Source organism: Pedobacter sp. N36a, from assembly GCF_014472395.1.
Classification (GTDB): domain Bacteria; phylum Bacteroidota; class Bacteroidia; order Sphingobacteriales; family Sphingobacteriaceae; genus Pedobacter.
The window spans coordinates 57,448-115,118 of sequence record NZ_JACSZW010000001.1; the positions used below are offsets into that span (position 1 = coordinate 57,448).

The 57,671-nt window shown below is 41.0% G+C and carries 56 protein-coding genes and 1 riboswitch (2 of these 57 only partly in view); of the genes, 26 read left to right on the forward strand and 30 right to left on the reverse strand.

Going from position 1 to position 57,671, the window contains the following annotated elements; translation table 11 throughout:
- Positions 1-323, reverse strand: the 5' portion of a protein-coding gene (locus H9X96_RS00300) for a hypothetical protein (RefSeq protein WP_187664364.1). Its footprint begins 190 nt before the window's first position; the window shows 323 of its 513 coding nt (coding positions 1-323); the start codon lies at positions 321-323; the stop codon falls past the left edge of the window.
- A gap of 225 nt (positions 324-548) precedes the next feature.
- On the opposite strand from H9X96_RS00300, the gene H9X96_RS00305 reads away from it, so the two are divergent.
- Positions 549-788, forward strand: a complete 240-nt coding sequence (locus tag H9X96_RS00305) for a hypothetical protein (protein WP_187664365.1) — start codon at positions 549-551, stop codon at positions 786-788.
- A gap of 251 nt (positions 789-1,039) precedes the next feature.
- Here H9X96_RS00305 and H9X96_RS00310 read toward each other — a convergent pair whose 3' ends face one another.
- From H9X96_RS00310 to rpiB, 7 genes are all read right to left on the reverse strand, one after another.
- Positions 1,040-2,392 (reverse strand): PhoH family protein, encoded by a 1,353-nt coding sequence (locus H9X96_RS00310; protein WP_187664366.1) that lies wholly within the window; start codon positions 2,390-2,392, stop codon positions 1,040-1,042.
- Between the two features lie 143 nt (positions 2,393-2,535).
- Positions 2,536-4,410 (reverse strand): alkaline phosphatase, encoded by a 1,875-nt coding sequence (locus H9X96_RS00315; protein ID WP_255430936.1) that lies wholly within the window; start codon positions 4,408-4,410, stop codon positions 2,536-2,538.
- Positions 4,411-4,513: 103 nt separating this feature from the next.
- Positions 4,514-6,037: a RagB/SusD family nutrient uptake outer membrane protein gene (locus H9X96_RS00320; protein ID WP_187664367.1), complete on the reverse strand. Its 1,524-nt coding sequence runs from the start codon at positions 6,035-6,037 to the stop codon at positions 4,514-4,516.
- A gap of 18 nt (positions 6,038-6,055) precedes the next feature.
- A complete protein-coding gene (locus H9X96_RS00325) occupies positions 6,056-9,415 on the reverse strand; it encodes a TonB-dependent receptor (protein WP_255430937.1) in 3,360 nt (1,119 codons plus the stop codon).
- Positions 9,416-9,546: 131 nt separating this feature from the next.
- On the reverse strand, positions 9,547-10,500 hold the full coding sequence (locus H9X96_RS00330) for a FecR family protein (protein ID WP_187664368.1): 954 nt from the start codon (positions 10,498-10,500) through the stop codon (positions 9,547-9,549).
- 63 nt (positions 10,501-10,563) lie between these two features.
- Positions 10,564-11,133: an RNA polymerase sigma factor gene (locus tag H9X96_RS00335; RefSeq protein WP_187664369.1), complete on the reverse strand. Its 570-nt coding sequence runs from the start codon at positions 11,131-11,133 to the stop codon at positions 10,564-10,566.
- A gap of 611 nt (positions 11,134-11,744) precedes the next feature.
- On the reverse strand, positions 11,745-12,215 hold the full coding sequence (rpiB, locus tag H9X96_RS00340; protein WP_187664370.1) for a ribose 5-phosphate isomerase B: 471 nt from the start codon (positions 12,213-12,215) through the stop codon (positions 11,745-11,747).
- A 116-nt stretch (positions 12,216-12,331) separates the two neighbouring features.
- Between rpiB and H9X96_RS00345 the strand changes: the two genes are divergently transcribed.
- Complete coding sequence (locus H9X96_RS00345) at positions 12,332-13,039, forward strand: DUF4397 domain-containing protein (RefSeq protein WP_187664371.1); 708 nt, start codon at positions 12,332-12,334, stop codon at positions 13,037-13,039.
- A 93-nt stretch (positions 13,040-13,132) separates the two neighbouring features.
- On the opposite strand, the gene H9X96_RS00350 is transcribed toward H9X96_RS00345, so the two are convergent.
- Positions 13,133-13,708: a hypothetical protein gene (locus tag H9X96_RS00350; RefSeq protein WP_222943805.1), complete on the reverse strand. Its 576-nt coding sequence runs from the start codon at positions 13,706-13,708 to the stop codon at positions 13,133-13,135.
- A 30-nt stretch (positions 13,709-13,738) separates the two neighbouring features.
- Positions 13,739-14,362, reverse strand: a complete 624-nt coding sequence (locus H9X96_RS00355) for a hypothetical protein (RefSeq protein ID WP_222943806.1) — start codon at positions 14,360-14,362, stop codon at positions 13,739-13,741.
- Between the two features lie 241 nt (positions 14,363-14,603).
- Here H9X96_RS00355 and H9X96_RS00360 point away from each other — a divergent pair, with 241 nt between their 5' ends.
- The 5 genes from H9X96_RS00360 (at position 14,604) to H9X96_RS00380 (ending at position 18,077) form a co-directional block, all read left to right on the forward strand.
- Positions 14,604-14,900, forward strand: a complete 297-nt coding sequence (locus H9X96_RS00360) for a hypothetical protein (RefSeq protein WP_187664372.1) — start codon at positions 14,604-14,606, stop codon at positions 14,898-14,900.
- A 9-nt stretch (positions 14,901-14,909) separates the two neighbouring features.
- A complete protein-coding gene (locus tag H9X96_RS00365) occupies positions 14,910-15,584 on the forward strand; it encodes a response regulator transcription factor (protein WP_187664373.1) in 675 nt (224 codons plus the stop codon).
- Entirely contained in the window at positions 15,585-16,901 is a 1,317-nt protein-coding gene (locus tag H9X96_RS00370; protein WP_187664374.1) for a cell wall metabolism sensor histidine kinase WalK, read from the forward strand.
- 190 nt (positions 16,902-17,091) lie between these two features.
- Positions 17,092-17,463: a BlaI/MecI/CopY family transcriptional regulator gene (locus H9X96_RS00375; protein WP_187664375.1), complete on the forward strand. Its 372-nt coding sequence runs from the start codon at positions 17,092-17,094 to the stop codon at positions 17,461-17,463.
- Positions 17,457-18,077 (forward strand): M56 family metallopeptidase, encoded by a 621-nt coding sequence (locus H9X96_RS00380; protein WP_187664376.1) that lies wholly within the window; start codon positions 17,457-17,459, stop codon positions 18,075-18,077. The genes H9X96_RS00375 and H9X96_RS00380 overlap by 7 nt, the downstream gene beginning before the upstream one ends.
- A gap of 64 nt (positions 18,078-18,141) precedes the next feature.
- Here the strand turns inward: H9X96_RS00380 and H9X96_RS00385 are convergent, their stop codons facing one another.
- Positions 18,142-18,576 carry a PepSY-like domain-containing protein gene (locus H9X96_RS00385; protein WP_187664377.1) on the reverse strand — a complete coding sequence of 145 codons (435 nt, stop codon included), beginning with the start codon at positions 18,574-18,576 and terminating at the stop codon, positions 18,142-18,144.
- Positions 18,577-18,750: 174 nt separating this feature from the next.
- A complete protein-coding gene (gene lspA, locus H9X96_RS00390; RefSeq protein WP_187664378.1) occupies positions 18,751-19,275 on the reverse strand; it encodes a signal peptidase II in 525 nt (174 codons plus the stop codon).
- 106 nt (positions 19,276-19,381) lie between these two features.
- Here lspA and H9X96_RS00395 point away from each other — a divergent pair, with 106 nt between their 5' ends.
- Positions 19,382-19,864 (forward strand): redoxin domain-containing protein, encoded by a 483-nt coding sequence (locus H9X96_RS00395; RefSeq protein WP_187664379.1) that lies wholly within the window; start codon positions 19,382-19,384, stop codon positions 19,862-19,864.
- 61 nt (positions 19,865-19,925) lie between these two features.
- Here H9X96_RS00395 and H9X96_RS00400 read toward each other — a convergent pair whose 3' ends face one another.
- The 8 genes from H9X96_RS00400 to H9X96_RS00435 all read right to left on the reverse strand — a co-directional run bounded on the left by H9X96_RS00400 (position 19,926) and on the right by H9X96_RS00435 (position 29,553).
- Complete coding sequence (locus H9X96_RS00400) at positions 19,926-22,061, reverse strand: prolyl oligopeptidase family protein (protein WP_370576686.1); 2,136 nt, start codon at positions 22,059-22,061, stop codon at positions 19,926-19,928.
- Positions 22,062-22,095: 34 nt separating this feature from the next.
- Entirely contained in the window at positions 22,096-22,479 is a 384-nt protein-coding gene (locus H9X96_RS00405) for a (deoxy)nucleoside triphosphate pyrophosphohydrolase (RefSeq protein ID WP_187664987.1), read from the reverse strand.
- Positions 22,480-22,573: 94 nt separating this feature from the next.
- Entirely contained in the window at positions 22,574-22,960 is a 387-nt protein-coding gene (locus H9X96_RS00410) for a DUF4440 domain-containing protein (protein ID WP_187664380.1), read from the reverse strand.
- 49 nt (positions 22,961-23,009) lie between these two features.
- On the reverse strand, positions 23,010-25,487 hold the full coding sequence (locus H9X96_RS00415; protein ID WP_187664381.1) for a TonB-dependent receptor: 2,478 nt from the start codon (positions 25,485-25,487) through the stop codon (positions 23,010-23,012).
- 73 nt (positions 25,488-25,560) lie between these two features.
- Positions 25,561-27,312 (reverse strand): M56 family metallopeptidase, encoded by a 1,752-nt coding sequence (locus H9X96_RS00420; protein WP_187664382.1) that lies wholly within the window; start codon positions 27,310-27,312, stop codon positions 25,561-25,563.
- 62 nt (positions 27,313-27,374) lie between these two features.
- Entirely contained in the window at positions 27,375-27,773 is a 399-nt protein-coding gene (locus H9X96_RS00425; protein WP_187664383.1) for a BlaI/MecI/CopY family transcriptional regulator, read from the reverse strand.
- A gap of 193 nt (positions 27,774-27,966) precedes the next feature.
- On the reverse strand, positions 27,967-28,758 hold the full coding sequence (locus H9X96_RS00430) for a DUF3050 domain-containing protein (RefSeq protein WP_187664384.1): 792 nt from the start codon (positions 28,756-28,758) through the stop codon (positions 27,967-27,969).
- Between the two features lie 129 nt (positions 28,759-28,887).
- Entirely contained in the window at positions 28,888-29,553 is a 666-nt protein-coding gene (locus H9X96_RS00435; RefSeq protein ID WP_187664385.1) for a class I SAM-dependent methyltransferase, read from the reverse strand.
- A gap of 221 nt (positions 29,554-29,774) precedes the next feature.
- Between H9X96_RS00435 and H9X96_RS00440 the strand changes: the two genes are divergently transcribed.
- Complete coding sequence (locus H9X96_RS00440) at positions 29,775-30,212, forward strand: DUF3995 domain-containing protein (protein WP_187664386.1); 438 nt, start codon at positions 29,775-29,777, stop codon at positions 30,210-30,212.
- 6 nt (positions 30,213-30,218) lie between these two features.
- Here the strand turns inward: H9X96_RS00440 and H9X96_RS00445 are convergent, their stop codons facing one another.
- The gene (locus H9X96_RS00445; RefSeq protein WP_187664387.1) at positions 30,219-31,697 is read right to left on the reverse strand and encodes a PLP-dependent aminotransferase family protein; all 1,479 of its coding nucleotides are present in this window, start codon (positions 31,695-31,697) and stop codon (positions 30,219-30,221) included.
- A gap of 106 nt (positions 31,698-31,803) precedes the next feature.
- Between H9X96_RS00445 and H9X96_RS22765 the strand changes: the two genes are divergently transcribed.
- The 3 genes from H9X96_RS22765 to H9X96_RS00455 are packed head-to-tail and all read left to right on the forward strand — an operon-like array spanning position 31,804 to position 33,198.
- Complete coding sequence (locus H9X96_RS22765; RefSeq protein ID WP_255430938.1) at positions 31,804-32,091, forward strand: hypothetical protein; 288 nt, start codon at positions 31,804-31,806, stop codon at positions 32,089-32,091.
- Complete coding sequence (locus tag H9X96_RS22770; RefSeq protein WP_370576705.1) at positions 32,092-32,268, forward strand: cupin domain-containing protein; 177 nt, start codon at positions 32,092-32,094, stop codon at positions 32,266-32,268. It abuts the gene before it with no gap.
- A 30-nt stretch (positions 32,269-32,298) separates the two neighbouring features.
- The gene (locus tag H9X96_RS00455; protein WP_187664388.1) at positions 32,299-33,198 is read left to right on the forward strand and encodes a dihydrodipicolinate synthase family protein; all 900 of its coding nucleotides are present in this window, start codon (positions 32,299-32,301) and stop codon (positions 33,196-33,198) included.
- On the opposite strand, the gene H9X96_RS00460 is transcribed toward H9X96_RS00455, so the two are convergent.
- The 4 genes from H9X96_RS00460 to H9X96_RS00475 all read right to left on the reverse strand — a co-directional run bounded on the left by H9X96_RS00460 (position 33,195) and on the right by H9X96_RS00475 (position 37,253).
- The gene (locus H9X96_RS00460; RefSeq protein WP_187664389.1) at positions 33,195-33,341 is read right to left on the reverse strand and encodes a hypothetical protein; all 147 of its coding nucleotides are present in this window, start codon (positions 33,339-33,341) and stop codon (positions 33,195-33,197) included. The two genes, H9X96_RS00455 and H9X96_RS00460, sit on opposite strands and share 4 nt — an antisense overlap.
- Before the next feature lie 65 nt (positions 33,342-33,406).
- Positions 33,407-35,779: an ABC transporter permease gene (locus tag H9X96_RS00465; RefSeq protein WP_187664390.1), complete on the reverse strand. Its 2,373-nt coding sequence runs from the start codon at positions 35,777-35,779 to the stop codon at positions 33,407-33,409.
- Between the two features lie 135 nt (positions 35,780-35,914).
- Complete coding sequence (locus tag H9X96_RS23035; protein ID WP_187664988.1) at positions 35,915-36,085, reverse strand: DUF1572 family protein; 171 nt, start codon at positions 36,083-36,085, stop codon at positions 35,915-35,917.
- Between the two features lie 7 nt (positions 36,086-36,092).
- Positions 36,093-37,253: an MFS transporter gene (locus H9X96_RS00475; RefSeq protein ID WP_187664391.1), complete on the reverse strand. Its 1,161-nt coding sequence runs from the start codon at positions 37,251-37,253 to the stop codon at positions 36,093-36,095.
- A gap of 186 nt (positions 37,254-37,439) precedes the next feature.
- Here H9X96_RS00475 and H9X96_RS00480 point away from each other — a divergent pair, with 186 nt between their 5' ends.
- Positions 37,440-37,838: a YtxH domain-containing protein gene (locus tag H9X96_RS00480; RefSeq protein WP_187664392.1), complete on the forward strand. Its 399-nt coding sequence runs from the start codon at positions 37,440-37,442 to the stop codon at positions 37,836-37,838.
- 360 nt (positions 37,839-38,198) lie between these two features.
- On the opposite strand, the gene H9X96_RS00485 is transcribed toward H9X96_RS00480, so the two are convergent.
- Positions 38,199-39,353, reverse strand: coding sequence for an MFS transporter (locus H9X96_RS00485; RefSeq protein WP_187664393.1), 1,155 nt, complete (start codon positions 39,351-39,353; stop codon positions 38,199-38,201).
- A gap of 166 nt (positions 39,354-39,519) precedes the next feature.
- Here H9X96_RS00485 and H9X96_RS00490 point away from each other — a divergent pair, with 166 nt between their 5' ends.
- The 3 genes from H9X96_RS00490 to H9X96_RS00500 all read left to right on the forward strand — a co-directional run bounded on the left by H9X96_RS00490 (position 39,520) and on the right by H9X96_RS00500 (position 45,257).
- Positions 39,520-42,300, forward strand: a complete 2,781-nt coding sequence (locus H9X96_RS00490) for a TonB-dependent receptor domain-containing protein (protein WP_187664394.1) — start codon at positions 39,520-39,522, stop codon at positions 42,298-42,300.
- Positions 42,301-42,311: 11 nt separating this feature from the next.
- On the forward strand, positions 42,312-43,637 hold the full coding sequence (locus H9X96_RS00495; protein WP_187664395.1) for a DUF4876 domain-containing protein: 1,326 nt from the start codon (positions 42,312-42,314) through the stop codon (positions 43,635-43,637).
- A 66-nt stretch (positions 43,638-43,703) separates the two neighbouring features.
- Entirely contained in the window at positions 43,704-45,257 is a 1,554-nt protein-coding gene (locus tag H9X96_RS00500) for a DUF6850 family outer membrane beta-barrel protein (protein ID WP_187664396.1), read from the forward strand.
- Here the strand turns inward: H9X96_RS00500 and H9X96_RS00505 are convergent.
- Positions 45,226-45,450 carry a hypothetical protein gene (locus tag H9X96_RS00505; protein WP_187664397.1) on the reverse strand — a complete coding sequence of 75 codons (225 nt, stop codon included), beginning with the start codon at positions 45,448-45,450 and terminating at the stop codon, positions 45,226-45,228. The two genes, H9X96_RS00500 and H9X96_RS00505, sit on opposite strands and share 32 nt — an antisense overlap.
- A 71-nt stretch (positions 45,451-45,521) precedes the next feature.
- On the opposite strand from H9X96_RS00505, the gene H9X96_RS00510 reads away from it, so the two are divergent.
- From H9X96_RS00510 to H9X96_RS00550, 9 genes are all read left to right on the forward strand, one after another.
- Entirely contained in the window at positions 45,522-46,085 is a 564-nt protein-coding gene (locus H9X96_RS00510) for a ferritin-like domain-containing protein (RefSeq protein ID WP_187664398.1), read from the forward strand.
- Positions 46,086-46,297: 212 nt separating this feature from the next.
- Positions 46,298-46,385: riboswitch (TPP riboswitch) on the forward strand.
- A gap of 62 nt (positions 46,386-46,447) precedes the next feature.
- Positions 46,448-46,651 (forward strand): sulfur carrier protein ThiS, encoded by a 204-nt coding sequence (gene thiS, locus H9X96_RS00515; protein WP_187664399.1) that lies wholly within the window; start codon positions 46,448-46,450, stop codon positions 46,649-46,651.
- Positions 46,652-46,721: 70 nt separating this feature from the next.
- Positions 46,722-48,605 carry a phosphomethylpyrimidine synthase ThiC gene (thiC, locus tag H9X96_RS00520; protein ID WP_187664400.1) on the forward strand — a complete coding sequence of 628 codons (1,884 nt, stop codon included), beginning with the start codon at positions 46,722-46,724 and terminating at the stop codon, positions 48,603-48,605.
- Positions 48,606-49,247, forward strand: coding sequence for a thiamine phosphate synthase (locus H9X96_RS00525; protein ID WP_187664401.1), 642 nt, complete (start codon positions 48,606-48,608; stop codon positions 49,245-49,247).
- A complete protein-coding gene (locus H9X96_RS00530; protein WP_187664402.1) occupies positions 49,229-50,029 on the forward strand; it encodes a hydroxymethylpyrimidine/phosphomethylpyrimidine kinase in 801 nt (266 codons plus the stop codon). The genes H9X96_RS00525 and H9X96_RS00530 overlap by 19 nt, the downstream gene beginning before the upstream one ends.
- Entirely contained in the window at positions 50,026-50,697 is a 672-nt protein-coding gene (locus tag H9X96_RS00535) for a thiamine phosphate synthase (RefSeq protein WP_187664403.1), read from the forward strand. The genes H9X96_RS00530 and H9X96_RS00535 overlap by 4 nt, the downstream gene beginning before the upstream one ends.
- A complete protein-coding gene (locus tag H9X96_RS00540; protein WP_187664404.1) occupies positions 50,685-51,455 on the forward strand; it encodes a thiazole synthase in 771 nt (256 codons plus the stop codon). The genes H9X96_RS00535 and H9X96_RS00540 overlap by 13 nt, the downstream gene beginning before the upstream one ends.
- On the forward strand, positions 51,445-52,557 hold the full coding sequence (gene thiH, locus H9X96_RS00545) for a 2-iminoacetate synthase ThiH (RefSeq protein ID WP_187664405.1): 1,113 nt from the start codon (positions 51,445-51,447) through the stop codon (positions 52,555-52,557). The genes H9X96_RS00540 and thiH overlap by 11 nt, the downstream gene beginning before the upstream one ends.
- A gap of 4 nt (positions 52,558-52,561) precedes the next feature.
- Positions 52,562-53,602, forward strand: coding sequence for a HesA/MoeB/ThiF family protein (locus H9X96_RS00550; RefSeq protein ID WP_187664406.1), 1,041 nt, complete (start codon positions 52,562-52,564; stop codon positions 53,600-53,602).
- A 15-nt stretch (positions 53,603-53,617) separates the two neighbouring features.
- Here the strand turns inward: H9X96_RS00550 and H9X96_RS00555 are convergent, their stop codons facing one another.
- The gene (locus H9X96_RS00555; protein WP_187664407.1) at positions 53,618-54,709 is read right to left on the reverse strand and encodes a hypothetical protein; all 1,092 of its coding nucleotides are present in this window, start codon (positions 54,707-54,709) and stop codon (positions 53,618-53,620) included.
- Positions 54,703-55,335, reverse strand: coding sequence for an ATP-binding cassette domain-containing protein (locus tag H9X96_RS00560; protein ID WP_187664408.1), 633 nt, complete (start codon positions 55,333-55,335; stop codon positions 54,703-54,705). Before H9X96_RS00560 ends, H9X96_RS00555 begins: the two co-directional genes overlap by 7 nt.
- An 87-nt stretch (positions 55,336-55,422) precedes the next feature.
- Between H9X96_RS00560 and H9X96_RS00565 the strand changes: the two genes are divergently transcribed.
- Entirely contained in the window at positions 55,423-56,268 is an 846-nt protein-coding gene (locus H9X96_RS00565) for a S1 RNA-binding domain-containing protein (RefSeq protein ID WP_187664409.1), read from the forward strand.
- A gap of 90 nt (positions 56,269-56,358) precedes the next feature.
- On the opposite strand, the gene H9X96_RS00570 is transcribed toward H9X96_RS00565, so the two are convergent.
- On the reverse strand, positions 56,359-57,671 hold the 3' portion of the coding sequence (locus tag H9X96_RS00570) for a BamA/TamA family outer membrane protein (RefSeq protein ID WP_187664410.1). Its footprint extends 1,303 nt past the window's final position; 1,313 of the gene's 2,616 nt are visible here — the last part of the coding sequence; its start codon lies beyond the right edge, outside the window — the gene reads right to left on this strand; it ends in the stop codon at positions 56,359-56,361.

The window sequence follows — 57,671 nt, forward strand, 5'->3', positions numbered from 1 at the left end:
GATACCAATCCTTTAATTTTCAATTCTGATTCAGTTCTCTTTTTCATAAAAGGCTTTACTGCCGACAATTCAATTAGGTCTACATTTTTCAAAGGCTCACCAAAAATAGTTTTCCCTGCAACCAGTTCAACCGGACGTACCTGGATCACTGCTGAAGCAGATGGATAAAACTGTTTTCCAATCAGGAAAGCAAACGCCAAAAATGCAGCAATCTTTAAAACGCGGACTGCTTTGTCCGTATACACGAAGTATGTTTTTTCGCTGTTCACCCTATTTAAGATTTCATTAACAGCTAATGAATTTTTCCTGATTAAATGTCCCATGTCATTTATGATTTATGATGGCTCAAATTTCCTGTTTATTTTAATCTGAATTGTTGACCTATGGTAAGTAATAGTCAAACCGATAAAAAGATGACGAAATCCTGAAAAACATTATTCGCCTCAGCTTTAACTGCTATCATTTTAACTTCTTCAGCTTTCACAACTATTGCTAAAGAGAAATCTCCGGCCAGCAAAAGTGCCACCGTAAAATTCAATAAAGTAGTAGTGACTGGAAATGCAAATGTGATCCTGATCCAGGGAAATACAGAAGGTGTTAACGCTGATGATGAAATACAAGCCGGCAGCAACAGCATTCAGCAAAAAGGATACACTTTGTATATCAACTCAACGGACAAAAGCACCATTTATGTTCATTTGAAAGACCTCCAAAGAATTGACGCTGCAGAAACTGCAACCATCAAAACCCGGGGTTCTTTGACCTGGCTGTACTTCAGATCTTCTTAAAAGACAGTGCAAAAGCAACTGTGAACGCGACCATTGGAAGTTTATACACAGAAATGAGCGGAAAATCTGACTTAAAACTAAGCGGGTCATCAACTGAGCACCACCTGGTAAGAAATGATGTATCTAAACTTAACCAGACAGATTTCGTAATCGCAAAATTATAAAGCTAGATGATGGGGTACAATGAAGGCATGGCCCTTCAGAAAAAAAATCCTCAGCCACATAGGAAAAGATAGGATTATGAAAACCGATTACAATAAATCATTTGCCAAATTGGCCAGTTCACTCCGCTCCCCTTTATCCAGCGTAATGTGCGCATAAAGCGGATGATTTTTCGCACTCTCAATCAGGTAAGAAAGCCCATTACTTTCTGCATCTAGATAAGGGGTATCGATCTGATAAATATCCCCGGTAAAGACAATTTTGGTTTCTTCTCCTGCACGTGAGATGATGGTTTTTATTTCATGCGGAGTCAAGTTTTGTGCTTCATCTACAATGAAAAAGATCTTCGTCAGTGTTCTACCCCTGATATAAGCGAGCGGAGCGATCAGGATCTTTTCCGTCTGCACAAACTCTTCAATCCTCGCCTGGGTTTTCGGGTCATGCTGGTATTGTTCTTTAATAAACCTGAGGTTATCCCATATTGGCGCCATATAAGGGTCGATCTTTGATTTCGCATCCCCAGGTAAAAAGCCAATATCCTTATTACTTAAGGCTACAATTGGCCGGGTCACATAAATCTGACGGTATTCTTTGCGCATTTCTAAGGCGCTGGCAATCGCAAGCAGTGTTTTTCCTGTGCCTGCTTTTCCTTGTATGGTGACCAATTTTACTGCCGGATTCATTAAGGCATTGATGGCCATGCTCTGCTCCTCATTTCTAGGAGAGATATTGAAAACTTTTTGAGGCTTCACGCGAACCAGCTGATCAGTCACGATATCGTGATAGGCGGTCTGAGTTTTTCTTTTACATTTCAGGATATAAAAATGATTTCCTGCGTTAGTATCCAGCAACATGGCTGAGGCAGAAATATGCCCTTCATTTTTCAAAGTATCAAAAAGGGCTGCATCAACATTGGAGAGGGTTGTTTTCCCAGTATACAGGGCGTCTACATTTTTGACTTTTCCTGTTTCATAATCTTCCGCATGAAGGTCCAGCGATTTAGCCTTTAACCGCAAACAGATGTCTTTAGAAACCAGCACCACCTTTTTTTCCGGAAACTCTTCCTGCAAACTCAGCGCAGCATTTAGAATACGATGGTCGAATTTTCCTGGCCCAAAAATCACTTCCGCATCAAAAATCGCTGGCTTATGGTCCATTACCACTTTAAAATGACCCTGTTTTACACCTTTTAATGGAATCCATTTGCTCATGATTTTCTCTCCCGAGGCCTGATCCATCAAACGGATAAAACTTCTCGCTTCTGCATTTCGTGTTTCATTTCCATTTTTCATATGGTCCAGCTCTTCCAATACCTGGATTGGAATGGCCACATCATGTTCCTGAAAATTATTAAAGGCATTATGATCGTATAGAATTACTGAAGTATCCAGCACAAAGATCTTCTTTCTCGCAGCATTACGTTTTTGGGAAGGTTGACTCATCCTCATAAAAATAATGAAATTTCAGAGATCTTCCAGCTATTCCAGTTCAAAAAATGAATCTTGATGATTAAAAAAAAACTGCCCCTAAAATTTAGAAAATTCGAGGGGCAATTGAAGACGGTTTTGAGACCGATCAAAATGGCTTATTTGAGTTTCTTTTTATTCTTCAAGGCCATTACTTTAAGTATTTTATGAAACAGCTCGTGATTTGGGTATGTTCCTTTAAAATCTGCTGATCCTGGGCCATAGGCAAATACCGGTACCATAATATTGGTATGGTCATTCGTACTGAATGAGCCAGTGATCATTCCTTTTTCTGAGGAAGCATCCAATAAAGTCAAACCACCGGTTTCATGGTCTGCAGTAATCAATACCAAGGTTTCTTTATTCTGATCTGCGAATTGTAAGGCAGCGGCAACGGCCTTATCAAAATCATGAAGTTCTGTGACTACATACGGTAAATCGTTCAGGTGACCTCCGTGATCGATCTGTGCGCCTTCCGCCATGATGAAAAATCCAGGTTTATTTGCCGATAATAATTTCAAAGCATGCTGCAGACTTACTTTCAGTATATCTCCTCGTCCATCTTTTACTGGCCTGGTGGCACTATCCGGTAACACGACCAGTTGTTTCCCCTGTGTTTGTTTCAAAAAATCTCCGGCAGTAGTACTCAATTGAAAACCTTGAGCTTTCAGTTTGCTGATCAATTCGGTATCCTTATTTTTCAGGAAACTCTGTTGATTGGAGCCCAGCAAGATCTCCGCTTTACTATTCAGCAGGTCTAAGGCAATCTCCTGCGACATTGCCCGATCCAGTTGATGCGCATAAAAGGCAGCAGGAGTTGCATCCGTCAGGTCTCCAACACTGATAATCCCACTTTTAATGCCATAGTCAGCGAGCGTATCCACCAGATTAGTCATTTTCTTTCCATCCGGACCAACGCCGATATAACGGTTATTGGTTTTCTTGCCAATGGCCATTGCAGAAGCACCAGCGGCAGAATCCGTATTACCGGCATCCGCAGCAGCGGTTTGAGAAAAACCAATATGAGCAACATTGCTCATATTCAGCTTCCCATGATTCGCAATGGAACCCGCATGAATCTGTGCCAGCCCCATCCCATCACCGATCAGCAGGATTACATTTTTAACCGGCTTATTCAAGCCATCTACTTTATATTCCGGCGTATATACCGGATAAGCCACTGGATTGGTGTAAGTCAGTTTATCCTTGTGGAGGTAAAAATCTTTTAGTTTTCCCGGCTGATCCGTATTGATCCAATCGGCACCCAATCTTTCCAAAACGATCCAGGTATTAGGACTGTCTTGTGTGGCCCAAAATCTGAAAGGCTTATTTTGTGCATGCGCAGCATCGATCAACGTTTTCATTTTCAGCAAATCCGCAGGCGTCGGATTTCCTTTTCCGTTCCAGGAAGTATAGTTTTTCAGGTCATCGCTGATCATTGCTATTCTTTTCCATTGATCAGCGGTATAATTGACATTAGGCCGCCCATCAAAAGATAAATAAGCAGGATAATTCCGAAAATCAGCAGGCTTAGGCATATCACCGCTGACCACTATCCGAATCGCATTTGGGTTGATCTGATTATTGAAAACTCCCGGATAAGCAGCGAGATCCTTAATCAGCTGTGCCAAAACTGATGGATAATCTTCCTTAATATCCACTACCAACTGCAGTTTCATTTTTGCATCCGCATAAGGCTGATTTCCGTTCTTGCGGTAAAATCGTGCCAAGGGCTCCAGATAAAGTGTCTTTAATGTAGCTTCTGATGTAATTTCTGAAGCATCATGTGCGACATACAGAACCCCATTTTTCAGAAAAACATCTGCTTCAATAGCCCCCATCCCAGCATAATAAGCAGTCAGCAGGGGTATATCTTGATGATAATCGTTGTGACTATGACCAGAATTAAAGTTTAAACCATGCTGAGCCTTTGCATCCATCGCAAATAATGCAGCTGCAAAAACTGCCGAACGAATGATATTTTTGATATCCATGTTTTGTATTGAAAGAAATCTGTTTAAAAAAGAATAAGATAAAAGTACCATCGGCAGGATTTTCCACCAGCAGCGATGGTACTTCAAGTTTGATAAAAATAAATTACCAGCCTGGGTTTTGAGTAATCACCCCAGCACTATTGTCAATTTCTCTTTGCGGCACCGCCCAGACATCATGAACCTGAGGATTAAAAGCTCTGGATGGCCAGATCACATTTCCTTGTGAGTCATGTAATGGCAGTGCATAGGTGGCCTGTGCATCTCCCCACCTCACTAAATCTCTGTGACGATCTGCCCATTCGCCCGCAAGCTCACTGCGGCGTTCTCTTTTCAAATCCGCCAGATTCATCCCTGATTTTGCGAGTAAACCTGCACGAACTCTGATTTTATTCAGTTCCGTATCACCAGCTCCAGCGCCGCTTACCATAATTGCGGCTTCTGCTTTGATTAGCAATACTTCCGCATAACGCATCAAAGGAACATTCAAGTCTGTGGTTCCATTGTCTCCATTAGGGTTAACGTGTGTTGGTATTGGGTTTTCATAAGAGAAAGGCTCCATATATTTTTTAAACTGATAATCAGAGGTTGCTCCACCGTCTTTTGTGAAACTACGCTCCTGCCCGAAGTAGAAAAATTTATCACCAGGTTTCAAAATAGTAGCCTCTCTACGCTGGTCGTTAGTTTCATAAGCATCATACAATTCTTTTGTAGGCAGATAATAGCCCCAGCCATTGTAAATGCCCCATCCTTTATTGGTGAGCATGACACCTGGAAGCTTACTTCCCCAACCGGTACCGCCACCATTAGGCGTACAGACTACAGACCAGATATACTCTTTTGACCAGTTGTTTGCTGCTTTGAAAACATCCGAAAACTTAGTCATGATCAATTCATGCTGACCAGAATTGATCACCATATCCGCATATTTTACCGCATTAGGATAGTCCTTTTTATACAAGTAAACCTTTGATAAATATGCCCAGGCTGCTGTTTTATGTGCTTTTCCATAATCTGTCGCTTTGATATCCTTGAAATACGGCAGTTGATCCGCTGCTTTCAAAAATAGCTGAATGATGTAGTCATAATTTTCATTTACGCTTTTCGCTCTTGGAATGGCTTGTGAAGGATCGCTATCCAAACCTACAATTGGTACTCCTGCTTTCTCATTTCCATAGTTCGCTGCCAATTGAAAATACACCAATGCCGCATTAAAATAAGCATCACCGATCACCTGTTTCTTCAGGTTTTCATCCATCTGAATGGCTGGTACTTTATTAATGATATCATTGGCACGTTTGATCACCGCATAGCGCATCGACCATTGTGTTTCTGTATAACCACCACCCACATAAGTTTTATTGAAGTTTTTAATGTTGTCCCCTTCTGGTTTGTTCCTGCCAGTCACCATATCATCGCTGGCATTGATAAACCAGAACATCCCTCTTCCATAAAAATTCTCATCGTTGTATTTTTCATACAAACCGCTTTCTGCTTTCAAAGCATCTTCAGGTGTTTTCCAGAAATTCTGGGCAGATGGTGCACCTTCAGGAGTAATTTTCAGTTGTTGTTTACAGGAACTTAAAATTGCCATTGCTGCAATGGCTACATACGTTATATTTCGTTTCATTTTTCTTTCTTTTAAAAATTACAAATTCACACTTAGACCCAATAGGAAACTTCTTGCCTGAGGGTATCTACCCACATCCAGACCATAGTTGTCCATACCGATTTCCGGATCAAAACCTGAATACTTAGTGATCGTAAATAAGTTATTCGCGGTACCATAAACACGGATTGCACCTGTTTTTAGCTTATTGGTAAGGAATTTAGGAAGGGTATAACCCAGCGTCACATTGCGAATACGCAGGTAAGAACCATTTTCAATATAGAAGTCTGAAGCATTAAAGTTTCCATTGTCATCTGAAGTAGAAATGATCGGTACTTTTCCACCTGGATTTTCCGGCGACCAGGCATCCAGAATACCTGTTAATTTATTATAAGAAGGTCCGCTGGCACTGTAAGTCGTTCTTTTCACTGCGTTAAACAGCTTATTACCATAAACACCTTGTGCAAAAATATTCAGGTCAAAGTTCTTGTAAGCAGCATTAAAGCTGAAGCCATAAGAAAAATCAGGATAAGCGCTGCCTGCAAAATGACGATCCCCGCCATCGATAGAGCCACTATTGTCTAAATCTGCAAACTTAAAATCCCCCGGTTTTGCTTTTGGCTGGATCTTTTCCCCTTTTGCATTGGTATAACGATCTACTTCTGCCTGAGTCTGGAAAATCCCCTCTGTTTTCAACACATAATAACTGTATAACGGCTGTCCAACTTTTATGAACAAAGGAGCCAGCTCATTTCTGAAGTTCTTATCTACTGGAAAACTTTCTGAACCTGGAGCCAGTTTGATGACTTTATTGTTCACTTTTGTCAGTGTGGCACCGATAGAATAGCTGAAATCTTTGTTTTTATCGCTGTTGTAATTGATCCCCAACTCTATTCCATTATCTCTGATCAATCCAGCATTAATGGTTTGTTTTTCCAGTCCTGCAGTTCCAGGAAGCTGTTTTGTAAAGATCATTTTATCCGTATTTTTGATAAAATAATCAGCGGTTAAAGTGAAAGTATTGCGCAGGATACCCAGGTCTAACCCAAAGTTTGTCTGCTTAGATTCTGCCCAGGTCAAGTTGGGATTTTCCAATACAGTAGATACATAGCCATTACTACTTGCTGGCGTTTGCCCGAAATACGACAAAGTACTGGTCAGCAGCGGATTTACATCCTGAGTCTGTAAACTTCCCAGGTTACCTAATACCCCATAACTACCACGTAGTTTCAATTCATTTAACCAGGTACTTTCCACTAGGAAATTCTCTTTTGATAATACCCATGCTGCGGAAACAGAATAATAATCACCATATTTATTTTCAACTTTTGGGACCATAGAAGTTCCATCACGACGGCCAATCAAGGACAGCATATACTTTTCCTGATAATTATAATTCGCTCTAAAGAACAAAGACGACATCGCTGTTCTATCCATCTTACTGGCCGCCGGCTCGAATACAGAAGCATTCACCAGGTATCTTTTAGACGGAGCCTCATCATCAAAACCTTTACCTACCACATAAAACTCATCAAATCTTGTCTTCTGAAAAGAAAATCCTCCTGTTAAATCTAACTGGTGGCTTCCAAAGGCCGTTTTATAATTAAAAACCTGTTCTGCAAGCAGATCATTTCTCCTGGAATTACCTTCTTCCAAGGAGTTGATCAGCATTGGCTTTCCAACTTCAGGACGTTTTGGTGTAAATATTTTTCTATTGTTAAATTCTTTAGTTAAGCTAAAATTCGATTTAAAGGTCAGGCCCTTAGCAAGGTCCAGAATGATATAAGGATTGATCAAAAGCACATTTTGAGGCCTGTTGATGTCTATGCGTTTCAATTCCGCCACAGGATTCACGATATCACCATAATCGCCCGCAAAAGCACCGCCTGGTAAACCAGCAAAAGTACCATCTGGATTGTATGGCGTACCATTAGCCGGATAATAAATTGCCGACAATAAAGCACCAGTGTAATCACTGCTCGTATTTGCACCCTGACCATTCGTACTGCTGAAAGAAAGGTTTTCACCGATTTTCAACCAGGAGTTCAATTTATGATCAGAATTAATCCTGAAGTTATAACGTTCCACCTCAGTATTTAAAACAATACCTTCCGCTTTACGGTAATTGAAACTTAAGTACATGGAAGATTTTTCAGAACCACCGGAAGCGGCCAGGTTATAATCCTGAGTTTTCCCAGTTCTGAATACTTCATCCAGCCAATTGGTACGGGTAATTCTGCCCTCCGGATATTTCGCAGGATCAAAAGCAGGAAGCAAGTTAGTTTTACCATTTCTTGCAGCAGTTTCTGCTACTACCGCCCTTTGTTCTGCATTTAATGGCCTTAACTTTTTCCAGGCACGCTGCGCACCGGCTTTTGCATCAAAGCTGATTTCCATCTTACCCGTCTTACCTTTTTTCGTAGTGATCAGCACCACACCTCCAGATGCTCTGGCTCCATAAATAGCGGCAGCACCATCTTTCAGCACAGAAATTGATTCAATATCATTTGGATTCAGCACTGGCGTTCCAGGAAAAATCGAACCATCCACTACATAAAGTACATTCTCCCCATTGATTCCACCAGAACCGCGAATGTTGACACGCGGACCAGAAGTAGGGTCACCACCTTCATTGGTGACCATTACACCAGGTGCTTTTCCTGCCAGTACTTCCCCAATACTGTTTACTGACCTGGAAGATACTTTATCTAAAGCAACCGTACTCACTGCACCAGAAAGGGTTGCTTTCTTCTGCGTTCCATAACCCACTACTACTACTTCCGACAATAACGACCGGTCTTCCATCAGCACCACGATCAGTTCCTCATGTTCGGCAGTTTTCAGTGTTTTAGTTTTATAGCCCACCATGGAAAAAGATAAGGAGGCATTTTCTCCAACTGCGATCGTAAACTTCCCGTTTGCGTCCGTAGTCGTGGTTCTTGGCAATCCAACCACCTTTACCGATACCCCTGGCATCGCTATTCCTAAAGAATCCGTCACTTTTCCTGAAACACTAAAATCGGGTTTTGCTGGAGGAACAGGGATTTTTCTCAGGATCACATGACCTCCCTTTTCCTGGAAATCAAAGCCCATCAGGCGCAGTAATGCTGAAACGCGCTCATTTTTCAAAGCCGCATTTTCCTTGATTTGATGTTCAGGAACCCCATCTGGATTGTATACAAAATGAAGTCCGGTGCTCGCTTCAATTTCTTTAAGCATAGCGATGGTGGCACGTTTTGGCCCCACCTTAATCGTGACCCTACTTTTCTCCAGTACCTGAGCCATCGTAGGCGAGGCTGATAATCCCGCACAAAAGGTGCACAGTATAGAAAAAGTTAACAATGAATATTTCATGGCTTTCAAAAGAGCTGGTGACCTCTTTACTGAGGATTTTTTCATATTTTTATCTGTTTTATAACTTGAATTGGTTTTAAAATATTCCGGCTTTATAATTTCGACGTTAGCAGCCGGTTTTAACATTTACCGGTACTGATCTGATCAGTACCGGTTTATTGATCCCCTTTATATTTTCATTTTCTATACACATTAAAAGTTTTATGATTTTCGGATGCACTGAACTTCAATTGATGGAGCGCACAAATGATCTCCAGAATCTCTTCAGGGCTTTGCCTGGTATTAAATACTCCTGTACATTTTAATTTTCCCAACGAAGGACTACCCAGGGAGATGTGGATATTATAGGCGTATTCCAGCTTAGGAATCAGGTCTTCCATAGCGATGTTTTCAAACTTCAGGTCAACCAGCAGTTTAACAGGCGTATCCTTGATTTCAGCACGCTGATGTACCTTATCATAGGAAAGCTCCTGCCCTTTAGCCAAGGTTCCAAATACCTGATGGGTGTTCCCTACAGCGACCTTACCAGTGGCTACCTGGATAGAGATATGCGGTCGGTTTTTATAGGATTGTATCCGAAAGGAAGTCCCCAGTACTTTGGTGTACAGGTCATTGCTGGTTTTCACCAGGAAAGGTCGGTTTTCCTCATGAGCCACCTCAAAAAAGGCCTCTCCTTCGGTCAGCGAGATTGTCCGGTCCTTGCTTTTGAATTTCAAAGGATATACCAATTGAGCGAGCGGCGCCATGATCACCTGAGAACCGTCACTAAAAACAATGATTTTTTTCTCGGAGGCAGTGGTATGCAGGGTAACAAACCTTTCTTTAACCACCTCTGTTTTTTGAACAGACCAATAGCCAATACCGACGGCAAGTACAAAAAATAGGACTGCAGCAATTTTAGCCAATCGGTAAGTTCCAAAAAGACGGTAGCTTTTAGCGTCCTTCCGCGCCATTTCTTCCTGAAGGTTCAAGAGTACCGCCGCGGCAATTTCTGATTTCTTCCCTTTTGGCAGGGGAGTTTGAAATTCATAAGACTGGTACCAGTGTTCTACTTGCTCCCGTTCCTGCGGACTGGCTTCTCCATTTAAATATTTACTGAGCAGCAATTGTGCTTGTTCTTCCTTTGTCATCTACACCTATGTCAAATGAAAAGAAGAATGGTACTAACCAAAGTTGTTACGCTTAGGTTAAGTTTAGATGAACAGGATGCAAATGGTCAATAGCAATAAATAAGACAGCCTTTTCTTCATCACTTTTAAAGCCGAAGAAATTTGATTTTTTACCGTTTGTGCAGAAAGATCCAGCTCTTCAGAAATCTCCCTGATAGATTTTTCCTCTTGTCTGCTCATAGAAAAGATCACCCTCATTCTTTCTGGAAGCTCCTGAATCGCCTCTTCTACTTCCTGATGGAGCTCTTTGAGCATTAGCCCATGGGCAGCCGAAAGACCGCTGCTATCCATCATCAAAAGCCGCAGATCTTCCTGATGTTTTTCTTTAACCTGGGAAGATCGGAAGTAATTGATCACGCGGTATTTGACCGCCCCCATAAAATAAGCAGAAAGACTACTCTTCAACTGCATGTTTTCCCGGTTTTCCCAAAGGGAGATAAAGATCTCCTGACAGATGTCCTGAGCAATTTCCTCCTCACGTACCCGTTTATAGGCGGCGTCCAAAACCTCCTCCCAATAGTAACGGTAAATGTGCTCCATTGCCTTATGTTCCCCCCGCTTGAGCAGCGAAAGCAATTCAGTCTCTGCTATCATCTGATGATCCCTCTGGTAATTTTTCCAAATCTACCTCGGGCATATTCCCTTAACGTTAAGAAATCTTTTAGTTAATAATAAGGCTGCTAAAACGAATCATCACTTGACATCCAGAAAAATCAAGGCAAAAAGAAAGCGGAGTCCCTCTTCTAGCGATTTGGTTCTCCGTTTTCACCTCTTCATTGCCATAGCAACGAAAAAGCATCAAATGCGTTGTCATTCTAACCTCCTTTGGTGCTCTTAGTATTTTTCAACTTTGATCCCATTGAAATTTAATGCTCACATTCTTCCGTAGAATAATGGATCATTTTAAATGTTTGTCCCGAATCCAGTGAGTATATCTACACTTCACAGCGTAAGTATTTTAAGCATCATTTTCTCTGTCTCCTTTGAATCTGATCTTTTACTAATTCATTGAATGCTTCAGAATCTTCTGCCCTGCGGCACTTATTCTTTTTGAAATCATTCTTTCAAACGGCTAAAGAACTTCCTTTTTGATATATCTAATTTACGAAGTATAACCCACTAATGCAAAGATAATTAGAAATTATTTTTAACACAAATTCCACAGGTTACTAACAGGTTTTACACATAGTTATCAACATTGATTATTACCCTGGATTTTGCTCTTTACCTCCCCATTGTGCTTCTATCGCCGCAATTTTGTCCAGACGTTTCAAATGTCGTTCTTCTCTGGAAAATTCTGCTTTCAGAAAAGCAAATACAATATCTTTTGCCAATTCCAGACCAATCACCCGCGCGCCAAGGCATAAAATGTTGACATCATCATGCTCTACAGATTGATGTGCGGAATAAGTATCATGGCAAACACCTGCCCGGATACCTTTAAATTTGTTGGCCGCAATACTTACACCCACCGCACTTCCACAAATCAGAATCCCCCTTTTACCTTCTTTATTCAATACCGCTTCTGCCACTAAGGCCGCATAATCAGGGTAATCACTTGGTGTAACAGTATGCGTACCAAGGTCTAGCACCTCATATCCTTCCTCATTTAGTGCTGCAGCTAAAATTGTTTTATAAGCAAAGCCTGCATGGTCTGAACCTAGAATAATTCTCATATTGTTTGGGGTACAAAATTCATTCCCATTTACCCAAATTTTTAATCTATCGAAATTTGTAGCGTTTGATCAGCGCATCTCGTTTTAGCAAATAACAATCTAAAAGTTTATTCAATATGATCCTTTCTACAAGAAAAATTACCGGAAACTTAACTAAGCTGATGACCGGCGCACTATTTACCATAAGCAGCTTATTACTAAGCGCTTGTTCTACAAAAGAGACCCCAGTTCCAGAATCAGCCTCTTTAATGATGGTGAACACCTCACCTACCCCTGCTACTTACAATATTTATGTGAACAACTCACCGGCTAATCAAGGCGCAATTCCATTTGGAGGTGCATTGCCGTATTTGAGAGTTGGCACCGGGGATCAATCTATTAAATTCACCACTGCAAGCAGCACAGAAAGCTTGATCACCAAAAAAGTTTATACTGAAAACAATAAAGCTTACTCTCTTTTTTTAATCGGAAAAGATGATAAACTGGACTATTTAGTGATCAAAGATGAAATCATACAGGCCCCAAAGGAAAAAGCGCTGATCCGTTTCATTAATCTATCTCCAGATGCAGGAGCATTAGACCTAGGCATTAAAGAAGGTGCCATCTTAATCAGCGATAAAGCTTATAAAGTAAACAGTGCTTTTATAGAAGTAGAAGCTAAAACCCAGACGCTGCAAATCAAAGACAAAGCCACTGGAGCAGTGAAATCAGAATTGGTAGATGCCCAAATTAAAGCTGGTGGTATTTATACCATCTTAAGTATAGGAATGATGGCTCCAACAGGATTAGAGCAGAAAGCAATTGCAAAACTGATAACCAACTAATAAAAAATTAAAGCATAAAAAATAGGCCTTCGCAAATGGAAGGCCTATTTTTTATCCTATACTGCTGGAATGAAGCAGTGTCAGTAAGCTTGCTTAACGGCCTCTGCCATTGTCATTCCCGCGTTTTTCACGTTCATTTCCTCTTTTATTCTGGTCATTTCCACGGTGATCACGTTCGTTGCCTCTGCCATTATCTCTAACCTGTGGTCTTTCTACTCTTCCAGGATATTTTTTCGCTTGCCCCGGAGGCATTCCATGTGGATGTCCTTTCACTACGTAATAGCGTTTATCGTTACTATTTCTGATCACTTGCTGGGTACGTACGTCTTTGTACCTCGCATATTGAACGCGGTCACGGTCGAAATTACGGTAAGAATCTCTGGAGTTCAGCACCACTTTATATCCGTTATATAAGTCGTAATTTCGGTATCTGGCAGGCAAAGATCTGGAGAAAATCCATTTTCCTCGCTCCTGATAGATAAATTGCTGCTTTGGTACAGAGTAATAACTCTCCACATCGGGCAGGTAATAGTAATCTACATGGTCGTAACCTACCGGACCCCATAATGGCTGTGAACCAATATTAATATTTAAACTGATCTGTGCAGCTGCAGGCTGAGCTAAAAAACCCATGATGCCTAACATGCTCATTATGATTAACTTTTTCATATACGTATATTTTATCTGATGATCAAATGATTAACCTCTACCTCTTCCGTGTCGGCCATCGCCTCCGCGGTCATTTCCTCTGCCTTTATTTCTTCCTCTTCCATGGTCACCGCGGCCACCACGGTCATGATCTCTCTGCTCATAGCGATATCCATTATCGCGATCGTATCTTTTATTACCTTTCCAATTATCATGCCCTCTGTCGCCGCGATTAAAACCACCGCGGTCGCCTCTACCATAATAAGGATGTCCTTTCACTACATAATATCTCGAATCATGGCTGTGTCTGATCACCTGCTGAGTTCTGATGTTTCTATACCTTCCGTAAACTACACGGTGGTGGTTAAAATCACGATAAGGATCTCTGGAATTGATCACCACTTTGTATCCACTATATAGGTCATATCCTCTATATCTTGAGGGTAATGAGGACGAATAAATCCATCGGCCACGCTCCATATAAATAAACTGACGTCTTGGTACACTGTAATAGGATTCTATATCCGGCAAATAATAACTATCTACATGATCATAACCTACAGGTCCCCATAAAGGTTGGGAACCAATATTCAAACTGACACTGATTTGTGCCGAAGCCTTAAAGGGCGCCCATCCTATTACTCCAAGTAACCCTAATACTATTAACTTTTTCATAACCCTATGTTTAATGTTTCATTTGTGTGTTTGTTGATTCAAATGTCTATAGCGAACATGAAAGGAACATGAAATTTCAGATTTATTTATTTTAATTTTCTTTTTCATCTTAATTTCATGTTCGGCCCTCATCTTCGTATCATTCAATACCAGTGGCGCAGATAATAAAACACACACCATGTTTTAATGAGAGGGCGGAAAGTTTGCCTCGCAAGAGGCAAACTTTCCATATATTTACATCATGAGCACTAATAAATCCTTACGTTCATATACTGCAGCCCTACTTTTTCTAGGACTACCGATTGGTTCTGTTGCCAGCGAGAAAGCCAGTATACCCTTGTTTTTCAAGGAAAACGCCCTCAGTTCAAATGAAAAATTTTATCAGGATAGAAGAGATAAAAGACAAGAACGCGGCAAGGAAAAGAAAAAGCCAGATGTCAAAGAAGTTCCTCAATCCAGAAGACAGGAAAAGCCAGGAGAAGTAAAACCTGATAAAAGAGAACGACCAAGCCGGGACGATAAAAGAAGAAGAGACTAAAAACCCATTATGAAAGTCCTGATTGTAGAAGATGAAAAAACGCTGGCGTATGAGATGGAAGACTTCCTGAAAAAGGCCTTTTATATTTGCGACCTGGCCCATAATATTAAAGATGGCCTGGAAAAGATGGAAAGTAATAGCTATGATTTTATCCTGCTGGACCTCGGACTTCCTGATGGAGATGGCCTTTCTTTATTACCAAAAGCAAAAAAGCACAATCCTGATGCAGCTTACATCATTCTAACTGCCAGAGGTAATCTAGAAGACCGCATTGCCGGATTAGACCTGGGTGCCGATGATTATTTACCAAAACCGTTTTCTCTATTAGAACTTCAATCGAGGATGCAGGCGATTGCCCGCCGCAAATTCAACGTCAAAGAGGAGTTACTGCCCTTGGGCGATTTCCAGGTCGACCTGCAAAAACGACTGATCCTCTTCCAGGAAAACCAGATCGAACTTTCCAGAAAAGAATTTGATTTATTGAGCTATCTTTTCCTGCACAACAACCGTGTGCTGACCAGAATGCAGCTTAGTGAACACATTTGGGGCACTTTTGCAGATGACGACTACGATTCCAACTATATAGATGCACACATTAAGAACATTAGAAAAAAATTGAATGCCTGGGCACCAGCCGATTTCCTGGAAACCGTGCGAGGTGTAGGTTACAGAATCAGAAAATAAATGAAGTTATCATCAAAGCTCATCCTGTTTATCACCAGTTCAAAACTGGCTGTTGTCTTGCTGTTTGTATTTTCATTGCCTTACTTGGTGAACAGGATTGTCTCAGAATACACCAATTACTCTTTGAGAAATCAGCAAAACAAAGTCATCAATGTGGTACAAAAGAACGGGATCGAACATTACCTGCAGGGAGATGATAGTTATGGTAGTTATACCATGCTTAAAGAAGAGTACATTGCATTGGAGCCTGCGGCCAAAAATATACACATTGATACTATAAAAACTGCACAGCGGATCGTAGAGCGCGATACTTTAACCTATAAAATCCTAATCCATACCTTCAAATACGAGCAGAAAAACTACCTGCTGGAGATTGGAAAAACCATTTCCAGTATCAACCAATACAATAAAACACTTCAAAAAACTGCCTTATATGTACTGATGGGCCTCATCGCGCTCACGCTATTAATCGACTTGATCTTTACCAGAATCCTCATCAGGCCATTAGGTCAGATTATTAAGAGTAAACTGATCAATAGGAAATTTCCTTTTAAAGATTATTCTCCTCCAGTCCCCACTTCCACACAAGATTTTAAATACCTGGATGAATCCCTGATTCTTTTGATGGATCAGATCAATGAGGCATTTGAAAAAGAAAGAGAATTTACCGCCAATGCGTCTCATGAGCTCATGACACCAATCGGCATTCTTCAAAACAAGATGGAAAACTTATTGGGAGATGAAAACCTTCCCGAGAGTGTGGTGCTAAGGATTATTGAGATGATGAAAACATTAAGCCGTCTCAAGAAAATCTCCAACTCCCTCCTTTTGATCTCCAGAATTGAAAACCAACAGTTCGTTAAATCTGCCAGTGTCCAGCCTGCTGCGATCATCAATGAAGTATTGGAAGAGATCAATCACCGCCTGCTGGAACAGGAAATTGACCTTAAAGTGGCCTTAACAATAGACCAGACGTTAAGGAATGTGAATCAGGATTTACTCTTTCAGCTGTTCTACAACCTAATCAATAATGCCATTAAATACAATGTTTATCAGGGAAGTATTCTGATCACTGACAGCTATACTCCTGAAAATGCTTATGCCATCACCATTGAGGATACCGGAATCGGCATTGCCGAAGAAGACCTGGATTTCATCTTTGATCGGTTTAGAAAAGCAAACCTTTCCGAAAATGTTGGTTATGGTCTTGGCCTTTCTATCGTTAAAAGTATTGCCCTATACCATAATATTGAAATTCATGTCCGCTCTAAGGTAAAAGAAGGCAGTACCTTTACCCTGATCTTCCCGGCCAGCTAAAAACACATTAAGACGCTCCTGCTCCTGGAAGCAGTCAGTTCCATAAAGCCTTTCTGATGCTGTACTAAATTCATTACCTGAGCAAAACCACGCCTGCACCTGAATTTTATTCACTGAATATCAATATATTAAGCAGAAAAACTATTTAAATAGTTGACAAACTATTTAACAATCGTAAACAGTGCATACAATGAGAGAACTTACAAAAGCAGATGAACAGGTGATGTTGATTTTATGGGAAATAAAGGACGGCTTAACTAAAGACGTGATTGAAAAAATGGATCCGCCTAAACCGGCATACAATACTGTATCTACGGTGATCATGGTATTAGAGGGCAAAGGTTTTATCGACCACAAAGCCGTTGGAAATACACATATCTATTTCCCGGTCATCATAGAAGACCAGTACAAGCACTTTGCCTTCGAGAAAGTGATCAACAATTACTTTGAAAACTCTTATGAAAGTTTGGTATCCTTTTTAGTAAAGGAAAAAAACATGGATATGGAGGCGCTTGACGAATTAATCCAAATGGCAGAAAAACTTAAAAACAAGAAATGGTAACTTATGTCAAGTTGAACCAGAACAACCCGGCTTTTTCCTTTTTCAACCTATTATTTATTCCTTCAGACATTGCAGGAAAAAAAACGATTCTAAAACATGAATTGGTACACATTCGTCAACGACACAGCCTGGATATTATCTTTTTTGAAATCATTCAGATCCTGAGCTGGTTCAATCCAATTACCTATCTCCTGAAAAAAGACATCAAACTTCTGCATGAATATATTGCCGATGAACAAACCACATTAAAAGAAATTGGAAAATATGATTATGCCTTATTTCTGTTTAAACATTCTTTTGGAATGGAAGCCAAGTTCCTGTTCGCATTGCCAATCGCAGCGGTCATGCTAGGTAGCTCTACTTTGGCTTTTACGAAAGATTATAGTCTGGTAGACTTATATCCGAAAAAATCAGTCAGCAGTACTGCCACGGTACTAAAACCACTGCATTTCTGCACAAAGCAGGAGCCTATTAAAAGTAAAACGCAAAAAAAACCTGCATTACCAGCGGCTCCACCAGCGCCACCGCCGCCAGGAGTTCCTCCTCCAATTATCACAAAAGACAAGGAACCAATTAAAAAAGGAGTAACATCCAGCAAACCAGTATATCCTTAAACACCAAACGTCATCAAGAGTAAAATCATGATGACGTTTGGTGTTTGGGTAAATTCCCTGTAAACTATAATATTCTATTGACTACATTTCCTTTAGCGTCAAAAACTACTTTCTTTTCTTCTCCTACTTTTTTCAGTTCCACCTTATAAAGGAATACTTTTCCTTCTTCAAACTGGTCTACATCATCAATTCTATAACCACTATAGTTTTTCTTGATGACATTTGATACCGCTACAGGCAGCTCTTTCGCTCTGATTTCTTTTTTATGCTTAACAAGTGTACCCTTATTAGTGAACCAGACTTCATGGTCACGTCTGCCGATATCAAAATCTGCATTGTACAAATCGCCTTTCAATTCCCATTCTACTTTAGTGGCATTAGGGAATGCTTTCTTAAAGGAATTTCGCACTTCTAAAGGAACATCTTTTGCAGGAATATCTTGTGCATAGCTGAAGCCTGAAAACAACAGGCCCAGGGCTAGTAATAGTTTATTTTTCATGGTAAATGATTTATGTTTCATCAACCTACCACAAAGAAAGCGCCTAAATTCATCAGTAGATCAAATTAAGCAAGAGCACCCTGCTTTTTAGTACCTAAACAAGTATTAAAACGTAATTATTTTAATTTTAGCCGATAATAACGAAAATAATAACGTCTATAAAAGCATGCGATGCTAAGCCTGAGGATCAAGTTTAGACCCGATTTTTCTTTTATGAAATGAATCGAAAATGATCAATGACATCCCAGCCATAATAGATAGGTCAGCTGCATTAAAAATACCGGTCTGGAATACAATAAAATCTATATGAAGAAAATCGGTAACAGCGCCATAAATGATCCTGTCGTACAAATTACCTATCCCACCACCAATCACACAGCAAATACCGAATACCAATACCGGGCTCAGGTCTTTCCTGGTCATGACAAAATAAAGACCAGCCATTAATACGGCAACTGGCAGCAGCAGTAAGAAAACAAATTTTATTCCGGAATGCAGGGCATCCCCCATGCTTAAGAAAGCACCAGAGTTCTCCACTTTAGTCAGGGTCACGTAATTACTGAAAACCTTTATATTTTCATAGTAATCTACCCGTTCTCTTACGATAGACTTGCTCATCTGATCGCAACCGACATTCAATAGTATAATGACTAAGATCAGCACCTTTCCCGCCAGACCACTAAATTTTCTTTTTTCCATTTTGGCACCTCAATTGATAAATATAGGAATTGTATTTTTGAATTCAAATGACACATTCCTCAGATGAGAACGCGATATTGCCAATATTAATCTATAAAAAGACGTTATGAAATCATTTTTCTTTTCCCTGCTATTCGTTTCATTTTCAATTGGCGCATTTGCCCAAGGCCTGGCACCAGGATCAAAGCTCCCTAAAGCTGTTTTTTATAAAGAAAATGGCACAACTTTTTCTACTGATCAGATTCCAGGAGGAAAAAAATCACTGATCATGTTTTTTGATGCGACCTGTGAACATTGTCAGAAGGTAGCCGGAAACCTGAGTAAAAACACCAAGGAATTGTCAAATGTCAACTTTTATATGATTTCACAGGATGTCTTCCGTTCCATTAATTATTTCGTCGATACTTTTGCCAAACCTTTAAAAACGATGAAAAACGTAACGACCTTACAAGACAAGGATTATGTTTTCATCCCATTATTTCATCCAAAACAATACCCTTCTTTATACCTGTACGGACCAGATAAAAAACTGATCTTATTTTCCAGCAATGAAAAGGATCTACCCAAATTCCTTAGCCTGATGAAATAAAGAGTTCAAAAAAAATGCCCGATCAATAGCTAATGATCGGACATTTTTTTATCTACCGGGTTTATTTTTTATAATTAATCCCCATGTTGTAAAATAAGAAAGACCATCTATCGGCTATTTCTTCAATCGCTTTATCGGTTGGTTTCCCTGCACCATGACCTGCATTAGTCTGTATGCTGATTAAAACAGGTGCATCACCCGCCTGATCCTTTTGCAAGGTAGCTGCAAATTTAAAAGAGTGTGCAGGAACCACACGATCGTCATGATCCGCAGTGGTAACGAGCGTTGCTGGATATTTAACACCTGGTTTTAAAGCATGAACCGGCGAGTATTTATACAAATATTCAAACATTTCTTTCGAGTCCTCTGCCGTACCATAGTCGTAATTCCAGCCTGCTCCTGCTGTAAATTTATGGTAACGCAGCATATCCATTACGCCTACAGCAGGGAAAGCTACTTTGAACAAATCAGGGCGCTGTGCCAGTGTAGTACCAACGAGCAAACCACCATTTGAACCACCCATACTGGCCAGGTAATCTTTTGAAGTATATTTATTGGCAATCAGGTATTCTCCTGCAGCAATAAAATCATCAAACACATTTTGCTTCTGCATTTTTGTACCTGCGAGGTGCCATTTCTCTCCATATTCACCACCTCCGCGCAGGTTCGCTACGGCATAAATACCACCCTGCTCCATCAAAACAATATTAGCTGTACTAAATGCCGGCGTTAAACTAATGTTAAAGCCACCATATCCGTATAAAACAGTAGGATTTTTACCATCCAGCACGATTCCTTTTTTATAAGTCAGGATCATTGGCACTTTTGTCCCATCTTTTGAGGGATAAAACACTTGCTTAGACTCATAATTTGAAGGATCAAAATCCACTCCTGATTTCTTGTAAACTTCCGATTTACCAGTCTCTACTGAGTATTTAAAGATGGTTGCAGGATAGACATAAGAAGTGAAGGTATAATATAATTCTTTATCTTCTTTTTTGCTGCCAAAACCACCAGCTGTACCAAGTCCAGGAAGCTTGATTTCATGTTCCAGCTTGCCATTCATATCATATTGCAGCACCATCGATACTGCATCTTTGATGTAATCGGCGAAAAGCTTTCCGCCGCCGGTGGAAGCATTCAATACGTTTTCTGTTTCTTTAATCAGCTCTTTCCAGTTTTCAACGCCAGGCTGCGCAGCATCTACGGTCACCACACGGCCATTAGGTGCATTCAGATTGGTATAGATGAATAACTTGCTGCCAATGTTATCAATGATACTGTGGTTTTTATCAAAATTAGTAACCACAGGAACAATCTTTCCGTCTTTTGTTTTCAGGTCTTTGATGTACAACTCATTACCAGAGGTAGAGTTTGCGGCAGAAATGATCAGATAATGCTGATCTTCCGTTAAACCAGCGCCAATATAACGTCTGGGAGTTTTATCGCCGCCAAAGATGAGCTGATCGTCTTTTTGGGCAGTCCCCAATTTGTGGTAAAACAGCTTATGGTACTGCGTCAATCCAGACAACTGACTGCCTTCTGCAGGTTTATCATAACTGCTATAGTAAAATCCTGTATTTCCTTGCCAGGCAATTCCAGAAAACTTCACATCCGTCAAAGTTTCACCAACTACAGATTTATCATTTGCTTTCAATACGATCACCCTGGTCCAGTCCGAACCACCGTCCGACACCTGGTAGGCCACCATACTCCCATCTTTTGAAAAGCTGATCCCGGCCATTGAGCTGGTTGCATCCTTTGAAAAAGTATTCGGATCAAGAAAAACTTCTGGTGCTCCACCTTCTTTCTGACGATATAGCACACTCTGGTTTTGTAAGCCTGTATTCTTATAATAATAAGTGTAGCCCCCTTCTTTAAATGGCTGAGAATACTTTTCATAATTCATCAGCTTTTTCAGGCGTTCTCTAATGTCATTTCGATAAGGGATCTTCGCCAGATAAGCTTTAGTCACCGCATTCTGAGCTTCCACCCATAGCTTGGTCTCTTCCGAGCGGTCGTCTTCCAGCCAACGGTAAGGATCAGCTACAGTAGTCCCAAAATAGGTGCCTTTTACGTTTTCTTGTTTTGTTTCAGGGTAAATCATAGTTTTTTGTTGGGGATTACTCAGCTGGGCTTCCGCAACGAATGGAAGCATAACGGCGAGAAAGATGAACCCTTTGCCTGAGTTTTTCATAATTTTTATTTGTTCTTTAATGGTGATGCTGCTTTTAAATGGCCAGATACTGCTGAACAACGGGTACATCAGCTTCGGCCCAATCGCAATTTAGTAAATCTGAGGGCGCCATCCAAGCATAGGCCGCATGCTCTCTTAAACGTATGGTTCCAGCAACAATTCGACAAACAAAAGGAAGCAGGAGAATAGAAAAATCTGTATAATGATGCGCTGAAGCAGGCTGCCGGGAAATAATCTCGACGGTTAAGTCCAGCTCCTCTTCTATTTCCCTGACCAGGCAATCTTCCGCAGTTTCACCAGGCTCTATTTTACCACCTGGGAACTCCATTTTCATGGGCATAGACATCATAGCACTTCGCTGAGTGACCAAAACCTGTCCCTCTTCATTTACAATAATTGCACAGCAAACTTCAATCATCACCGAAGATAATTTATTTATAAAAAAAATCCCGCTGATCCTCCATTTTAAAAGAAGATCAGCGGGATTTTAATTTAAATAGTGATTTATAGGTTTAGTCCAAAGAAACAAAAAGTTCGGACTGTGTCAACCATACCCCATTAATTTTGCGCCACATGGCGGAATAATTACCTCTAAAGGGTTCTGTTTTATAGCTCCAGGCTCCGGTTTCCCAGGCTAAAATCCCACTGTCACCGATCACAATGGACGAAGGAATGCGTTCAAATAATGGCGGTTTGCTCGCAAACATTTCTTTCCAGGCTTTCAGCAATTTTGTTTTACCTAAATATTGTCCGCCTTCGCCGGAGATTACCACGATATCATCCATCCAATATTTAGCAACTTCTGCAACATCCTGGTTAGAGATGGCCATATTTGAATCCATCCTGGATAAGCGGATGGCTTCTTCTTCTTGTCTTTTAAAAAATGATACTGAACTCATAAAAAATTAGCTTCGTCTTGTTTGTTGAACCGCTAAGATGGTAAAAATATTAATTTTTCACTCTATTCTGTTCCGCTTCTGCTCCGGTATTTTTATGTTTTTTTAAGTCGGAAAAGGTCTTTCCAAAACGATAGCTATAACTAAGCACCACATTTCTGGAATCTGAACGATTACGCCAGCCCGCTTCTACAGCAGCCAGATTATTAATTTTTCCGTTGACAATCTTCGTATAAAAGAGGTCATTACCATTGATTTTAATCGTTGAACTCGGAGACAGTTTTTTTTGCAGGCCTGCATTAAACATATACATTTCCCCTATCACAAACTGTACATCGGTGATTTTAGAACTGTAAGATCCACTGCATTCTGCCGTCCAGCTTTCTCCTATTTTAAATTGAAAACTACTCTTTGTGAAAAAGAAAGTACCCTTTGTGTGCAGGGCACCACTGTAAAAATCATTACTTTTTGCATTAATATTGGTCAATTCACCATAAAACTGCCAGGAAAGCCACGGGAACAAATCCAAACCTGAATTTACGCTCAGGCTTTTCACGATCTTCCTGCCAATATTTCCAGGCCTGCTGTAATAAATCCCATCCCGAATCTCTATAGTTTCATTCACTTCATCTTTCGAATCACTATAACTCAAAGCGGTAGTCACTTTATTTTTGAAGGTATGAGAAAGCTCAATACTATTGGTAAAAGAGGGATTAAGAAAAGGATTACCTTCATAATAAGTGAACTTATCCAGTGGAGAAATAAACGGATTCAGATCTTGAAAATAAGGACGATCTATTCTTCTTCCATAATTTAAACCAATCTGGTTATTTCCTAAAGTATCCAGTTTATAAGACAAGTAGGCTGTAGGAAAAAGACTGGTATAGTTTCTATTGAAAGCAGAATCTGGTTTCAAGGGATTGCCCAGTTGATGGCCATCAGAATTGGTATTTTCTGCCCTTAATCCGAATTGTATCGACCATTTCCCACTTTCTCTGCTCAGGTTCATGTAACCGGAGTTGATGTTCTCCTTATAAATAAAATGGTTGCTCTTTTGATAATCTGGGCGGGTGATATCGCCAATAGTGTAACTGTAATCCCCCACATTATCCGTTTTGGTATAACTTGATTTTAAGCCCGCATCTATTTTCCAATTGTTTTTAAGTTGCTTTGTATAATCTGCTTTCAGGGAATATATTTTAATGTTAGCGGGTAACGCTCCATGAAGGATATCTTGAGATTTCAAACTTTGATCAGGCAGGTAAGAAGAATTAAAGATCTGCTGACGGTTATTCGTATTGTACACCAGGTAATCGGCATCCAAGGCAATTTGCTGGCCATTTTTATCAAAATCATGACGATAATTCAGGTTAAAACCCAGATTCTTAAAGTTTTCTTTTTCTTTGCTGAGTGCTTTAACCACCGAATCTAATGCCCTTCCGGCATTTAAAAGCTGACTTACATTATCTGTCGTTTGGTTTCCAGATCTGTTCATGCCAGTAACCACCAGCCCCCAGGTTGTTTTCTCAGATTGGTAATAGTCCATCCCAATTTTTCCATTTAAAGTATTGGCCTTTCTACGGATATAACTGTTTTGTTCGAAGAAAGACTTAGTACTGCCATCCTCATTTCTATACCTTCGGAATAAATCCAGATCAGTGAAGTTATTTTGATAATTCTGACTCAGATTAGCAAAAAAATTAAACTTATCCTTTCGATAGTTCATATTAAAACTATGGTTACTTCTAGGCAATTCCCCTTGCGTATACCCCAAATTTAATCCTCCATTCCAGCCTCCTTGGTTACTTTTACGGGTTTTAATGTTGATCACTCCACCTTTTCCCGCAGCATCATACTTTGCAGGAGGATTCGTCATCAGCTCAATCTGATCCAATGAAGACGATGGCAGGGACTTCAGGTAATTTTCCAGGTCTGCGCCCGATAAATAACTGGGTTTCCCATCGATAAATATCGCCACCCCTTGTTTTCCTTTTAAACTAATCACACCATTCTGATCTACCATTACCCCTGGTGATTTCTCCAGTACATCCAAAGCGGTAGTACCTGCGTTGGCAATTAAAGCATCTACATTCACTACGGTTCGATCAATTTTACGCTCAATAAAGGTTTTTTTTCCAACAATGGCAACCTCTTTCAGGTCTTTGGTAGCCCCCAAAAGGATAAATGCCGGAAGTATAACATTTGAATTGTTCTCCTGCAAAATCACCACTGTGCTCTGGAGGTTTTGATAACCCGTTGCTGAGATTCTCAATTGATAACTCCCTTTTGGCATTTGTTCAAAAGAAAACTTACCATCCTGTTCTGTAAATGTGCTTTTCATCAGGCTGCTGTCTTGTACGTTAAACAAGGCCACTGTTGCCAGATCAAAAGGCACATTCTTATCGTTTAGTATTTTCCCAGAAATTCGGCCAGTGCCTGTTAGTTTGGCTGCAGCTGGAGCTTGAGAAAACGCTAAAATTTGGGCTGTACTCAGCCATGCGGTCAGAATAACCGCGATCAATATTTTCATTTATTTAAAAATTAAATTGTAGAAAAGCTGTTTTACAGCCCGCTATAACAGATTAATTGAATATTCACTCCCGCTACTTTGATTCATATTCCTGTTTATAGGAAATGATCCAATCCGCACTTTTCAGGTATTTCTTTTCATAACGTTTTCGAACTTCTTCGGGAAGTTTTTCATTATTTAAAAGAAAATTATCCTGACTGATTTCAAAGGAAAGCTTGTCATTCGGCCTTACCAAACGATCTTTAACCAGGTCCTTTAAAATATAGTCGGGTGTTTTATCATCATATCGAGTGGAAGTCGAATTATCGGACACAAACTTTCTAGTAATGGTTGATTTTGCAGCTTCAGATTTTGCCTTTTTGCTGGCCACACTGCGTTTTTCATCTTGAATCCTGATTTTTTCATGTTCAAGCCAGATTTTTTCATGTTCAGCTTTGATCTGATCAGCTGCTATTTCTTCTTTATTGGCATCAAGTCTGTATTGATTCGCTGTTAATTCAGCCTCATTTGCGTCATACCTTGCCTTATTTGCAGCATCCCTTTTCTGATCAGCCGGAGACCAGCGTTGCTCCGCATCAGAGAGGAACTCTTCAGTTTGGGCTATCGCATTTTCCGTTTCTAAAGCCCCTTTTTCGGCACCTTTCACTAGATGTTCAACGTTCAGCACCCCATTTTCAACAGCAGATATCACCTTTTGATAGGCTGGTACTTCTTTTTCAGCTTCCTGAAGCGTCTTGCTTTTAGACGCTTCCTGCATAGACTTATGAACCGGCTTTTTCAGTACCGAAGAAAATGCCATGCTAAAGATAACGACCGCCAATACTGAAACTCCCAGTATGCTTTTCTCCGTTTTATTTAAAGTAGGATGGTCATTGGAAACCATTCTCTTTACCCGTTTTACCAATTGATTCGAGTCCCCTGAAATCGCCATTGCATAGACGGGTTTATTCATTTGAAACTCTTCACAGCAAACCAATGCACTGATATAGCCTGCTTTATTATTATTTGTATTCAAAACGGCCAGATCATCACAGCAGCTTTCTCTTTCTTCTCTGATCAATCCACTCAGCCAGGAAACTGCTGGGTTAAAGAAAAACAGCAATTCCATAAAGCTTTGAAGGATATTCACCAGGTAATCTCTTCTTTTTACATGGGCCAGCTCATGACATAAGATCGCATCAACCTCTGCTGTTGAAAGGTTGTTTAGTAAGCCGACAGGGATTAAAATCAAGGGTTTAAAATACCCCACCACCATTGGAACATTCACCAATGCCGACTGTACAATGCCCACCATTTTGTAAATACCAAATTGTATGGCCAGTTGCTGTACCCGATTCTCCCAATACGGTGCTGCTGAAATGATTTTAGTATGGCGTATTCTTTTGATACTATATAATCCTGCAAACAACTGCACACTTTTAGCAGCGATCACTGAAAGCCAAAGCAATACAATTGTGGTGGCATAGGAATTAAAGAAAGATAGCCCCTGCTGCAGCCATACCCAAGGTTGCTGTACCGCAGCAATGGAATCATTACCTATGCTATTTTGCGCAGGTAAAGTATCCGAGGACCATGGAAAAGCATTTACAAGTCGACCCGCAGTGGCAGCTACTCCAGTATCAACCCTCGCGTCTGCAGCTTGCCATTCATAGATAAAGCTGCCAAAAACACTTACTGAAAACAAGATCAAACAAGAAATCAACAGGTTATACCGTACCCTGGCACTGGATTTATGTGTAAAAACCAGCACTGCTGCAGTGAGGAGAGCAAGGATCATGCCCTGCCAAAGGGAATGTAATAGGGTTTTAAATATGATGCTTTCCATGCCTGTGGTTCTTTAGGTGGGCGTATGTATTTTAATCTTAGATAGAATATTTCGCTGGTATTTTATTTTTCTTCCAATTGAGTCAGTAAGGTTTTGATTGCTTCCAGATCTGCTTTTGAAGTTTTCTTATTTCCCATCAATTGCATCATCAGTCTACCAGCTGAGCCGTTGTACATCGTATCAATAAACCGGTCTAGGAGAAAATCCTTGGTGGTCTGTTCTTTTTCCGCAACATGGTACACGTGTTTCATCTGACTTTCATCACGGGTTAAGATTCCTTTTTCCGCCATAATCTGCATCAGTTTCAAGGTAGAAGTATAATTGACCTCCCGAAATTCATTTAATTTATCATTGACCAAACGAACAGTACTGGGGCCTTGCTCCCATAGTACCTGCAGGATCTCTAATTCTGCTTTTGTTGGCTCTATTGGTTTGATGTTTTTTTGGTGATTCCTTTCCATAAATTAAAGGTAGGAAAGATTTCGTACGAAACAAGGATTAGGATGATTATTTATTTTTCAGCTCACTTTGCTAAACGCTCAGTTAGGATAGAACGCATTTTATGATGGATTTCAATGGAAAAAATAGGGCAAAAAAAAACGGAAGACTATAGTCCTCCGTTAATATTATTTGAATGAAGCTTTTATTTATAAATTAAGCTTTGCGGCTCATGATGGCCTGATAAGCACCGTCCCAAAGTCTGATTCTTTTTCTCAAAGACTCCATACTCATTTCTTCTGCAGCCAGCCAATGGGCTTCATGATCACCACAAAGCTCAGCCGTCATTTCCAGGGAAAGATGACTATGGTGATCTCCATCCACTTCTATATGTCTATCTAAGTAATATTTAAATAGGGAAATCTGATCTGGAAACTTCTGATTAAGGTCGTTAACCATCGTTAAAAACATATTTGGAATCAAGTCTTCCCTGCCAAAGGTGAAAGTACTTGCCTGAATATGCGCTTGTTGTTCACGAATCACCTGAAAGGTAAAGTCAACAAAATCCCTGGCTTCAACTGGAGTTCCTGCTGCCTGATAAGCTGCATTCATCGTTTCTCCAGATTTTAAAGCATCCAGAAATAAAGCGATAGGCTTGGTATCCGCACCGCATTGCTGCATGGCATCCAGATACATTTCAAAATGGCTCTTTTTAATACCTTCAGCGTCAACATCGGATTCTTCACCCGCTACAATTTCATTGATTAAAGCACGGGTATTTCCAGAACCTACCGGAAACCATGGAATACTGGTACAGGTCAGGTTAATTTGTAAGGCTTTTAAAAGGGACATAAAATCCCAAACTGCATAAATATGGTACTCCATAAAGATCCTTAAATCTTCCAGGTCGTTGATAACACCATATACTTTATGCTGAATGATCTCCTGTCTTAGGGGCTCAATATGCTCCTGAATTCTTTCCAGGGTAGTGTTTGTTGTGTTTTCCATGGTCGTAAAAAATGCAAATGTATACATTCATTACGATGGAATATCAGTGGCCGACAGGAACTTATTTTAATATGACAATAGTACGGATTTCCATTGAGAATTACCCCTGTGGGTGCTAAAAGTCAGAATTTACTTCCCAGCGGTGATCACAATGATGTCTCTTTTCACCTCCATACCTATATTATTTGTAACCTGTTCTTTCTCTTCCCATACTTTGATCACTTCAAAACCTACCTCTTCCAGCAAATCTCTCACCATCTGCGTATCATACAATTGAAAATCCCATTTCGTAAACGGTAACTGTTCCATGAAATTTTTATCGGCAAAACCTATACAAAAATAACCTCCTGGTTTCAGCGCTTTATAGATTTCCGTAGCATAGGCTTTAGGGTTTTTCCAAAAGTACAGCGTATTCACCGTAAATATTTTATGAAAATTATGGGGAGGAAAATCAATATGCACACCATCTGATAATAAAAAAGTAGCTGCACCGCTTTTAAGCAATTTCTGATTGATCCGGCTTGCCTCCTCAATCATGGTTTCAGAAATATCGATTCCTGTATACTGAAGCCCCTTAGCCTGTGCCATCAGCATTGGTAGGTGACTCGCATTGCCAGGACCTATTTCCAATACCTGCTGCTGATCAGCCAGTTTCATGGCATCAATAGTCCGCTTGATCATATTTTCATTTGAAACAGCCATACGTTCTCCGGTTTTCTTTCCAGCTTCACCATTTGGTGAACTCAACTGACTGCCAACTGCCTTCAAATCGTCTTCATTCCATGTGTTTTCCATAATTGAGCTATTTTAAAATCGAATATATCAAAAGAAATTCCTTTAATACCAGATTCGGTTTACAAGATATAAAATAGCCAGCAGGAAATAAAGCAGCCCTCAGGATTTCTATGAAAATGAATATTTCTAGACCATCGAAAAAAAACTGAAAATATATTTCTTCCTTCTATAGGATGAAAACCGAAAGTATTGCGATATTGCGACCCTTTTTAACTATAACTATGATGATGTTTTTCCTGGTTGCAATCAATGCAATGATTTTTCTTTTCCTGGCATTTTTACATATTTATTGGGCGTTTGGCGGTACCTGGGCATTGGAAAATGCACTTCCAGTGTGCAGCAGCGGCGAAAGAGCCTTACAACCGAGCAAAGCAGGAACCTTAATCGTGGGACTTGGACTTATCATTTTCGCCTTCATTACCGTAGCCAATACCGGAGCGATCGGTCGTTTTATTCCAATGAACTATATCCATATTGCTACGTATTTTATTGCTGGAATCTTTTCATTACGCGCCATTGGTGATTTCAAATATATTGGAATGATGAAAAGTGTGAAAGGAACTGGTTTTGCAAAAGAAGACACTAGAACTTATATTCCTTTGTGTTTATTGATTTCACTTTTTAGTTTATCCATTCCACTGATGTCTTGTGGTAAATAAGCTTGGTTATTTAATTAATAAAGCGGCCATCAATCTAATGCCGCGTTCCATTTCTTCGGCTCCCAAAGAGGCATAACCCAGTCGCAGCGCGTTCAAGGGCTGCTCGTCAAAGGAAAACCTTTCTGTAGAAATCACCTGTACCCCATTTTTCAACAACTGTTCTGCCAATTGAATGGTATTTACAGGTTGTTTAAAAACCAGCCAAAAGGCGAGTCCACCTTCAGGAAGTTCATAATCTGCCAGCCCCTTCATGTATAGGTCCAGGTATTTGGCCATCATTGTTCTTCGTTCCCTATAAATTCCCAATGCCCGTTTGGCATGCTTATTTACCAGACCCTCTTCCATCAATTCGGCGACTGCATTTTCCATTACCGGATCTCCCTGACGATCAATCGTCATCCTTAATGCCGCCAAAGAATCGATAAACGCTTCCGGTCCGGCCACATAACCTATCCTTACTGCAGGCGCGATCAGCTTACTTAAAGAACTGATATAAATAACATTATGCGCAACGGAATAGCTTGCTAAGGGCTGTAAACTCCTTGATCCAAAATGATAATCATGGTCATAATCATCTTCCACAATCGCAAAACCATAATGGTTAGAGAGGTTGAGCAGCTGCAAACGGCGATCGGCCTTCATACTTCTCGTGGTAGGAAATTGATGATGCGGCGTCACATACACTGCTTTTATCGGCTGTAACTTACAGATCTCCTCCAATTGCCGTACGTTAATGCCTTGCTCATCCAGTCCAACAGGAATCACGGTGGCACCTGCATGCTGAAATACATCAAATGCAGGTCTATATCCAGGATTTTCTATGGCTACAAAATCTCCGGCTTTCAACAACACCTGGGCGGTTAGATAAAGTGCCATTTGGCTTCCTCTGGTGATACAAATCTGGCTCTGATTAAAACTCAAGGCCCGATCCATACTCAGCATTGAAGATATCGCGCTGCGAAGTCGCTCCTCCCCTCTTTCGTTTGCATAGCCTAGCATACGCCAACGTGCTTTCTGCTGAAAAATCCTTTTATAAGCCCTGGCGAGCTCATCCAATGGTGCCAATTTAACATCGGGTAAACCGTCATTAAAAACGATTAAAGGTACCTCACTGAGAACCTCTGCTGGGCTTCCCCTATGATATGCAGTAAAAGAGAAATTTTTCAAAGCAGAAATACTGTCCTCATTTCTTTGTTTACGCCCGACTTTTTGCTTAGGGAGTTTTCCTGAAACAAAGGTTCCTTTTTTGTAAACAGTTTCCAACCAGCCTTCCGCAATCAATTGCTCATAGGCTAAGACGACGGTTTTTCTATTGACGCTAATGTCCTCCGCCAGAATTCTGCTTCCAGGCAATGACATCCCGGCTTTTAACCTTCCATTTAGGATTTCGGCAATCACACCATCAGCAATCTGCTGAAAAACAGCTTTCTCTGTTCCCAACTCTATATTCAATATCGTTTTCCAAGGTCTTAGCATCTGGCCCATTCGTTTCAATAAAAACTGGATGATTTTAGTCCGCCAAAAATAGACAAATTTTGCAGTATCAAAAAGGAATTAACCTTTCATCTAATTCATCATTAAATCAAAAATTATGAGTACAACAGAAATCAACAAGCCCTTATCATCAAAAGATTTCCATCAAACTTTTGCCCGTCCAAATTACCAGCGTCCTAAGAAATTCATTCATAAAAATGTGGAACAGGCAGGCGTTCATGATCAGTTTTCCTTAGAAAGAAAACATCCGGTATTTTTCATAGACCTGCCCACAAAAAATGTGAGCATGACCATTGGCAGATTATTACCGGGTCAGCTGACCAATAAACACCGTCACACTTACGAAACTGTTCTTCTTGTCATTGAAGGAGAAGGTTACACATAGATCGAAGGAGAAAAAGTGGAATGGCAGGCCGGAGACGCTGTTTACATTCCAGTCTGGGCCTGGCATAGGCACCAGAATAAGAGCGACAAAAACCCGGCAAAATACATTGCCTGCGAAAATGCGCCGCAGCTGCAGCATTTAGGCGTAGCACTTCGCGAAGAAGAAGGACGAGATTAATCATAAAAAAAACAATTAAAACACAATCCCATGCAGAAATCCATATTTAAAGGCATCATTGCCTACCCCATCACTCCATTTAATCAGCGGGAACAAATTGACCTCCCTCTTTTCAAGAAACTAATAGAGCGGATGATTCTGGCTGGCGTACATGCCATTGCCCCCCTTGGCAGCACAGGGGTCATGCCTTACCTTAACGATGAAGAAAAAGAAGCGCTTACCGAGGCCACCATCCAACACGTTGCCGGAAGAGTTCCTGTGCTGACGGGTGTCTCCAATCTCACCACTGAAAGAACCATTTACCATGCGAAGTTTGCCGAAAAAGCAGGTACAGAAGCGGTTATGATTTTACCAATGAGCTATTGGAAACTAAGTGACAAAGAGATTTTTGAGCATTACGAAGCAGTAGCAAATGCGATTTCTATTCCGATAATGGCGTACAATAACCCGGCTACCGGAGGTGTAGATATGTCGCCCTCACTATTAAAAAAGCTGTTAGAGATTCCAAATGTGACCATGATAAAGGAAAGTTCCGGAGATCTTCAGCGAATGCATACCCTACGTAAAGAACTTGGAGAGGCTTTACCTTTTTTCAATGGTTCGAATCCACTGGCATTAGGCGCATTTTCCGCTGGAGCCATTGGTTGCTCCACTGCAGCAAGCAACCTGATTCCAGAATTGAACATTGCTTTATATGAAGCCATCATGCGGAATGATTTAAGGCGGTCACAGGAATTATTTTACCAGCAATTAGATCTTTTAAAATTCTTGCTGGCAAAAGGATTACCTAGAGCCGTAAAAGCCGGACTGGAATTACTCGGCGAAGCAGCAGGGGAACTCAGGGCACCTTTAAAACCCCTTTCAACAGCAGAAATTGAGGAATTGAAAGGCTTATTGGAAGGCTGCAAACTGGTGACTAAAAGCCTTTAATTAATTGCTTCCTTTTCTCTTCCACGAAAATGATCTGCCAGTTCATAACCTGTATCTTTCGTTCCTTTATCGTCCAAAAAAAACAAAACGATCAGAGAGATGATGGGAATTAGAAAGACACAGATGAGGAGTATTTCTGGCATGGTTTGAATGCTATGGGGCATCAATTACCATATAGCATTCAAATATAAGCAATTTGTCAATTTTATCAGTCTGCTTTGATACATTGAATCGGATTCACTGTGGCTGCTTTAACTGCCTGGATGGCTACGGTTATCCAGGAAATAAATAAAGCCAATACTCCTGCAGCTACGAAATACCAAAGCTGTAATTCTATTCGATAAGCAAAGGTATTTAACCAATATTTGGTCATGATATAGCTAATTGGCAGGCCAATCAGGATAGCTGCAATGACTGGTTTGGTAAAATCCTTAGATAAGATCATGATGATACTTGCTTCTGAAGCACCCAATACCTTCCTTATGCCAATCTCTTTCAATCGTCGTTCGGCAGTAAAAGTGGCCAATCCGAACAAACCAAGGCATGAAATTATCATGGCTAAGGCGGAGAAATACCTGGACAATATTGCTACCCTGGTTTCTGCCACATATTGTTCCTGAAAGTCCTGATCCAGAAACCTATAGTTTAGAGTATAACCCGGATTAAATTTTTTATAGAAGTCCTGAATTCCTGCAATTGTTTCTTTTTCTAATCCAGCCTTCATCTTGATCATGACCCGGGTCAAGTCTTTCTCTGCATATTTAAAAAACAAGGGCTTCACTTCCTGGTGCATAGATTCATAATTAAAATCCTTGATCACGCCTATGATCTGAAAGTCTTCTCCCCAGATGCCAAATGTTTTACCAATTGGATCTTTAAGCTTCATCACTTTTATGGCGGCTTCGTTCACTAGGACTTTTGAACTGTCTGCACCAAATTTATCAGAAAAACTCCTTCCCAAGGCCATTTTCATACCCAATGCTTCCACCATATCGATACCAATTCTTCCTTTCTGGAATTTAAAGACTTCTTTTGGATCCATCCCTTCCCATTTAAAACTACCTGTTGTGCCACTCTGGTCTCCCAAAAAGGTTCGATCCATTCCACCCGCTTTAATGACACCTGGCACCTTTCTAACCTCGGTTAGGAAAGAACTGATGTTATCCTGCAACCTTCCTTCTGTTTCAAAGTACATCACATTGTCTTTCTGGTACCCAGGATTGCGGGTCTGTACAAATTCAATCTGTTTATAGATGACAAAAACGGAAACAATAAGAATCACTGAAAGCGTAAATTGAAAAACAACCAGACCTTTACGCGTCCACAATTCGGCCATGGTGGCACCGAGCTTGCCTTTTAATGCGGCTGCAGGATTAAACCCAGACAAATATAAAGCGGGATAACTTCCTGAAAACAATCCAGTAAATAAGACAATCCCCAATAAAATACCGATCATTTTTAAATCGAAATGAAGACTTAAGCTTTTCCCGGTAATGCTATTGAATTGCGGTAGAAAGAGTTCTACACAAAGCAAGGCAAGAAATAATGACAATGTGGTCAACAGCACAGATTCGGATAAATATTGAAAAATCAATGACTTACGATTGGCACCCATCACCTTTTTAATCCCCACCTCCTTCATTCTTCTTGAGGCTTTGGCTGTAGATAAGTTCATAAAGTTGATACAGGCGATCACTAGAATGAAAATAGCAATCAGTGAGAATAACTTCACATAATCAATCCTTCCACCGGCAACCACACCATTTTCATACCTTCCAAACAAGTAAGCATCAGCAGCGGGCCTGATAAACAGCCTTCTATAGGGATGGCCCTTTTTGGCCATAAAATCTTCAATCTTGGCCGCAAACTGTCGAGGATCAGTTCCTTTTTTCAATAGGAGAAAAGTATTAGGTCCAAGGTTTTGCCATCTCAAATAGGTACCTCCTTTAAACAGCACATCCAAAGTCACCAGAAAATCAAAATGTTCTGAGGAATTGGCAGAAATGTCCTTAAAAACGCCAGAGATCAAGACATGGTTATCGCCTTTTATTTCAGAATTATTCCAAACCATCTCTTTTCCAATCACATCTGTAGTCTGGAATAGTTTTTTTGCCAGGCTTTCAGAAATTACAATACTATTGTTCCCTTCCAGCGCCTCTGTGGAATTGCCTGCAACTAATGGATAGGAAAAGAGTTTTAGAAAATCTTTTCCGACAAATTTACCGCCTGCTTTTATTCCTGGATTATTTCCAGTATTTACTTTACTTTCTGCTAACCAAAAATTAGGTGAAGTGGTGACTGCCCCTTCTACTTCAGGCATGTCTTTAGCCAGAGCTTCCCCTAGCAAACCGGCAGTTGCATCTCTGGTATTGATTCCGTAGGCGGTTTTTTCATTTTCCATGACCTGATACAGCTGATCAGTATGGGCATGAAACCTATCCATGCGCAATTCATCCATTACCCAGAGGTAAATCAATAAGGCACAGCAAAGGCCGGCGGTAAGCCCCAGCAGGTTAATTAAAAACGAGCTTTTATATCTTTTGAAATTCCGGTAGATCAGTAAAAGATGATGTCTAAACATAATGACAGGTATTTTTGTAGGTGATAGCCAATCTATATGCCAGTTGCTAAATAGCTTAGAAAAACCTAAAATACACAGTTTTATGGGAATAGCTGTCCGTAAGCGGACAGCTTACTGTTCAAAAACGGACAATACCTATTGACCTTTCCTCATTTTTGCATTATGCTCTGCTGATTTGCCTTTCGGAATCGATAAAGCGTGCCAATCTGCATCACGCAGCATTTTACCTATGAACACCATCTGTCCGATATGGTAAGAAGAATGTGCCAGCTGGCGATTTACGGCCGCTATTACGGAGTGTTTCAGCTAAATATTACTGTGCTAAAGACAATCTTTTAGTTCTTGAGATCAGCAGCCAGGCAAATATAGCGCCTGTCAAAGCCATCACTGTCCCTACCCAGACTGGAGAAGTATAATCATATCCTGCGGCCAGAGGTAAACCTCCTAAAAAGGCACCTAGCGCATTTCCAATATTGAAACTGGCCTGACTTACCGAAGCGGCAATCATTTCAGAACCTTTAGCCGTATTGATCATCAGCATCTGTATTGGAGCAGCTACAGCAAAAGCAATTGCACCGGTAATAAAAGTCATCACCAAAGAAAGCGTCTGATTATAAGAAACATAATGAACGATAAATAAAGAAATTGCCATTGCAATCAACAGCGAAACTGAAGCTTTCGCTGGGGAGAAGCGATCTGCCAGTTTACCACCAATAAAGTTACCCACCAGCATCCCTAAACCGGCAAGTACCAGGATATAAGTAATGGAATCTGCGGAAAAGCCAGAAACATCGGTGAGCAGTGGAGCAATATAGCTGTACCAGGAGAACAATCCGCCTGTACCGATCGCAATCATCAAAATAATCAACCAAGCTTCAGGAAGCTTGAAAAATGCCAATTCTTTTTTCAGGTCTCTATCCTTAGTTGCAGAAAGGTTAGGCATCCATAATTTCAAGCTCAACAGTGTAATTAAGCCCACAATTACGATGATGACAAAAGTGTATCTCCAGGAATAATGGTGACCAATATAAGTTCCAAGCGGCACTCCAACTACGTTGGCGATGGTTAAACCGGCAAACATTAAGGAAACGGCCTGAGCTTCTTTACCTTTTCCAGCAATACGGCTGGCCACTACAGATCCTACGCCAAAGAATGCCCCATGAGGAAGTCCGGCAAGAAAACGTGCAGCAAGCATCATGGTATAATCCGGAGAAAAAGCAGATAAGGCGTTAAAGGCAGTAAACATCACCATCAAGGCGATCAGGATCTTTTTAGGAGGATAACTTCCAGCAATAGCCACTAAAAGCGGTGCACCTACCACTACCCCTAAGGCGTAAGCAGAGATCAAATGTCCAGCCTGCGGGATGGTAATGGCTAAATCTTTGGCAATATCAGGCAAGAGGCCCATCATCACAAATTCTGTAATGCCAATTCCAAGTCCGCCAAGGGTTAAAGTAAGTAAGCTTTTCTTCATAATCAACTGTAAGTTAGTGTAATAAATACACGACGCAAAATTAACTAAATCATTTGCTTTATTTCGTCTTCATTCTGTCAAATAGAAACCGGTTAATTTGTTTTTTTTCAAACACTTTGGAAAACCACTTGTTGGTATACCACACAGGTTATCATCCATTTAGAGATAACCACAAAACCTAATCCCATGAAATACAATAATTATCGTAAAGCACTTTCTTCATTAACCGCTCATAAAACTGATTCAACTTTGCCGGTAGTTGGACTATTAGCAGGATTAGCAATCGGAGCAGTAATAGGTGTATTGTTTGCACCAAATAGAGGTGCAGACACCAGAACGAAAATAGCTGATAAAGCAAAGGATCTTTCTGATGCTGCAAAAGACAAGTTACACCTGGTTAAGAGTAAAGTGTTATCAGAAGCAGACCAATTGGCTGAATTGAAGGATCAAGCAGTGGACAAAGCGAAAACAAAATCAAAAGAAGCCTTGAATGCAGTTGGTGACGTTATAGACCAAGTAAAATCAAAAGCACAGGATCTGGAATCCGATGCAAAACACACAGCGGAAAAAGTGCTGAATAGTTAATTCACCCCCCTTTTCTTTCATTTTCTTCAAAAGCCCGTTTCTTACGCTGTAAGGTAAGGGGCTTTTGCTATTTGGGCCTGCCCTGAATTGAAGCAGATTCCGGAATGTTACCAAGCTCTCTTCCAGCTTTCACCATATTTACTAGATCCTTACACCGGCCTTGATCGATTTGATGTCACCAAACCTATCGTTGCTATCGAAAGCATTATAATACTTAATCCAAACCTTAGCAATTGATTTAAGTATTCCTTTTGGATCATGTATATCGAAGTCATTATAATGTGCAATCTTCCTATCGCCAAGAGACTATAGCTTGCCTTTAACCACTTGGATATCAAAATCAATCATTAATTTTCAGCACTAGGCGCCTGCTTTATCAATGATTTTCTGGTGGTTAAAAAACATCCTAGTAATCGGAATCAGCATCAATCCACATAAGGCAAAAATGATAAAGGAAACCCTGAGGTTAAAAGCATGGGCCAGATAACCGATCAATGGAGGGCCCAACAGCATTCCTGTGATGGAGTAAGTGGCAATAATAGAGATGGCCATGCCTGGAGAATATTTTTTTGAGGCACCAGCCAATGCATAAGACATTGGAATAATGGATGCCGTACCAAATCCTACTAAAGAGAATCCAATCATTGCAGTCCAGAAAACCGGAAAGATAATGGCCAGACTAATCCCTGAAACGATAAATGCGGCACTCATGATGTATGTTTTTGGCATTCCAATTTTACCAATGATGATGTCTGATAAAAACCTGGATGCTGCCATGAAGGTCATAAAGATCAGATAGCCATAAGTAAAAATTTCCACTTTAATCACTTCCTGAAAGTAGATTCCAGACCAATCAAACATCCCGCCTTCGCAAATTGCACACAAGAACACCACAACTCCCAGATAAAAAATATACGGGTCGGGTTTACTCAGTATGAGTTTATTACCGGTTTTAGCACGGTCGCCGCTAAGCAGGAATTGATAAGCATACAAGGTAATTCCCAGCATAATAACCGCTACAATACTGAAATGGAGCTGAATAGATACGTTCAAAGCTAGTAAAGCGGTAGAAAGTGCGATTCCAGCAATTCCACCGATGCTCCAGTAGCCATGAAAAGATCCTATAATTTTCTGCTCAAATTGCTTCTGCAAGGTTAAGGCTTGTGTATTTACGGAAATATTGAAAATCCTGGTGGTGAAAGCGAATAGAATTACCGCGCCTACCAGGCTATAAATGGTGTGTGCAAAGCCAATTAAAGCCAGGGAAAAAGCATTTAACGCGTATCCTCCTGCCAATGGCACCTTACTATTGAATCGGGAAATTAACCAGCCAGAGATGGGCAATCCCAATAATGAACCAATCGGTAAAGCCAATAAAATACTGCCCAGCTCCGCTTCATTCAGATCAAATGCCATCTTAATCGTTGGAATTCTTGATGCCCAGGTCGCGAAACTAAAACCGGAGATGAAAAAGAAAAGACTTAAAAAGAAACGATGTTTTTGCTTAGAAATCATTGGCCGAAGAATTATTGAACAAAAGTAAGCAATCATTTTTTACGATTCCTCCTATTTCAAAGGCAGAATTCGAATTACGAAAGCCATTCCGTAGAATTATTCTAAATAACTTGTTTTATTAGTGTAAAAAGTACAATTTTGCAGCTGAGATTAGAATCAGTCTAAATTGAAATTACTATACACCACACTGCTATTAATAGCTTCAACGGCTATTTATGGGCAAAAGAAAGCGGTCATCACTGGAAAAGTGAATAACGAATCCCACCAGGCTATTGATTTGGTGAACATTAAATTGGTGGAAACGAATCAGTATACCATCACCAAAAAAGACGGAACTTTTACGATTCAGGCCTCAGAAGTGAGCGATCAGGAGATCAACCTGGAGTTCAGCTACATTGGTTACAAGAAAATCACCAAACAGGTCTTTATCAATAAAGAGCAAATTAATTTAGGGGTTATTACCCTTAAAACACTTGACCTGAGTTTAAAGGAAATCTCAATTAGCGCAAAAAGTAATGGGGAAGGATCTTCCAATTCCTCTATCATCATAGACAGGGACATGATTGAACAGATTCCGGCGTTGAGCTTAAACGATCTGCTGAATTTGATTCCAAACCGGAAAACCAGTCCGCCATCCTTACAAAACGTACAAAATTTAACTTTAAGGGCTGCTTATCCGGATCGGAACAATGGCAGAGATGCCTTCACCCTGAATAATTCATTTGGTGTTGCCATCATTGTAGATGGTCAGGCGATCAGTAATAACGCCAATATGCAGAGCTACAATCCAGGCTTAACCGGATTATCGGGTTCTACCATGAAAAGTCCCAATAGTTGGGGGCTAAATGGTGCAAGAACTCTGGCGTACTCTGGCGACTATGCCTTTGGAGGTACCGACCTCCGACAAATCCCTGCAGATAATATTGAAAGCATAGAAGTGATTGCCGGTGTGCCATCCGCAAAATATGGCGACCTCAGTGATGGAGCCATTATTGTAGAACGTCAGGCAGGTGCTGGGCCTGCTCAGATTCGTATGCAGCTCCGCGACAATGCCACCTCCTATAGTTTTTCGAAAGGTTTGAAATTAGACCGTGACCTCGGTGCTTTAAACATGGGATTGAATTATGTCAATTCATTCTCTGACAAAAGGGAAAAACTGAAAGCTTACCAGCGGATCAATGCCAATACCATGTGGACAAATTCTTTTGGTCGGGAAAAGCAACTGAAAAACACCTTTAGCCTGGATTATGGAAGAAATCTGGATGGAATCAAACAAGATCCTGACGATCCGAAATCCACTAAAACCAGGTTCGACAGCTGGAATTTTGGCATCGGAAACCGGATGAATTACCGCTTGAATGGTAATTTTCTGAAAAATATCGGATTAAATTTAAAATACACTGAAGGGCATCAACAAACTTATTTAGAAGAATTAAGGAATGTGGCCTATATTTTATATTCTGAGGCTACAACTACGGGTATTACAGCGGGTCAGTTTGCTTCTGGAATTTATAATGCCGTTTCACTGGTAGACGGCCGACCTGTGAACCTTTCGGCAAAGCTAGATTTCAATGCGGAATTCAATATCGGCAAAACCGTACATTACCTGTCTTTTGGAACAAGTTTCAATCATAGCGCCAATAAAGGAGAAGGACGTATGTCTGACCCATCAAGACCAAGGAGCGATGCGGCTACAAAACCCACAGGAGCATCATTATTCAAATCTACCGGATCTGAAAGGTATTATGATTTCGGCTTGGCTATAGCCCAAAAAGACATTGGCCTATACGCAGAAGACATATTTAAATTGAAGGTTGCCGGCAGAGACCTGAATTTCCGTACCGGTGTGCGCCTGGATGTACAAAATGGTTTTGCCTCTGTTGCGCCAAGAACCAATATCAATTACCAGATGAGCGACAATTTAAAACTAGGATTGGCTTATGGTATTGGATTTAAAGCCCCAGGGCTAGCACAGCGCTTTCCCGGTCCCACCTTCATGGAAGTTCCATTGTTAGTGGAATATAATGGGATGGCGAATGAAAGTATTTATCTCTTATACCTGGATCGATACGACCCGACCAATAAGAACCTGAAACCAGCTCAAAATCAAACGCTGGAGTTTACTTCAAATTTGAAAGTAAACCAATTTAACCTTTCAATGTCAGCATTTTACAAAATGGCCAGAAATGGTATTAATACAGTGGAACAGCTACGGGTAGTGCCATTACCTCGATATTCAGCAGAATTCTTAACTGGTCAGCAACCCATCATCACGCAAACAGGGACAGAAAATCAACTACTGACGTACTATTCTTTTGAAAACAGCTTAAAATCTAACAGCAGCGGACTGGAATTCATGATGAGCACACCTCCGATCAAAGCGATTGCCACTTCCTTTAACCTGAGTACCGGCATATTTAGGACGGCAACGACAAATCAGTCGAATCAAAGAGACAATCCGGTTGAAAATAGCAATACCAACCCTAACTATGGCCGCATTGGTATCTATAGACGCATTACGCCGATCTCCTACCAAAGTAACGCCCGGATTTCTGCCACCACTCACATCCCAAACATCAGTTTGATTGCAGAGTTTACGGCAGAATTTGCTTTGCTTCAAAAAACAGAAGTTCCAGACAATGCGGGTATCCCAATTGCCTACCTCAATAATGGTCTTGAATATATCAGTATTACAGATTTCAATTCAAAAGACCCTTTATATGGTCACTTGGAAGTCTCAAAAACCTCATATAAAGAAAGTAACCTTCCTAGAATCATTCCCAATTATCATATGAGTATTGGAAAAGAGATTAAAAAAAGGTTCAAATTCGCTTTCAATGTCTACAATGTTTTCAATTATCAGCCAACTTATACCACGGCTGGCGGAACCATAGTTAACCCTAACCCCCTCCCTACTTTCGGCGCAGAATTATCATTAAAACTCTAATATAAATACTCATGAAAAAACTTGTACTTAGCCTTTTCCTCGCGGCCAGTTTATTGGCTTGTAAAAAAGACAAAACTCCTGGAACACAACCCGTGGATATGGACATCAACCTTAGTTTTGACGACCAGTCCCTGGGATATACTTTACCACTTGAAAAAATCATTGTTAAAATCACGAATACCGAGAGCAAAGCGAGCATGGAGCTGACTTCAGATGCTTCAGGAAAGGTTGCTTTTAAGTCAGTTTCACCAGGAAGCTACGACATTGATGCGAACTTAACGATCAGGGCAGCAGATTATACAAGAATTACCGGAATCCCAACAGATGGTTCAGTGACCTTTAATGCATCCGCAAAAAACAAAAAAGTTGATGCCACCTTTACTGGAGTATTAGACCTAAAATTAATTGCGGGCACACCTGGCGACTGGCTGATCAAACAAATCTATTATGCTGGCTCTAATACCACTAACGGAGCGATCTTCAGAGATCAATTCCTGGAATTCTATAACAACACCGATCAGGTTTTATACGCGGATAGCCTTTATTTTGCGCAGCTCAATGGAAGGGTTTCCAGTGAATCTCCAAATATGAATTATACGGCTACAGGTCAAATGGATTGGAGCAAATCAATTGGTATGGTAGATGGCGCCAATGCGAACAAGGATTATGTGTATGCGAAAACCTTATATATGATCCCTGGTACCGGAAAACAGTACCCTGTACAACCAGGAAAAAGCATTATTGTGGCACAAACTGCCTTAAATCACAAAGCACCTTTTACTGGAAATGATGGCAAAGTAGTTACGGTTAGAGATCCAGAACTAACAATTGACCTGAGTGGTGCTGATTTTGAAGCATATTATGGGGATATTCTTGGCGGAAAACCATTTTCATCAGATGTAAACAACCCTCAAGTTCCTAATATTGAAATCCTTTCATATTCAGGAAATGACATGATACTGGATGCCAATGGGAAAGACAGCTATGTTATTTTCAAAGTGGATGGCACGCAAAAAGTGAGAGAATGGCCGCAATATTTCGAGCCTTTAAAAACAGCTCCATTGCCTACAGTGAAAAAGTACTTCCAAATTCCGGTAAAATACCTGATTGATGGCCTGGAAATTCAGCCAAATATTGCTTCCAGCCGTTTTCCGAAAAAATTAGGTGCTAATGTTGATGCTGGATTCACCTTCGTTCCTAAAGGAAATTACAGTTCACAATCTGTCATTAGAAAAACTGAGAAAACAGTAAATGGCAGGGTTATCCTAAAAGATACGAACAACTCTACTGAAGATTTTCTCTATCTAGAGAAAGCAAATCCAAGAGGTTTTCAATAAAATCTGCTGATTATTTAAATAACGGTCATTTTAGTGTTCATGACCGTTAATTATTCCAATTCCCCGATGAAAAAAATATATACGATTGCTTTACTGCTGCTGCTTTGTACGGTTGCTGCCTACGCTCAAAAGTCCGATTCGACTGCAAGTAGGAGAGCCAGGTCATTTGCCATAGATTCTGCGGCTTATAATTTTTATAATTTCGCAAAAAACAAAAGTTTTTTCACGGCTAGTATGCCTGATGGCTTCAATACCCTGACTTTAGGTCACCAATTGACAAAAGGCAGATTTATGCCTTACCAGGAAAGCAGTAAAACAAATGATACATATTTTGCAACAGAGGGAAAAACGACCCTTTCTGATGTAGCCTTATGGGGCTCTTTAGTGTACCATAAAATTAGGGAAGATAGTGCCCGATGGGCGCATCAAACCAGAAATAACACCACTGCACCGCTATACTATGCCTCGGAAAGGAACGTAAACTACGAACGTTCTGTATACCAGTTTAATGCAATGGCACAGCGCAACATGATCGGTAATAATTTTCCACTTGCCCTTGGAATTGATTATCGAATTGGTGATCATTATTCGACCAATGACCCCAGAGCGAAGCTAAATGACTATCAATTTAATATGCAGGCAAGTCTGGGATACCAACTCTCTAAAGGACTATCGTTAGGGCTAGGTCTTAGCTACGGTTATGGAGAAGAACGAACAGACATCGCTTATAAAAACAAGCAAAACGAGAATAATACCGATCAGCCGCAGTACATCACCCATTTAGTCAACGGTTATGGAGATCCTGATATGAAAGCAATTAATAGACTTTTCCACAATAAGCAATCGCGCAAAGGGATTGATACGTACCTCAATTATGAAAACCCCAGTTTTGGAACATTCTTCTGGTTGGGATCTTACCTTAAAGAAACCCAGAATTTCCTCAACAAATTTCCAGACATTACCTATGGTGATTTTTTTAACGATTATTATCTGAGCAGCTATAAATTTGATCTGGCCTGGAAGAAAAAATTGGCGCAGTATCAGCTTTTACTAATCGCAAACTACAGTAATTTAGATGGGGAAGATTTCAGTTATAAAGTGAGTGCCAATAATTACTTATACAATCGGGAACAATGGGGCATAAAAGCAATATTGAGTAAACCTGGTAAAATAAATTTCAACTATGTACTAGAGTTGAGAAAAGATGGAGAAGAACGTCAGGATGGCTCAAAAGCGAACATCCTTTCTTACAATGCAATTAAACCCGGTCTGGGATTCGGCTTCAACAGACAGTTTTCAAGGAACCAGAGTTTCGGAATGAATGTGAAAGGTGTGTATTCGAAAAATATAAATGATCAGTTTGTAGTTCCGGTGATTAATCAGGGAGCTTTCACTAAAACAGTCATCTATCACGATTACCTGGTCAATACCGCTGATTATTTTAGTGGAACCGTACAGGCAGATTACACCTTCCCTACTTTCAGACAGATTCAAACAGGAATAAAACTAGGATTTAGCTACAATGAAGCGATTCAATTCAAAAGTTTAGACAGAGCTGTGGCAACCCTTCCAGGGAATCAACGATTTTCTACGAACCTTTCTTTAAACTTCTATTTTTAGATGCTAAGGCATTTAATTTTAATCTCAACAGCTTAAGTTTTTGATCGTAAAATTTATCATTCATCAACTCGAGCTTTTTTTGTTTTTTACCAGGTACTGACTTAAAGCTCTGCTCCACTCCTTTTTTTTGTATTTCAGAGCACATCTTCATAACCAACTGCCCTTTAGATAAATAAATAATTATTTTCATCATCCCGTTAAACATTTTTTGTGTTGGACTGGTTTATAGGGGGCATAAGTCGAACCTAAAGAAAAACATAAATTATGGCAACTACAACGAAAACTAGCAGTACTAAAACTGTAGCAAATTCAAAAGGAAAAAATGGAAAAATGGAGAACTCTGAATTTCACAAGTTCTTTATTGATGAGTTGAAAGACATTTATTGGGCAGAGAAACATTTATCCAAAGCTTTGCCAAAAATGCAGAAAGCCGCGACCAGCACGGAGCTCGCAGCCGCATTTAAAAAGCATACGGAAGAAACCATGACGCATATTGCAACACTCGAACAAGTTTTCGAAGCACTAGGAGAAAAAGCTCAGGCTAAAAAATGTGATGCCATGGAAGGATTGGTAGAAGAAGCAAATTCTATCATTGAAGATACCGAAAAAGGAACCCTGGTACGTGATGCCGCTTTAATTCTCGCTGCACAAAAAGTGGAACATTATGAAATTGCAACTTATGGCACCTTGAGAACATTTGCAGTAAATATGGGCCATACAGAAGTGGCCGAACTGCTGCAGCAAACCTTAGACAATGAAAAAGATACGGATGTGGCGCTCACCGAGATTGCTGAAGAGTTCATCAACGAGCAGGCAGCTGCTGAGTAAATCGATTTTTTTTTAATACACCGCATCCCCCAATTACAATTTTAATCCGGCCCTTCAGGTTTATACCTGAGGGGTTCGTTATTTTTGTTAGAAACTACGCTCAGCTACCGTCCTCCCTTATGATGACCAATTGATATGAAGGCCACTCAGTTCATTTTTCTGGATTTTTTCAACACCAATTTTGTTTTTCAGAAAAATAGCCTAGTTTTACAAAAAAACTTTAGGGGTGCCTTGCGCTGAGAAATACCCTTTGAACCTGATGCAGTTAGTACTGCCGAAGGGAAAAGTAGAAGCAAATCCGTTTGCCGTCTTTTCATGCCTGTAAAAAGGTCATGCCTATAGTTTTTCCTATCTATCAAAAAATGGAAATAACTGTAAATCAACAAAACTATCCGATCAGCGAAACTTGTTCCGTAGAACAGCTGCTGTTAAACGTGCTTCAAATTCCCATTCAGGGGATTGCTGTGGCCATCAATCAAACCATCATTTCTAAAAAGGAATGGCCAGAACGGCTCCTCCAGGATGGCGATCGACTCACCCTCATTAAAGCCACCCAAGGAGGTTAGCCCTCTACTCCACACCAGAACACCTTAACATTCTAAGCATAGTCATTTCTTCAACAAGAAACCGAAAAACATGAAACACGAAAAGACTCCAGACGAGCAAGTCATCAGCCGCACTCCTTTTCCGGCCTCAAAAAAAATATTTGTTCCCGGACAGCTCCACGACATCCAGGTAGCGATGCGTGAAATCACTTTAAGCGAGACCAAAATCCACAATGGCTTTGGTGCCACAGAGGGCAACCCTCCAGTAACGATTTACGATACGAGTGGTCCTTATACTGACCCAAATGCAGAAATTGATGTCAAAAAAGGCTTACCAAGACTTCGAGAAACCTGGATCACCGGAAGAGCAGATGTAGACCAGCTGGATCAGATTTCTTCTGACTACGGTCAGGAGCGACTGGCAGATGGAAAACTAGACAACCTGCGCTTTTCCCACCTGAATAAACCATACCGCGCGAAAAAAGGAATGAATGTTTCTCAAATGCATTATGCGAAAAAAGGCATCATTACTGCCGAAATGGAATATATCGCCATTCGTGAAAATCAAAGGATTGACCTTTTGACTGAACAGCTTGGCGCGCAGTATGGCGTGATGGCACACCAGCATCAAGGCCATAGTTTTGGCGCAAATACACCAAAAGGCTATATTACCCCTGAATTTGTCAGGTCTGAAGTGGCTTCTGGCAGAGCCGTGATCCCTTGTAACATCAACCATCCAGAATTAGAGCCTATGATCATCGGCCGGAATTTCCTCGTTAAGATCAACGCTAACATTGGAAATTCTGCAGTGACCTCTTCTATCGAGGAGGAAGTTGAAAAGGCAGTATGGGCTTGCAGATGGGGCGCAGACACGATTATGGACCTGAGCACCGGAAAAAACATTCATGAGACCCGCGAATGGATCATTCGTAACTCGCCTGTCCCTATTGGAACGGTTCCGATTTATCAGGCCTTAGAAAAAGTAAATGGCAAAGCCGAAGACCTGACCTGGGAAATTTTCAGAGACACCCTGATTGAGCAGGCAGAGCAAGGCGTAGATTATTTCACAATCCATGCCGGTGTATTGCTTCGCTATATTCCTTTAACCGCAAAAAGAGTCACCGGAATCGTATCCCGTGGTGGTTCCATCATGGCAAAATGGTGCCTGGCTCACCATAGAGAAAGTTTCTTGTATACTCATTTTGAGGAAATCTGTGAAATCATGAAAGCCTATGATGTGGCCTTCTCTTTAGGAGATGGTTTACGTCCGGGCTGTATTGCCGACGCAAATGATGAAGCGCAGTTTTCAGAATTGGAAACTTTAGGAGAACTGACAAAAATCGCCTGGAAGCACGACATCCAAACCATTATCGAAGGTCCAGGCCATGTACCCATGCACCTGATCAAAGAAAACATGGAGAAACAACTGGAACATTGTTCGGAAGCACCCTTTTATACTTTAGGACCATTGACTACAGACATCGCCCCTGGCTACGACCACATTACCTCTGCAATTGGTGCAGCAATGATTGGCTGGTTCGGTACTGCGATGCTTTGCTATGTTACGCCAAAAGAACACTTGGGCTTACCGAACAAAAAAGATGTAAAGGATGGCGTGATCACTTACAAGATCGCAGCCCATGCCGCAGATTTAGCCAAAGGACACCCTGGTGCACAATACCGTGATAATGCGCTGAGCAAGGCAAGATTTGAATTCAGATGGGAAGACCAGTTTAACCTTTCCCTGGATCCGGATACGGCAAAAGAGTTTCATGACGAGACCCTTCCTGCGGATGGTGCTAAAATCGCACACTTCTGCTCAATGTGCGGCCCGAACTTCTGCTCGATGAAAATTACACAGGATGTAAGGGACTATGCCGCTAAGCAAGGTCTTGAAGAATCCGAAGCCATAAATCAGGGAATGGCCGAAAAATCTAAAGAGTTTGCCGCAAAAGGAAGTGAAATCTATTTATAAGTGGAACTGATTGTCATTTCAAAACCCAGCTTTTTTAAGGGAGAAGCGCAGCTGATCAACGAACTGTTTGACTTGGGCATGCAGCGCTTCCACCTGAGGAAAGAATCAGCGGACAGGCGAGCTTATGAGGTACTGCTTCGGGAAATCAATCCTCATTATCTGGAATGTATTGCCTTGCACCAATTTCATGAGCTTGCCGTTGATTTTGGCATTCACAGATTTCATTTTAAAGAAAGAGAACGTATAGAAGCAAGGCACCTTGATCTTACAGCGAAACCTAGCACCACTTTAAGTACTTCCATACATTCAATGATAGATTTACCTGATTTACTTCATTTTAAATATACATTTTTTGGCCCTGTTTTTCAAAGCATCTCCAAGAAAGCCTACCCAGGAATGATTCCAGCAAACTTTAAACTGCCCCTGACAGCTGATCTGAACCAGGCGCATACTGAGGGTACAAAACTGTCCCAAGTCCATACAAGGGTGATTGCTTTGGGTGGGGTTACGGATTTAAAAATCGGTCAATTGCATCAAATGAATTTTGATGGGGCAGCAGTTTTAGGGGCGCTTTGGAATTCACCGAAACAAGCCATACCAAATTTTAAGAAAATAAATCAAGCATGTCAAACCACCGCATAGTGCCATCGACAGATAGACCTTACGTGATCAGCATTGCTGGCTTAGACCCCAGTGCCGGAGCCGGACTGCTCTCCGATATGAAAACTTTCGAAGCGCATCGGGTGTATGGATTTGGTGTATGCACTGCCATGACCATTCAAACCGATACTGCGTTTTTGAAAAACGATTGGCTGGAAAGGGAACAAATCCTCGCACAGCTTCAGCCATTTCTTGACAAGTTCCCGATACGAGTGGTAAAAATCGGATTAATCAAAGACCTGGAAACTTTATTAGCAGTCTGCGATTGTTTAATCTCATTTGATTCGGAGATTAAAATTGTGCTAGACCCTATTTTAACAGCCAGTGCTGGACATAACTTCAACGATTGGACTTCGGATTCAGCTGTTTTTAAAGACGTCTTAAAACGGCTGTATTTGATTACACCCAATTATCTGGAATTACAGACCTTGATTGGCGCTGATCAAGAGGGTCAAAAAGATATCAAAGCAGTAGCACGGATTTGCCTGAAATGGTCGATGGATTGCGCAGTTTTGCTGAAAGGGGGGCACCATCCATTAACACCGGGCACCGACTATTTTTTCGACAAAAATGAGCGGCTGGAATTCAGTCCGGGAAGCCCGGCTGTCTATCCAAAACATGGCTCCGGATGTGTCCTATCTTCTGCCATTACTGCCCAGCTTGCTTTGGGCAATTCCCTTCAAAAATCTTGTCTCTTTGGCAAGCAGTATATCGAGAAATTTTTAAACAGTAACACCAGCCTTTTAGGCGACCACAACTCATGATCGACAGACTACATTACATCTCCCAAACCAACGCTGAGGTCAGCCATCTGGAAGCCATCGAACAGGTATTACATGCCGGTGGGAAATGGATTCAGCTTCGCGTAAAAGATCAGGCAGAAAACGAGGTTTTAAACCTGGCTAAAGCTGCAAATGACCTCTGCAAAAAATTTGCAAGCAAATTAATTATTAATGACTTCCCTTTGGTATCCAAGGCTACAGACGCCCATGGAGCACATGTAGGACTAAATGATATAAACATCATAAAAACCAGATTATTAATAGGTAAGGATAAATTTATTGGTGCTACCGCAAACACTTTTGCAGACTTGCAAAATGCCGCAGCAGCAGGTGCAAATTACATTGGACTAGGCCCCTTCCGCTTTACGAACACAAAGAAGAACCTCAGCCCTATATTAGGCCTGGAAGGCTATAAAAAAATCATAGATCAGGTGAGAAATGCCAACATCAACGTTCCCATAATTGCCATTGGAGGCATTACTCCGGAAGACCTTCCGGCACTCCTAAAAACTGGCATTTACGGGCTGGCACTTTCCGGTGTTTTAACCAACAAGCCAGACACTGATCTACTCATCAAACAGCTTTACCAGGAGCTCGAAAACCAACCTTCCCTTTACCCTTTAACCCCTAGCGAATCATGTTCAAAATAGCAGACAAAATCTTCCATTCCCGACTGTTTACAGGAACCGGAAAATTCAGTTCCAGCGCCATCATGGAAGCCGCTTTACTGGCCTCTGGATCAGAGCTGGTCACCGTAGCTTTAAAGCGGATAAATCTCAACCATCCTGCGGAGAACCTGTTGAAACACCTGAATCACCCGCAGCTCCACCTCCTACCCAATACTTCAGGTGTTAGAAATGCTAAAGAGGCTGTTTTTGCTGCCCAGATGGCCCGGGAAGCCCTGGAAACCAATTGGATTAAACTGGAAATACACCCTGATCCCAAATACCTGATGCCAGACCCCATTGAGACCTTAAAGGCCACAGAAGAGCTGGCTAAACTGGGTTTTATAGTGTTGCCCTACATCCATGCAGACCCCGTCCTCTGTAAGCGATTGGAAGAGGTAGGAACAGCTGCTGTCATGCCCTTAGGTGCTCCTATAGGCAGCAATAAGGGACTGAAAACCATAGATTTCCTGGAAATCATCATCAGTCAAAGTCAGGTACCTGTGGTGATAGATGCCGGAATCGGCTCCCCTTCTGACGCTGCAAAAGCCATGGAAATCGGAGCAGATGCGGTACTGGTCAATACTGCAATCGCAGTTGCCGGAGATCCGGTGCTAATGGCCGAGGCCTTTAAAATCGCTGTAGAAGCTGGCAGAATGGCCTACCTCGCCAAATTAGGTCAGATTAATTCACAGGCTGTTGCGAGCAGTCCCTTAACCGCTTTCCTTGAAGATGAGATTTAACGAGATTTTTCAAAGCCTGAACTGGGAGGAGACCAGTAAAAGCATTTATACGAAGACCTCTTTAGAGGTAGAACGAGCTTTAAATGCTTCAGAAAGGACATTAGAGGACTTTAAAGCACTGATCTCACCTGCGGCGGCTCCTTACCTGGAAAGAATGGCCAAATTGAGCCAGGAGCTTACTTTGAAGCGATTTGGCAACACCATACAGATGTACGTGCCGCTGTACCTGAGCAATGAATGCAATAACATCTGCACCTATTGCGGTTTCAGCTATGACAACAAGGTGAAACGGAAAACACTGAGCGCCATGGAAATCATGGAAGAAGTAGCCGTTATCAAAGAAATGGGCTACCAGCATGTGCTATTGGTGACCGGAGAAGCCAATCAAACCGTCCATACGGATTATTTTAAAAAGGTACTGGACCTGATTCGGCCTCATTTTGCACACATCTCCATGGAAGTCCAGCCTTTAGACCTTGCCGACTACCAGGAATTGACTCCTTATGGGCTCAATACAGTCCTGATTTATCAGGAAACCTACCATGAGGAAGATTACAAAAAGCACCATCCAAAGGGTAAGAAGTCCAATTTCCAATACCGTCTGGACACCCCAGACCGCTTAGGAGAAGCAGTAATTCATAAAATGGGATTGGGTGTATTGATCGGATTGGAGGATTGGAGAACAGACTCTTTCTTCACTGCAGTCCACCTGGATTATCTGGAGAAAAAATACTGGAAAAGTAAATACAGCATCTCCTTTCCAAGATTAAGGCCTTTTAGCGGCGGACTGGAGCCTAAAGTAGCCATGAATGATCGCGAACTGGTACAACTCATCTGCGCCTACCGCCTGTTCAATGAAGAAGTAGAATTGTCGATCTCGACAAGGGAATCGGTCAGTTTCCGCAACCACATCATCAAACTGGGCATTACCTCGATCAGTGCCGGTTCAAAAACCAATCCAGGTGGCTATGCTGTGGAGCCGCAATCCTTAGAACAATTCGAAATATCTGATGAAAGAACTGCTCCTGAAATTGCCGAAATGATTCATAAACAAGGTTATGAAGCCGTATGGAAGGACTGGGACTTGAGCTTAATGAAATAAACCTATGCAAAACGAAGGACTTAAAAGATACCACCGACAAATTTTACTGGAAGAATTAGGCCTGGAAGGACAGCAAAAACTACAGAAATGCGCGGTGCTCATCATTGGTGCTGGTGGATTGGGCTGTCCCCTCCTATTCTATCTTGCCGGGGCAGGTATTGGCAAAATCGGGGTAATGGACGGAGATCTGGTAGAAGAAAGCAATCTCCACAGGCAGGTTATTTTCCAGCAGCAGGATATCGGAAAAAATAAGGCTTCAACGGCTGTAGAACGGCTAAACTTACTGAACCCCACACTGCATCTGCAAGCTTTTCCTTTCCATATTTCGACAGAAAACGCTGCTCAATGTATGGCAGACTATGATCTGATCATTGATGGATCAGACAATTTCCCAACGCGTTACCTGGTCAATGACGCTTGCGTTTCTTTAGGAAAGGCGCTGGTATTTGGCTCCATTTTTCGCTTTGAAGGACAGGTTTCTGTTTTTAATCATCAGGGAGGTCCCAATTATCGGGATTGCTATCCGGAGGCCCCGGCCAATGAGGACAGCCCCAATTGTGGCGAGAGCGGTGTAATCGGCCCCTTACCAGGAATCGTTGGCAGCATGATGGCCAATGAAGCTATAAAAGTGATTTGTGGTTTTGGCGATGGCCTTTCCGGAAAACTCCTTATCTTCAATGCACTAAATAATGATATGCAGCTTTATAATATTCAATCAGAAAATCAAGACCAGCAGACTCCTAAACCTAGTAAGAAGAAAGCCATCGTGTATGAGGAAATCTTTCCAAGTGAAGTATTGGAATGGAAAGAAAACAAGGTTGAATTTTGCTTGATAGACGTTCGGGAGGCTTTTGAATTCGAGGAACAAAATATCGGTGGAATTCACATTTCACTATATGATCTGGAAGCTAGAATTGACGAACTTCCTTTTCAAAGCAAACTGGTATTTTGTTGTACTTCCGGCGCAAAAAGCAGGATGGCCACGAAAATTGTTGGCCCAAAAAGAACAGAAGAATTATTTGTTGTCAGCCTTTTAAAGCAATAGACCTAAAGTTTATATTTACATTTCTTTAAGATCTGTCCGGTAGTAAAAGAAGAAAAAGTAAAGACAATAGCAGGTTAACAGCAGCACACTGTAAGGAACAGCGTATCCAGCAAGGATCACAAACATGCTGACAAAAAAGAAAGCCAGCAGCCATTTGAAGTAGAGGTCCAGGTCTAATTTGATCCAATACAATACCATTCTTAAAGTCATCAACCCTGCGACACCAAATCCCATTGCGACCATAAACGGCCAGAACTGCCATGCAGATCGCTGCAGGTAAAATAAGATTTCAGGTATAAAAAGAACCAGGAAAACGAGCAGCGTATGTCCCATTCGGGTACCCAAACGAATGGGTAAACTCCTGTCAAAGGACAATTGATCTGTTTCCTGCCTGAGCATCACCTGGATCACCATACTGTGTGCCAGCACAGCAGCTAATATCCCTATCAATGCCACCCTCAGGTCTTTCGAGACATCATTAAACATCCACACCACTACCGTAAACATCGTAAAAGACAGGATTTTACTTAAAAACAGCATCAGTGTCTGCTCAGTAAGGAGATGGTACAAAGGCCATGTCCAGTAAGGTTTCTTCAATTGGGGGCAAGGGAAGACAAAATAAACCTTGACTGGAACATGGCTATAATTAATGATCCGGAACATATAGCCGGATACCATAGTTAACAACAAAACAATCACGCTGATGATGGCAAAAACGGCTGTAAAAGCCTTTTCAGCTAGTCCAACATAAATTAAAGGAAGGACATAAACTAGTATTGGCAATAATAGTACCGTATATACCTGAAACCATAATATGAATTGTCTTTTTTTTGCTGTTGCTGCCAATAACCAGAGGAAATGATACTGCTCCAGCTGCATTTGTTTTCTAATGAAGAACAAACATTTGAGGAGATAGAGTGCCCAAAAGCAGCATACGAAAGCCAGGATCATGGGCGAAGCATACACCATGAGCATTAATGTTTTATGGTAACTCAGTAGCTGGGAGGCTTCTACCACACCAAAAGCCAAATAAAAACCAAAGAGAAAGAGACCGGCATGCCCCGCATAAAATGCTTTAATTAAGGTCTTTAAAAGCAGTTTTAGCATGATTGGATCTGACGGTCAACAATTTGAAACACTTGTTTTATAGGTAAATGATTCATTTCCAGCTCCTGATGTGAGGAAAGCAGAAAGGAATAGCCTTGCTTATGGTAGGAGTTGATCAGTTGATAGAGTACCTGTGCGGCAGCAGTATCCATTGTAATCAAGGGTTCATCGAGTATATAAAGCTGTACCTTTCCTACAAATGCACAGATTAAAGATAGTTTTTTGAGCATCCCACTGGAATAACTGCCAACTTTCTGATCCATAATACTACTCATACCCAGGGCTGAAATCAAGGAGATGGAGTCTTCCGGGTTTGCATAACGAACGTCGATATGGTAATTCAGCAGTTCATTTCCGGTGATAAAAGCTGGATATTGAGGCTCTGCCTCCGCATAACTGATCATCGACCTATACGTAACCGGCTGATTTTTAAGGCTAATGTCATTTAAAGTCAAGCTGCCTTCGAAAGGCGTTTGTCCCGAAATCATTTTAAAGAGCGTGGTCTTCCCTGTTCCGTTCCCCCCTTTAAGCCAGTAAATACCCTGATCCAGCTGCCATTCTTCAAAAGAAAAGATGGCATGACTTCCGTACTTTTTATCGATATGGTTTAAGGATAATTTGATCAATTCCGTTTATTTTTTTGCATTTAGATGTCCTTATCATGGATATGTTACTGCCTATATCGCTACCTTTGCAAAAATGCCTGCAAGAAAATGATAGAAATAGGAAGATATAACGATCTAAGAATTATAAATAAAACCGAAAACGGCCTCATCTTAACGGAAGGTGATAAAGAAGTACTTTTACCTTATGTAGATGTCCCTAAAAACATCGAAATTGGAGAGAACATCAACGTTTTCGTGTATATGCACAAAGATGGCCGATTGATGGGAACCACCAAAAGACCTTTTGCCTGTGTAGGTGATTTCGCTTATCTGACTGTTGTTGATGATGGTGAAGATGGTGTTTTCATGAATCTTGGTATCGATAAAGACATCTATGTTCCTCAGCGTGAGCAGAAACGCCCCATGTTTAAAGGAGACAACCATGTGGTTTATGTGTACCTGGATGAGAGTAATGACCGTATGGTTGCCTCTTCCCGCTTAACGAATTATGTGGAAGATCAGGATATCGATCTGGAAGAGGGGGATGAAGTTAGTTTATTGATCATCGATCGTTCAGACTTAGGCTACAATGCCATTGTAGACAATAAATATATTGGTTTGCTATATACTAATGAGCTTTTTGACCAGCTAAACCCTGGAGAGATCAGAAAAGGATGGATCAAAAAAATTCGTGTAGAAGGTAAGATCGATTTGAGCCTGCAGCCAATGGGTTATGGTCATATCCTGGAGAACAAAGATGTGATCCTTGATGAATTAAAAGCTTGTGGTGGTGTAGTCCATTTAGGCGACAAAAGTGCTCCTGATGATATTTACGACCGTTTTAAAATCAGCAAAAGTGCTTTCAAAAAAGTAATCGGCGGTTTATACAGAGACCGTCTGATCACCATCTCTGACCATGAAATCAAGTTATTCGTAGACGAAGAAGCAGATTAACTATACTTACAGTCCATAGAAAAGCCGGTTATTTATATAAATAACCGGCTTTTCTATGTGGTATCTTTTTACTGCGGATCGGCTTGCTATTTAGAAGTTAAAGCCTACAGAGAAATAAGGCATGGTTGCTTCTTTAGAGAAGCCCAATGTTCCTTGAATCAGGAATTGGTTGCCTGGCATGACATATAATCCGCCTCCATAGCCCTGATGCCATCTGCTGCTCGATTCTCCTGACTGCCATACCCTACCCACATCATTAAAAGCGATCATCCCCACTGTTCCGGGTACCAGATACGAGGTAAAGTTAAATAGCTTCAATCTCAGGTCCAGGTTGTGATATACCCCTGTTTTACCTGTAAAACGTCTGCTATTGAAGCCTCTAAGGCTATTTACACCTCCAAGCTGTATGTGTTGAAAGAACGCCGGATCACCTACTGTGGTCCCCGCACCAATTCTGTTGGCAATCACCAGACCTGATTTTCCTGGGTTCCAGTAAAAGCGGAATTCCGTATTCAGAATGCCATAACGCTCCTCACCACCGTTCACACGCTGCTGTGCAGAGATCGTAGTTTTCCAGAAAACTCCCTTTGTAGGAATCGCGATATTGTCACGTGTATCATAAGCCCAGCCAGCGGTTAACCCTGCATAAAAGCGGTTAGAGAACACTTCCTGTTCTGGATACAAGGCATCATAATCATTTAAAAAGCGTTCCTCGTTGTTCTTTCGGCTGCTCGTATAATAAGACAACAATAACCCACCTTCTACTGTCCAGAATTGATCTAAAACCCTTCTCAGCTTAATGTTTGCATTCAGATAATTGTATCGGTTGCGGTAATAAGAGATGCCATCTTCCCGATCTTCACCTTCTGGCAAATCTTCATCATGGTCATCCTTTTGATAAATTGTATTATTCCCTAGACCAAAGAAGTTACTTAGGTTATTTGGGCCCAGCATATTGATACCAATATTAAGGTCGTTGTTGCCAATTACCTTTTTAAAGTCACCGTTGTAGTCTAAAATAAAAGACTTTCTACCGGTAGAATAATGTGCCCAGATCTCTTGTTTAGACGCATACGGCGACTTTCTGAAGCCTTGTTTCTCAAAAATATAGCCTACGCCAAGCTGAATTCCCTGATCAATATTGTAATTCCCATCTACAAGTACACCCTTTCTATCATATAAGAAACCGTTTTTATTGAACTCGTTAACGGCCGTATCTTTAGCTAATCTCAATTTGGCATAGCCTTTTGGAGGAAGTACATTGGTCTCATCAGAACGGTCATAGATAAATAATCCTGATTTATCAGGTACATCTTCCGCTATTTTAAACTCATCCACCTCGTCTCCACCGATCATTCTTACCTTAATCGGAGATTCATTTTTTCCATGTACGTCGAAAACAT

Coding starts and splice junctions, on each gene's coding strand:
- H9X96_RS00395 (WP_187664379.1), top strand. CDS start 19,382: ATGAAATCATTTTTCTTTTCCCTGCTATTCGTTTCATTTTCAATTGGC.
- H9X96_RS00385 (WP_187664377.1), bottom strand. CDS start 18,576: ATGAAAAATAAACTATTACTAGCCCTGGGCCTGTTGTTTTCAGGCTTC.
- H9X96_RS00505 (WP_187664397.1), bottom strand. CDS start 45,450: ATGATGAAAATAATTATTTATTTATCTAAAGGGCAGTTGGTTATGAAG.
- H9X96_RS00375 (WP_187664375.1), top strand. CDS start 17,092: ATGAGAGAACTTACAAAAGCAGATGAACAGGTGATGTTGATTTTATGG.
- H9X96_RS00400 (WP_370576686.1), bottom strand. CDS start 22,061: ATGAAAAACTCAGGCAAAGGGTTCATCTTTCTCGCCGTTATGCTTCCA.
- H9X96_RS00325 (WP_255430937.1), bottom strand. CDS start 9,415: ATGAAAAAATCCTCAGTAAAGAGGTCACCAGCTCTTTTGAAAGCCATG.
- H9X96_RS00425 (WP_187664383.1), bottom strand. CDS start 27,773: ATGGAAAGGAATCACCAAAAAAACATCAAACCAATAGAGCCAACAAAA.
- thiH (WP_187664405.1), top strand. CDS start 51,445: ATGAGATTTAACGAGATTTTTCAAAGCCTGAACTGGGAGGAGACCAGT.
- H9X96_RS00435 (WP_187664385.1), bottom strand. CDS start 29,553: ATGGAAAACACATGGAATGAAGACGATTTGAAGGCAGTTGGCAGTCAG.
- H9X96_RS00495 (WP_187664395.1), top strand. CDS start 42,312: ATGAAAAAACTTGTACTTAGCCTTTTCCTCGCGGCCAGTTTATTGGCT.
- H9X96_RS00550 (WP_187664406.1), top strand. CDS start 52,562: ATGCAAAACGAAGGACTTAAAAGATACCACCGACAAATTTTACTGGAA.
- H9X96_RS00410 (WP_187664380.1), bottom strand. CDS start 22,960: ATGAGTTCAGTATCATTTTTTAAAAGACAAGAAGAAGAAGCCATCCGC.
- H9X96_RS00315 (WP_255430936.1), bottom strand. CDS start 4,410: ATGGATATCAAAAATATCATTCGTTCGGCAGTTTTTGCAGCTGCATTA.
- H9X96_RS00430 (WP_187664384.1), bottom strand. CDS start 28,758: ATGGAAAACACAACAAACACTACCCTGGAAAGAATTCAGGAGCATATT.
- H9X96_RS00480 (WP_187664392.1), top strand. CDS start 37,440: ATGAAATACAATAATTATCGTAAAGCACTTTCTTCATTAACCGCTCAT.
- H9X96_RS00465 (WP_187664390.1), bottom strand. CDS start 35,779: ATGTTTAGACATCATCTTTTACTGATCTACCGGAATTTCAAAAGATAT.
- H9X96_RS00365 (WP_187664373.1), top strand. CDS start 14,910: ATGAAAGTCCTGATTGTAGAAGATGAAAAAACGCTGGCGTATGAGATG.
- H9X96_RS00530 (WP_187664402.1), top strand. CDS start 49,229: ATGTCAAACCACCGCATAGTGCCATCGACAGATAGACCTTACGTGATC.
- H9X96_RS00310 (WP_187664366.1), bottom strand. CDS start 2,392: ATGAGTCAACCTTCCCAAAAACGTAATGCTGCGAGAAAGAAGATCTTT.
- H9X96_RS00330 (WP_187664368.1), bottom strand. CDS start 10,500: ATGACAAAGGAAGAACAAGCACAATTGCTGCTCAGTAAATATTTAAAT.
- H9X96_RS00380 (WP_187664376.1), top strand. CDS start 17,457: ATGGTAACTTATGTCAAGTTGAACCAGAACAACCCGGCTTTTTCCTTT.
- H9X96_RS22765 (WP_255430938.1), top strand. CDS start 31,804: ATGAGTACAACAGAAATCAACAAGCCCTTATCATCAAAAGATTTCCAT.
- H9X96_RS00415 (WP_187664381.1), bottom strand. CDS start 25,487: ATGAAAATATTGATCGCGGTTATTCTGACCGCATGGCTGAGTACAGCC.
- H9X96_RS00500 (WP_187664396.1), top strand. CDS start 43,704: ATGAAAAAAATATATACGATTGCTTTACTGCTGCTGCTTTGTACGGTT.
- H9X96_RS00445 (WP_187664387.1), bottom strand. CDS start 31,697: ATGGGCCAGATGCTAAGACCTTGGAAAACGATATTGAATATAGAGTTG.
- H9X96_RS00440 (WP_187664386.1), top strand. CDS start 29,775: ATGATGATGTTTTTCCTGGTTGCAATCAATGCAATGATTTTTCTTTTC.
- rpiB (WP_187664370.1), bottom strand. CDS start 12,215: ATGAGAATTATTCTAGGTTCAGACCATGCAGGCTTTGCTTATAAAACA.
- H9X96_RS00535 (WP_187664403.1), top strand. CDS start 50,026: ATGATCGACAGACTACATTACATCTCCCAAACCAACGCTGAGGTCAGC.
- H9X96_RS00460 (WP_187664389.1), bottom strand. CDS start 33,341: ATGCCAGAAATACTCCTCATCTGTGTCTTTCTAATTCCCATCATCTCT.
- thiC (WP_187664400.1), top strand. CDS start 46,722: ATGAAACACGAAAAGACTCCAGACGAGCAAGTCATCAGCCGCACTCCT.
- thiS (WP_187664399.1), top strand. CDS start 46,448: ATGGAAATAACTGTAAATCAACAAAACTATCCGATCAGCGAAACTTGT.
- H9X96_RS00360 (WP_187664372.1), top strand. CDS start 14,604: ATGAGCACTAATAAATCCTTACGTTCATATACTGCAGCCCTACTTTTT.
- H9X96_RS00540 (WP_187664404.1), top strand. CDS start 50,685: ATGTTCAAAATAGCAGACAAAATCTTCCATTCCCGACTGTTTACAGGA.
- H9X96_RS00405 (WP_187664987.1), bottom strand. CDS start 22,479: ATGATTGAAGTTTGCTGTGCAATTATTGTAAATGAAGAGGGACAGGTT.
- H9X96_RS00370 (WP_187664374.1), top strand. CDS start 15,585: ATGAAGTTATCATCAAAGCTCATCCTGTTTATCACCAGTTCAAAACTG.
- H9X96_RS00555 (WP_187664407.1), bottom strand. CDS start 54,709: ATGCTAAAACTGCTTTTAAAGACCTTAATTAAAGCATTTTATGCGGGG.
- H9X96_RS00350 (WP_222943805.1), bottom strand. CDS start 13,708: ATGAAAAAGTTAATCATAATGAGCATGTTAGGCATCATGGGTTTTTTA.
- H9X96_RS00320 (WP_187664367.1), bottom strand. CDS start 6,037: ATGAAACGAAATATAACGTATGTAGCCATTGCAGCAATGGCAATTTTA.
- H9X96_RS00420 (WP_187664382.1), bottom strand. CDS start 27,312: ATGGAAAGCATCATATTTAAAACCCTATTACATTCCCTTTGGCAGGGC.
- H9X96_RS00355 (WP_222943806.1), bottom strand. CDS start 14,362: ATGAAAAAGTTAATAGTATTAGGGTTACTTGGAGTAATAGGATGGGCG.
- H9X96_RS00510 (WP_187664398.1), top strand. CDS start 45,522: ATGGCAACTACAACGAAAACTAGCAGTACTAAAACTGTAGCAAATTCA.
- lspA (WP_187664378.1), bottom strand. CDS start 19,275: ATGGAAAAAAGAAAATTTAGTGGTCTGGCGGGAAAGGTGCTGATCTTA.
- H9X96_RS00345 (WP_187664371.1), top strand. CDS start 12,332: ATGATCCTTTCTACAAGAAAAATTACCGGAAACTTAACTAAGCTGATG.
- H9X96_RS00455 (WP_187664388.1), top strand. CDS start 32,299: ATGCAGAAATCCATATTTAAAGGCATCATTGCCTACCCCATCACTCCA.
- H9X96_RS00475 (WP_187664391.1), bottom strand. CDS start 37,253: ATGAAGAAAAGCTTACTTACTTTAACCCTTGGCGGACTTGGAATTGGC.
- H9X96_RS00565 (WP_187664409.1), top strand. CDS start 55,423: ATGATAGAAATAGGAAGATATAACGATCTAAGAATTATAAATAAAACC.
- H9X96_RS00335 (WP_187664369.1), bottom strand. CDS start 11,133: ATGATAGCAGAGACTGAATTGCTTTCGCTGCTCAAGCGGGGGGAACAT.
- H9X96_RS00485 (WP_187664393.1), bottom strand. CDS start 39,353: ATGATTTCTAAGCAAAAACATCGTTTCTTTTTAAGTCTTTTCTTTTTC.